The organism is Eubacterium sp. AM05-23 (genome assembly GCF_003477535.1).
Lineage (GTDB): Bacteria > Bacillota > Clostridia > Eubacteriales > Eubacteriaceae > Eubacterium > Eubacterium maltosivorans.
In genome coordinates this window covers 121573-179243 of the sequence record NZ_QUDF01000006.1, presented here as the reverse complement: position 1 = coordinate 179243, position 57671 = coordinate 121573, and the positions used below count along the sequence as shown (strand labels likewise).

Below are 57671 nucleotides of genomic sequence, written 5' to 3'. Positions count from 1 at the left end.
CGAAGCGCTGTTTTTTTTCACGGCTTTTTAAATGTGCACTGGTCAAAATGAACTCAAACTACGGCAAAACAGCCAGACAGTGAGTTTTATAAAACTCGCAATAAACTATGAATTCTTTCGAAAGCATGAAAAACAGGGCTTTTTTATTTTGGTATGGTTCTTGCAATAATTGTATAGCAGAGAAGGAGGTAATCATATGGAAAAACAGAGTTTTGCAATGCAGGTATCAAAAGGAAAGCGTAACTTCCTTTTGATATTTGTCAGTATCGCAGGGGGGATTATTACATTTGCACCATATGCCAGAAATCTTTACTATGACCAGTATCTGGCAGGGTTCAACCTGACCAACACCCAGCTTGGAAGGCTCGGTTCCTTTTACGGGATTCTGTGTTTGATTTCTTACATTCCAAGCGGCTTTTTAGCGGACCGCTTTAGTGCGAGAACCATGCTTTTCGTCTCGTTTATCGGGATGGCCATCGCCACGGCGTGGCAGGGGATGAAGCCGGGGTTCACGGGTCTGATCTGTGTCTACGCGCTTTACGGAGTGTTTACGACGCTCACGTTCTGGTCGCCGTTTTTAAAATTTATCCGGTTTCTGGGAACGTCGGAGGAGCAGGGGAGTATGTACGGCATCAGCGAAGGAACCAGATGGTTATTTAATGCGGTCGTTGGATTTTTTTGCCTGTGGTTTATGGGACTGTTTGCGGATAAGGTTTTTGGCCTTCAGGGGCTGCTTTGGCTGATCGCCGGCGTGTATGTCGTCATCGGATTTGTAATTTTATGGCTGGTTCCATCTTTTAAGGATTCAGAGGACAAGGAAGGCATCAACCTGAAGGATATGGTAAAGGTTGTTAAAATCCCCGGTGTCTGGCTCGTTGGGATTTTGACTTGTGCAATTTATTCGATTTTTGTTGCGGCCAATATGTATTTTGGGCCCTACTATTCTAACATTCTGGGCGTGGACACCACCTTGACCAGTTCTCTGGCCATTATAAAAAATTACCTGGTCGCGGGGATCGGAACCATCCTTTTTGGGGTGATCTCGGACCGTTATGCCAGAAAAAAGGGCGGCGGCTCGTCCAGAACGCCGATGATTATCGTCTGTTTTTGTATTCTGATTGCTCTGATGGCAGTGTTGATGTTCTCATCTGCCCATGTGGCGCTTTCGATTGGGCTGACCTTGGCGATCACCTTTGTGTTCTGCGGAACAAGGGGCGTCTGCTATGCAACTCTGGACGAAGGCAAAATTCCTCTGGAGCTTTCAGGCGTAGCGCTGGGATTAATCTCCATTATCGGCTACGGTCCAGAGTCCTTTATGACAGCGCTCATGGGCTCCTGGCTGGATAAATATCCAGGTATTACTGGTTACAACATGATCTGGATATGGATCATTGTATGGTCAGTCGTGGGCATCATTGCCGCATTCGCGATTAACCGTTTGGGAAAAAGAAACAGGACAGAAGAAGGAGGAAATGTAAAATGTTAAATTATGATGGCAGCAGCTTGTTTATCAGTCAGAAGGATATTGAGGTGATCCATGAATACACCTTAAAGACCCTGAGCGAGGTGGGGATGATCTTCGACCACCCGGAGGTGCTGGAGGTTTTTAAAAGCCATGGCGCACGCATTGATGGCAACAAGGTATTTTTAGATGAGGCGCTCATCAATAAAGCTATTGCCACTGTGCCCATCGAATTTGAAATGTATGGCCGACGCGGCGGTTTAAAAATCGGCAAGCGCTATGACCCCAAGGTGGGCCCGGGAACAGACTGGCCCTTGATTATCGATGAAAATAATAATATGAGACCGCCAGTTTTTGAGGATCTGCTGAAGTTCTACAAACTGATGGAGACCAGCGATATTATGGACTTTTCACAGCTACCTATCACCAACCTACCAGAATTTGGCAGCAAGGGAGACTGTACCTATCTGGCTCAAATTGCCCTCATGTTGAAATACACTTCGAAATTTTATGCCAATCCCGCACGGCCTAATCAGTCCAATGTGGGAAGAAAGGGGATTCGTCAGACCGTGAGGGAATACCATCAGATGCTCAAGGAGTTTCATGGTGTAGATGAGGATAAATACATTGTGATGGAACTGCTGTGTGTACAGTCACCATTGTGTAATGATAAAGAAATGCTGGACAATTTACTGGAGGCTGCGGCGGCTAACCAACCTATTAGTGTGGTTATCGCTTCGATGACTAACACCACCTCTCCGTCAACCCTCTTAGGCACTGCTATCCATGATAATGCGGTGGCGCTGGCAACCACGACCCTTGTTCAACTGCTGCGGCCGGGCCTTCCTGTGGTGCACACCATTTTAAGCTCGCCGTCGGATATGCGTTATATCCAGATGGGAACTGGCTCAAGTGAAAATGCGCTTCTGGCTTATGCGGGCATTGCCATGGGGCGGTATTACGGCATTCCGGTGCGCGGCGGCGGAACGCTCTCAGACGCTGTCGATGTGGATTACCAGACAGGCGCGGAATCTGCCATGACTTTAATGCCGGCTTATCTGTGCAACGTAGACTACATCACCCACTGTGCCGGAGGTATGGGCGTCTTCAATGTAGGAAGCTTTGAAAAATTTGTGTTGGACGAGGAGCTGGTGGGTTATATGAAACGTCTGGCCCAGGGGTTTGACAGTTCAGAGCCAGAATTTGCCTTTAAGCAGCTGAAGGATATTGGGCCAAGAGGTAATTATCTTATGGGCAGAACCCCTAAACAGTATCGAAGGGAGACATATCTTGCAAAGCTGTTTACCAAGAAGGGCGGCATGATTAGCGTCCGGGATGATGGAACACTCCGTGAAAAGGCGTGCCGTCATATCTGTGAAAGATTAGAAAGCTATGAACTGCCAGCGGTAGATAAAGCGCAGCAGGATGTTTTGGACCGTTACCTGAGGCCCCTGGGATTATAAGCATGTTTTTGAAAGTGACAGAAAATTCTGTCACTTTCCGTTTTTTATGAATTTAATGGAGGAGCCTGAAAATGAAACTGAAAAATAGAATTGACCTGCCTGTTGTCTTGATACCACTTTTGATCATTGTTCTGGCCTGCTCTTTTTTAATCGCTAATTTTGAGAGTGCTCGGTATTTTATTGACGAGGCTTACCGTGTGGTGACAGAGCAGTTCGGATTTGTCTATCTCTGGATTACACTGATTTCCTTTCTGTTGTGCCTGTATCTCTCCCTGAGCCCTTACGGTAAGATCAAGCTGGGAGAGGGCAAAAAAGAATACGGCGAAATATCCTGGGCGGCAATGATTTTTTGTGCTTCCATGGCTGCGGGTTTTTTATACTGGACGAATATTGAATGGACTTTTTATTATCAAGCGCCGCCTTTTGGGCTTGAACCTATGAGTAACACGGCTCTGGAGTATGCCGCAGCATACCCACTGTTTCATTGGGGACCGTCGGCCTGGGGCCTTTATCTGATTCCGGCCGTTGCTTTTGCTTACTCCTATTACAACCGGAAAAGTGAGCGCTTTGACATTGCGTCCTGCTGCCATGCTGTTTTTGGAAAAAAGTATGAATGGATTGTTGATCGGGTTATCAATATTATTTTTATTTTTGGAATGGTGGGTGGTGCAGGCACTACACTTGGTATCGGCACGCCAGTGGCAACCGCAGCCTTGAATGACCTGTTTGGCATTCAGGATACAGGGTCCGTTAAATTTATTACACTGCTTGTCATCACTTGCATTTTTACGCTGAGCGCTTATGCAGGGGTGAAAAAGGGTATCAAAATTCTGAGTAATATCAATGTGGCATTTTTATTGGTGATTGTCGCACTGGTCTTTTGCTTTAGTGATAAAATTTTTGTGTTAAAGCTGGCAACCACTTCAGTGGGGCTGCTGGTGTCAGATTTTTTTAGAATGTCGACCTGGATGGACCCTGTGCTGCAGACTGGTTTTGTGGAAACCTGGACAGTTTTTTACTGGGCGTGGTGGCTGTCTATTGCGTTGTCAGTGGGGCTTTTCATCGCGAAAATTTCCCGGGGGCGCACGATCAGAAATGTGATTTTAGGTTGCCTGGGCTACGGATTAGCTGCGACCTTTTTGTTTTTTACCGTTTTTACAGGCAACGCTGTCTCGCTGACGCTGAAGGGATTCATGGATGTTCCAGAGTGTATGAACAACTTGGGAGGCCCTCAGACTGTTATGGCGCTTCTCCATTGTAACCCTGTGGGAAGTGTGTTGATTTTTCTCGTGCTTATCGCATCTATTATCCTGACAGCTACTACTTACGATTCGGTTTCCCACACATTGGCAATGGTTTCGGCCAAAAATCTCGACAATGAGGCTGATCCGCCTAAAAAGCTGAGTGTATTCTGGGCCTTGGCCGTGGCCGCGATTCCAGCAGTTCTGCTGCTGTTTGAAGGCTCGCTTCAGCAGATTCAGACCTTTACCATTGTTTTTACATTGCCCGTCTGCGTTTTATATGTCATAATTACCGTATCGCTTTTCAAAATGTTGCGCCAGGATTTTAAGAAGAAATGAGTGAAAAGGATGAATGTTTTCAAAAATTATTCCGAAGAATATAAAAATTATCTGCTGTCTCTCTCCAAAGAATATTTTCTGACGATATTAGAAACCTGTTTTACAGAGATTTTTGTCGCAGACAATCAGGGGAAAATTACCTATATTAATCCAGCCTGTGTGCGACACTATGGATTGACCAGTGAAGAGATGGTCGGGCGGCTGGCCACTGAAATTTGTCAAGAAAAGGACCTGTGGGAACCATATACTTATAAAGATGTGATGGCATATGGAAAGACACTTGTCACCGAAAATTTGTATAAAGTGGTTAACCAGAACCTTCTTTCCATCAGTGTTCCAGTTTTTGACGATAAGGGAAATATTGAGATGATGGTTTCCTCAGTTCAAGACCATTTTAACAAATATGACATCACTTACCGGGCGAACACACCGTCCATTGAAAATAAAATGGAGGACCCGGAGACAGAGATTATCGGCAAGAGCCAGAGCTTTGGCTACTGCCGAGGCCTGCTGGACTCCGCCGCAGCCACAGACGCCAACGTGCTGCTTCTTGGGGAATCCGGCACCGGGAAAAGCGTGCTGGCCAACTACGTCCACCGCAAAAGTAATCGAAAGGATCGGGTGTTCATGTCCATTAACTGTGGAGCTATTCCCGAAAATTTACTGGAGAGCGAGCTTTTTGGCTATGCACCCAATGCGTTCACAGGCGCCAGCCCAAAAGGAAAGGTAGGCATTCTGGAAAAAGCTGACGGCGGCACTCTGTTTCTTGATGAGATTGGGGAAATGCCTCTGGGAATGCAGGTAAAAATTCTGGACATGCTTGAAAACAAACGCTTTATTCCCGTGGGCAGTAATGATATCCGCTTTACCGATGTGCGCATTATCGCGGCCACCAACCAGAATATTTTAAAGCTGGTCCGTGAAAAATACTTCCGCTCAGATCTTTATTATCGGCTCAATACTATTAAGGTGACCGTGCCTGCTCTCAAGGACAGAAAGGAGGATATGATGCTCCTCATTCGTCATTTTTTGAATGTTTTCAATAAAAAGTATCAGAAAAATATTGTATTGTCCAACGAAGTGTCTTATCTTATGTCTATCTATGACTGGCCTGGGAATATACGGCAGTTAAAGAACTGTATTGAGCGAATGGTTATTCTTTCAAAGCATCAGGTGGTTGATTCGGATCTTTTTTATAATTATCTCAAAGATGAAGAAGACTACAGCATCGATTTTGATACAAAAATTCCTAATTATGAAAATGTCATTGAAGAGGCGGAAAGAAAACTTATTATCTGGGCTTACTCCAATTACAAAACAAGCCGAAAAGTAGCGGAAATTATTGAAGTCAGTCAGACAAAAGCCAATAATCTGATCCGCAAATATATAAAATAATTCTAAACAAAAATCCCGAAATGTTTAAGTTTTCATTGAAAAATAGAGAAAATTTCGTTATAATTGCGGTAACGGAGTTTAAAGTTAAAGGCTCCGGGGTATATACAAGACAAACAAATTCTAGACCTTCGAAGGAGGAGAAAAAATGCAAAAATATGTATGTGATATCTGTGGTTATGTTTATGATCCCGCTGTAGGTGATCCTGATAATGGTGTAGCTCCTGGAACAGCTTTTGCTGATCTGCCGGAAGATTGGGTTTGCCCGGAATGCGGCGTCAGCAAAGATGAATTTTCACCGGAAGCTTAATTAAGGCTTTTGAATAAGTCCCTGGAGTGCCAGGGATTTTTTGTTTTTTGAGACAGTGGGCAGCCTTGCAAAACTTCTCCAAATCGGGTATGATAATTGAAAAGAATCGATTATCAAGGGAGATTATAATGGCAGTAAAGGCAAGAGAAGAGGTCCGCAGCCGGGAGTTCAGCGCCGTTGGCATGATACTGATCGGGTTGTTTGTCGTGGCCTATGTATTTATTTATAACCGTTCCATCAGTCAAATGGATGACTACGCTTTAAAAACAGGGATCGGTATCGCAGCTCTGATTGTGATGATTGTGGTGTTTGTTGTGATTCTTCGGTTTATCACCACAGGGTTTTTTATGCTGCTGACGCATCAAAGCCTGAACATCGAGCGGAAAATCTTTTTCTGGCGCAAAGAAGTTGCAGATATTCCAGTAAAGGCAATGTTCGATGTGATACCGGAGGAGGCCTTTAAGGGGATTAACGGCAAGGTTAAGAATTATACCGTGGCCCGGATCGAGAATAAGGCTAAATACGTCGTGCTTTACCGTGAGGGCGATCTGGTATGCGGCGCCAAGATTCAGTGCTCCTCAAAGTTTCACAAGGCATTAAAAAGCGTGGTAAGCCAGAATAAAAACGCCCCAAAAGCTTAAGGGGCAATTAAGCAAAAAGCAGTATGATAACACTGTAAACAAGTTACCCTCTTTCAAAATTTTTACAAATCAGCCGGAGTATTCGTACTCCGGCTTTTGTGTTTTTTGTAAGAATCCGCTATACTTGTCATAAAGGAGAACGATCATGAAAATATTACACACCTCAGACTGGCATATAGGCCGGACACTTAATGAAAAAAGCCTGCTGGAGGATCAGGAGGCTGTGCTCACACAGCTGCTTGCCTGGCTTGACCGGGAGCGGCCGGATATCCTTTTAGTCGCCGGTGATATCTATGACCGGTCGGTTCCTTCCAAGGAAGCTCTGGGGCTGGTGGATACAGTGCTCTCGGAAATTATTCTCAATCTGAAAATCCCTGTGCTGCTCATCGGCGGTAACCACGACGGCCGTGAGCGGCTGGCCATGAATGGCGGCATTCTTGAAAAGCAGGGCCTTCATATCGCGGGCAATTACCTGCCAGGGCAGGAGCCTGTGATACTAAACGATGAATGGGGCGAGGTCTGCTTCTGGACAGTGCCTTTTATTAAGCCTGTGGAATACCGGAGCCTGATGAAGCTTGAAAAAACCATAAGCTATGATGAGATGTACCGGGAGATTACCGATGAGATCACAGAGCGGATGGATATGTCCAGACGCAACGTTTTGGTCTCTCACGGCTTGATTTTAGGCAATATGGCAGATATTCAGACCATTGACGATTCAGTCAGACCCATTGAGATCGGGGGCATTGAGTACGCCTGTGCCGAGCATTTTGAAGCCTTTGACTACGTGGCACTGGGCCATCTGCACAGGCCGCAGAAGGTGCTGTGGGATAAGGTGCGCTATTCCGGCTCTCTGCTAAAATATTCTTTTTCGGAATGGAATCAGAAAAAATCTGTGACACTGGTGGAGCTTGGTGAAAAGGGTGCTCTGGCTTTGGAACCGGTAAGCTTTAAACCGCTGCGCGACCTGCGCGTTATCCATGGGGAGCTTGAAGGGCTGACCGCTCTTGAGGCTTACGAGGCTGAGGGCAGAGAGGATTATCTGAAGGTGATTCTGGAGGATCAGGAGCGGCTGGTAAATCCCATGGACAAGCTTCGCAGGGTTTACCCGAATGTGCTGGAGATGGCTTACGAAAAACGGGAGAAAACCGAAGCACAGAAAAGCAGCCGCCGTATCAAGGAGCGGATACAGGACCCGCTGAAGCTGTTTGAGGATTTTTATACCTTTGTCAACGGCGAGGCTATGCAGGCAGATGAGCAGGCAGTGATAACGGAGCTGCTTGAAACCACTATGGAGGAAGAGAAATGAAACCCATTGCCCTTTATATGCACCATTTTGGTCCTTTTATGGAGGAGCAAATTGATTTCACGAGGCTGGACAAAGAACTTTTCCTGATTACCGGCCCCACCGGCAGCGGAAAAACCACTATTTTTGACGGGCTGTGCTACGCACTGTACGGCGAGGGCAGCAACACCTTCCGCCAGTCAAGAGAGATGAAAAGCCAGTTTGGCGACCCGCTGGAGATGATGTGGGTGGATTTTACCTTTGAGCTGCGGGAAAAGACCTACCGCATTAAGCGAATCCCTGAACAGGATCGGAAAAAAGAACGCGGCCAGGGTACGGCCCGGCAAAAGCATGAGGCTGTGCTGTACGAGATAGCAGGCGGTGAGGAAAAACTGATCTCCGCTTCAGTGGCAGAGGTGGGAGAAAAGGTTCAGGAGATCCTCGGTATTAACGCCAACCAGTTCCGCCAGATCGTCATGCTGCCCCAGGGAGAGTTCAGCCGTCTTCTGAAAGCCAGAGAAGAAGAGCGGGTTGAGCTCTTAAAAAGTATTTTCCGAATGGATTTGTACAACACCCTCAAGGATAAGGTAGCCTCAGGACTGCGCGAAATAAGAGGACGCCATAATGACCTGAGTGTTGAGATGGAGACAGAGCGCCAGCACATCAAATGCAGTGGGGGCTCCGCGCTGGCGGATACCCTGACGCAGAATGATAAAACCATGGATTATGTACTGGATTTAACCCGGAAGGAAATCGAGGCCGATGCGTCTGAAATTGGTGTTCTGACAGGACAGGAGAAAGAGGCGGTCCAGTCGCTGGAGCAGCTGCGCATTACTCTGGCCGCTGGTGAACAGATTAACATCCAGTTTGAGCAGCTGGAAAACCAGAAAAAAAGGCTGGTGAAACTGGAGAATGAGCGGCAAGCAGTCCGGGAAAAAGAGGAGATGCTGGCTCTGTCGAAGAAAGCGCTTTTGGTCAAGCCCTATGAGGAAGCCTGGGCCCGGGCCTACCGTAAAAAAGAAGGGGCTGCCGCAGAGCTGACCATTATTAAAAAGCAGCTGGAGGATTGCCAGAAAGCCCTTGAAAAGTCGCAAGCAGAATACGAGGCTGTCAGCGCGCCATCATACATCACGGTTATCGAGCAGCTTCAGGAAAAGTTGGATATTGAAAAAAGGCTGTCTGAAAGTTTGCGTGTCTTTGAGGAAAAGCATGTGGGATTGCAAAAGCGAAGCGGAGAGCTTTCGCAGCTTGAGGAAAAGGGAAAACGCCAGCAGGAGGACAGTGAGTCTTTGAAAAAGCTGGAGCACGAGAGCTACACTCTGGATAAGGAAATATTCGAGCTGGAAAAAGCCTTTCAGCGAAGCGGCCATGAGCTTGAAAACCTGACAAGCCGGCAGAAGCGGGTGGAAGAGGCGCTGGAAATTTATGGTGTTATTGAAAATCGCGAGCGCCGGATTACAGCTCTGAGAAACGAATGGAGAGAAAACCAGAACCGTATCAAGGTGGAGGAGGCCGCGTATCAGGCTTTAATTGAGAAACAGCAGCAGCAAACAGCCGCGGGACTGGCCGCAGGGCTTGAGGAAGGTCAGCCCTGCCCGGTGTGCGGCAGCGTTCACCATCCCCAGAAGGCCGAGGCCCATGAGCCTGTAGAGGAGTCATCCCTGGCAGAGACGACAGAGGCTTTGAATGCCCTGAAGATTAAAAGCGGCTCCCTGAAGAATGAAGGCACCCTGCAGCGCAGAGAAATCGAAACGCGCCAGACAGAGCTCTTAGGACGCCTTGCGGAAATGATGGATACCGCGGATAATGTACTTCCAGACAAAGCGGCAGTGAGCGCCCTGCAAAAAAATCTGGAAGAGAGCTTTGAAGTCCTGCACGCCAGGTGTCAGAGCGCTGAAAAGCAGCTGAAGGCTAAGCAGAAGGAAAAAGGAGGCCTGGAATCCGTGGCAAAAAAGCTGAAAACTCAGCTGGAAAGCTACGGGGCATTGGAGGGACAGCTGAAAGAAGCCAGAGAAGAAGCCGGACTGCTGCGCGGGCAGCTCTCCCAGATGGAGGAACAGATCAAGAACCTGGCAGAGATTTTAAAATTTCCGCCAGAAATGGAGAACCCAAAGGCTTTTTTAAAAAAAGTTGAAAGCTTTGAGCGCAATACCAGCGCGTTAATCGCTGAAAAGAAGGGGTATAAAGATAACATTCAGGCAAAGCACCAGAAACTGCTGCAGGAGGAGGCCGTACAGGCAGCCAACTACAAAAGCGGCAGTCAGGTTTTGGAAAAGGCAGCCGAGGAAGAAAGCAAGCTGAACGAAGATTACAGCAGAGCCCTCAGAGATGCAGGACTTACGCCGGAAACCTATGCAGGCTGCCATAGCATGAGCGATGAAGCGATCCAGACCATGGAAGAGGAGCTCACGCAATACCGGTTTAACCTCAAAAGCACGGCCGAAAGGGTGCGGGAGCTTGAGGACGGGCTCAGGGATAAGAACCCTGTTGAGCTTACGCGTTACCGTGAAAGCCAGCAGACACTGGAAGCGCAGATCGAAGGCTACCGCCGGGAGATAACGCTTCTGAATGAAAAGATCGCCCAGAACCGCCAGCAGATCGGGAAAATCGAAGGGCTGGTACAGGAATTAAAAGAGGTCGAGCGCCTTCAGGGAATTTACACCCATCTGGACCAGACCATCAAGGGTACCTTGGCCGGAAAGCCAAAGATCAGCTTTGAGCGGTATATCCTGTCCGCATATTTACAGGATATTCTGGAAAGCGCCAATGTTTTTCTGGAAAGAATGTCCTCAGGACGTTACCGGCTGGAGGTCATGGGTGACTTCAGACAATCCGGCAACCGCGGCCTGGAGATCGAGGTGGTTGACGCCTATACAGGGCTGCGCCGCAGTGCGAACACCCTGTCGGGCGGAGAAACCTTTATGGCGGCGCTTTCCATGGCTCTCGGACTTTCAGATATTGTCCAGTCCTACGCGGGCGGCATTTCACTGGATACCATTTTTATTGATGAAGGTTTTGCGACCCTGGATCCAGAAGCCCTTGATAATGCCATCAGCTGTCTGCTGGCCATCAAAAATGACGGCCGCACAGTGGGCATCATCTCTCACGTTGAGGAGCTGAAGGACCGCATTGATACTAAGATTATTGTGGAAAAAACCGAAGCGGGAAGTCATATTGACATTTTCTGTTAAAGGGTTTAGGATAGAGTTACCAACAGGACGAGGAGAGAAGGATGAAAATTACCGCAATTATGGGAAGCCATCGGAATAATGGCCATACCAATAAAATACTGAATTATTTTCTGGAACAGATCCGGGAGGATAATGAGCTGCGCCTCATCAACGTAAACAAGGTGCACGTGGAGCACTGCAAGGGCTGTGACTACTGTATTCCTCATCAGGGAGAGTGCGTGATCAGGGACGATGATATGACATGGATCTATGAGGATTTTATGGACTGCGACCTTCTGGTCATTGCGAGCCCTGTGTACTTTACCGCGTTTCCTTCCAAACTGAAAACCGTTATTGACCGTACCCAGATGATTTACAATCTGGAGGATCATTCCCATATTCCGAATAAGAAAATCATTTTTATCGGAGTGGGCGGCGCCCCTGCCTACGGACACCAGTTCAAGGGCATGGAGTACACGCTGGAATGGTATTTGAAAAATCTGAACGCCGTACCCATGGGCTTTGTGGAGATTTCCCACACCGATGAGACACCGGCACTTGAAAATAAAAAAGCTGTCGCAGAGCTGGATGCGCTGGCACAGCAGATTAAAAATTTATAGGAGGCATTAAAATGGCAAAGAAAGTAAATTCAAGTGAGTTTAAAAGTGAAGTTTTAGATCATAAGGGTGTTGTCCTAGTCGACTTTTTCGCGACCTGGTGCGGCCCCTGCAAGGCTTTAACACCCATTGTGGACAAGCTGTCTGAAGAGATGAGCGGCAAGGTGAAGATCGTCAAGGTCGATATCGATGAAAACAGCGCTTTAGCCACAGAATACCGTGTGATGAGCGTCCCGACCATGAAGCTGTTCAAGGATGGCGAGGTTGTGGAAACTCTGGTTGGTTTGAGACCAGAGTCCGAGCTCAGGGATAAACTGAATTATTATTCAGCGGAATAAAGGGATAAAAACAGAATCCCCGGTCAATGCTGCTTAGGCAGTTTTGACCGGGGCTTTTTCAGGAAACGGCAATTCCTTTAATAAAAATTTTCACAACATTCAGGCGCTTATCAAGCAGTACCACATTGGCAAGCTTGCCGGGTTCCAGACTGCCCAGGCGGTCAGACTCGCCGATGACCCGCGCCGGATTGACAGCAGCAGCCTGAACTGCGTCCGTCAGGGGAATGCCAAAAGCTACGGCATTTCTCAGGCAGTCCATCAGATTGGTGACTGAGCCCGCCAAAGTGCCGTCCGCGAGGGTTGCCCGGTTTCCGCAGACCTGCACAGTCTGGCCGCCAAGGGTATACTCGCCGTCTCCCAGTCCTGAAGCCCGCATACTGTCGCTGATGAGAACAATGCGCCCGGCTGAGAAAAGTTTAAAAGCCGCGCGGATCATGGCCGGAGCGACGTGGACACCGTCGCAGATGAGCTCAGCTGTGACGCCGGGATGGTCAAAGGCAGCGCCGATGAGCCCTGGCTCCCGGTGGTTAAAGGGCGGCATGGCATTGAACAGGTGCGTCACATGGGAAGCGCCCAGCGTAAAAGCCTGGGCGGCAGTCTCAAAACAGGCTTCGGTGTGGCCGAGCGAGATGACGGTTTCATCTTTCAGGGCAGTGATGAACTCAGCGGCGCCGGCGAGTTCAGGCGCGAGGGTAACCAGCTTGATAAGGCCGCCTGAAACAGCGTTCAGCCGACGGAACATCGAAATGTCTGGTGGGATAAGGTAGCGCCCGTTTTGCGCGCCTTTCTTTGCTTCGGAAAGAAAAGGCCCTTCCATATTGACGCCCAAAAGCATGGCGCCGGTCTCCTGTGGCCGGCGGGCGGCGTTTTTGAAAATGCCGGACAGCTTTTTCTCAGAAAAGGCCATAGAGGCGGGGATAAAGCCTGTTACGCCGTTGCGTGCCTGATAAGCGGCCATGGCATTAAGGGTATCCGCGGCAGCGTCACAGAAGTCATGGCCCATACAGCCGTGTAGATGAATATCGATGAGGCCGGGAATGGCGTATAGGCCAGAGGCGTCTATTTCGGCCGGGTTAGCGGTCTGTGTGCGGATATAGGGGCCGTCAAAAATAAGGTCTTTTTGTGTAAAGCGATGGTCGGGGGTGTAAACCCACGCGTTTCGAATAATCATTTGAGGTTCTGCCTTTCTGATTTTATTATAGAGGCAAGTGCAGCGAAGCGCAAGTTTTGGGGCCGGGATGTTTATTATTATTCTGGAAGGGTAAAAAATTTAAGGCTTGACAAAAGACACAGGCAAGCTTATAATACGAAACATAATATAAATTAAACCTGTGATTAAGAGTAAGTAAACAGGCATGTCATCTGGATAGAGAGCCGCGGACGGTGGAAAAGCGGTGAGATGCGGTCGGTTGAATGGGCTTATGAGGGCAGAGCAAAAGGCAGATTGCCAAGTATCTCTGACGGGATCTCCACCCGTTATAAAGGGAGCGTGTATGTTAGTATACGAACTTGAGTGGGCGATTTATCGTCAATTTGGGTGGTACCGCAGGCTTATGAAGCTTGTCCCTTGTGTAAGGGGCAGGCTTTTTTTGATGTTTTGTCCAAGTTCTATGGAATTGGCAGTGAGTAGTGCGCGTTCGCGGACGAACGGTAGCAAAATATGATCCATAAAAAGGAGTTGATGTCATATGATTGGCTGGTGGAACGATAATATAGATAAAATGAGAAACGGAAATTCAGCATTTAAATATTAAAACAGAAAGAGGAAAATGAAATGAATAAATTATTTAAAAGAGTATTGGTTGGTGTGGTAAGTGTCGCGATGGTAGCAGGTTTTACAGCGGGATGCAGCAGTAACGGCGGCAGCGCGTCAGACGACGGCAAGGTCACGGTCGGAGTCATTCAGTACGCGACACATCCGTCTCTTGATAATTGCTACGAGGGCTTTAAACAGGGATTGGAAGCTGGCGGCTTTAAGGAAGGCGAGAATCTGACCATCGAGTTCCAGAACGCCCAAGGCGATGTCGCCAATGCCGATATGGCCGCAAAAAACATGGTATCAAAAAAATACAATCTGATCGCTGGTATCGCCACACCTGCAGCGATGTCTGCCTATGCAGCCACGAAAGGCGGCGATATTCCTGTGGTCTTTACCGCAGTATCCGACCCGGTATCTGCTAAGATCGTTCAGTCCATGGAAAAACCAGGCGACAATTGCACCGGTACAGCCGATGTGCTGCCTCTGGAAGCCCAGATTAAAATGATCCGTTCCTTCCTGCCAGACGCTAAGAAAATCGGTATCCTGTACACCACCAGTGAGCCGAACTCCGTATCGCATTTGGAAAAGTTCAAACAGATTGCTCCAAACTATGGCTTTGAGGTAGAGGCTGTGGGCGTGACCAACGCCTCAGAGGTTGCCGCGGGCGCGCAGACACTGGTATCAAAGGGTGTCAACTGCATTAACAACTTTACCGATAACAATGTTGTCGATAATCTGAGCACTGTGTTGAAAGCCGCCAACGACGCGAAAATTCCAGTGTTTGGCTCAGAGGAGGAACAGGTTAAAAACGGCTGTCTGGCTTCTCAGAGCATCGACTATGTCGCCCTTGGAAAACAGACCGGCGAAATGGCCGCTAAAATCTTAAAGGGTGAAGAAAAGGCCGCGGATATGGCCGTTCAGGAAGTGACTGAAAGCTCACCGGTTTATAATAAGGAAGTCATGGAAACCCTGGGCTTAACACTGCCGCAGGATTTAAGCACAGCGACCGCTGTTTCCAAATAAGGAAGAATCGAATCCGGTTCCCAGATAAAATCAGGCAGAGGCGCCCGGGCGGCGGCCTCTGTTTTGTACGTTTCAGTTAATCAATGAAAGGACTATGTTAAATGGATATTATAGGTGGCTTGGTAATCAACGTCCTCGAGGAAGGCTTTATCTATGGGATTATGGCCGTCGGGGTGTATATTACCTATTCTGTTCTGGATTTTCCCGATCTTTCAGTCGACGGAACCTTCCCGCTTGGGATGTGTCTCACCGCTATGCTGATTACCGCCGGGGTTAATCCATGGCTCGCGTGCGTCGCGGCCTTTATCGTGGGGGCGGCCGCTGGCTGTATTACCGGATTTCTCCATGTGAAGCTCGGTATCACCGACCTGCTCTCCGGGATTCTTGTGATGACGGGGCTGTACAGTATTAACCTGGCCCTGACCGGCGGCAGCGCAGTGCTGCCCTTTTACAACATGCCCACCATTTTTAACACCGGGCTGGCGACCATTCTGCCCCCAGGCTACGGTCTTGTGATCATGGTGGCAGTGATCTGTATTGTGGTCAAGCTGCTCATCGATCTGTATTTAAAAACCCAGTCAGGCATGCTGCTCCGTGCGTCCGGGGATAACCCGCAGTATGTTGTCTCACAGGGGCGTGATCCCGGAAAGATGAAAATCATCGGTCTGGCCATTGGCAACGGCTGTACAGCCCTGTCCGGCTGTATTCTGGCACAGCAGACCGAATCCGCCAACGTGGCGGTAGGGACAGGGATGGTTGTTATGGCGCTGGCTTCAGTCATCATTGGGATGAACCTGTTCAAACGGGTATCCTTTGTAAAACCAACCCTTGCAGTAATCTTCGGGGCCATCATCTACAAGGCCTGCCTGGCCATTGCCATGCAGATCGGTCTGCCGACAAACTACCTCAAGCTGCTCATGGCCATTATCTTTACCATCGCTCTGGTAGGCGGCAAGCTTTTCCCGGAAAGGAGAAAGAAAAACCATGCAGAATCATGAACCCCTTGTCCGTATGGAACATATTTATAAAACCTTCAATCCGGATTCTGTCAATGAGGTGGTGTTGTTTCAGGACTTTAATCTGAATATTGAAAAGGGACGCTTCGTCTCTGTCATCGGGAGTAACGGCTCTGGAAAAACGACCATTTTAAACCTGCTCTGCGGCAGCCTGCCGGTAGATCAGGGGAAAATATATGTGGGCGGCAAGGACATTACCGGCCTTAAAGAATACCAGCACTCGGCCTTTATCGGCCGTGTGTTCCAGGATCCTTCTCTGGGTACCTGTCCCAGCATGACCATCCTTGAAAATATGGCGCTGGCAGACCGGAAGGGCAAGCCCTATGGACTGGGCATCGGCGTCAATAAAAAGCGCGTTGATTTTTACAAAAGCCAGCTGGAGCTTTTAAAGCTGGGGCTGGAGGATAAAATCGACCTGCAGGTTGGCAGCCTGTCCGGCGGCCAGCGTCAGGCCCTGGCGCTGCTCATCTCCACCATGACGCCCATCGATCTGCTCATTCTTGACGAGCATACCGCTGCTCTTGACCCAAAATCCAGCGAAAACGTCATGGAGCTCACCGAAAAGCTGATACGCGAAAAACACCTGACCACCCTCATGGTTACGCATAATCTCAAGTTTGCCATCAACTACGGCGACCGGCTGGTCATGATGCACCGCGGTAATATCGTGATTGATAAATCTGACGACGTGAAGGACGCCCTGGTGGTCAGAGACCTGACCGATAAATTTAATGAAATCAGTATTGAGGACGGCAATTCGTTATAAAAGGAAAAGGATCTGTGAGAGCAGGTCTTTTTTAACGTCCTGATTTTTCTTTAAGCGAAGCGGGGTATAATCATTGTAATAACACTGGGAGGAAATCATGAAGAAGGATTATAAAATTACCAAACTCAATACACTGGAGTCTGACTTCCGGCACCAGGCGGTCCATTTGTTTGTCGAGGGCTTTTACGATATGATCAAATCTATTTCGGCCGATAAGGAAGTGCTGTTTCAGCTCTTTGAGCCGGCGCTGCGAAATGATATGGCCTATGTCTGTCTTGACGGCGAAAAAGTCGTGGGCCTGCTGGCCTACTCCGATAACAAACGCCGTGCCTTCGATATAGAAAGAAGCGGGGTATCCCGGTTATTCGGGCCTGTAAAGAGCCGAGTCATCAAGACGCAGCTTATGTTTATCATTGGAAAGCCCGCTGTAAAAAGGGATGACGAGGGCTACATCGACTTTCTGGCCACCGACCCGGCCTGCAGAGGACAGGGCATTGCCACAAAAATGATCAATTATGTGGCTGAAAATACCGGTGTTACCAGCTTGAGCCTGGACGTGATCGGCGACAACGGAAATGCCATCCGCCTGTACCGTCATCTGGGCTTTAAGACCACTGAAATACAGGACAATCTTCTGCTGCGCATAGCAGGTATCCGTAAGCTGTTGATTATGAAGAAAGAATTATACGAATAAAAAACCCGGAGGGTACATTGATATCCTCCGGGTTTTTTATCTTAACACCATATTATCTGTTTTGTCTGTCTTAATATAGCCGTGGCGTTTCTTTTTTTACCCAAAGATGATACAATAAATTATCAATATATTTAAACACGAGAAAGAGGAACCAATGAAAAAAGGCGATATTATCGATATTAGAATAGAAGGCATTGAATTTCCAGGAAAATCCTGGGGAATGGTGGAGGAAGAGAGCGGCGCAAAAAAGGTTGTGATCAAAAATGGCATTCCCGGGCAGCTCATTAAAACCCGAATTACCAAAAAACGCAGTAAGAAAATTGAAGGACAGCCTCTGGAAATTCTGGAGGCGTCTCCTTTAGAGATTCTGGCGGAGTGCCCGGCCTTTGGCAAATGCGGTGGCTGTACCTACCAGAGCCTGCCCTACGAAAAACAGCTCAATCTAAAGGCCGATTACGTTTTAAACCTGCTGGGTAAAGCTGGAATCGACGGCTTTGAGTTTGGAGGGATTATCCCCAGCCCGGAGGTGTTTGAGTATCGCAATAAAATGGAATACTCCTTTGGCGACGATGTGAAGGATGGCCCACTGCTTCTGGGCATGCACGAGCGCGGCAGCTTTTACAACATTGTCAAAACCGACTGCTGCCGCCTGACCGATGAGGACTTTAACATTATCCAGAAAGCTGTCCTCAGTTATTTTGAAGAAAAGGACGTGACCTATTTTCACAAGCGCAGCCATGAAGGATTCCTGCGCCATCTGGTTATCCGCAAAGGCAAGCAGACTGGAGAAATCCTCATCAATCTGGTCACAACCTCTAAGACAGAACTGGACGATGCGGTTTTTATCGAGCTGCTCCTGAAGCTCGAGTTGTCCGGTAAAATTAAGGGGATCCTCCATACCATCAACGACGGCGTGGCCGATGTGGTGAAAAAAGATGACCTGCATATCCTGTACGGTGAGGACTGTATCCATGATAAAATTTTAGGTCTGGAATTTGAAATCTCGACCTTCTCTTTTTTCCAGACCAATACACTGGGAGCAGAAAAGCTGTATTCTGTTGTCCGCGATTACGTCGGTGACCGCCAGGATAAAATCATTTTTGATTTGTACTGCGGTACCGGCACCATCGCCCAGGTACTGGCCCCGGTGGCGAAAAAAGTCATCGGTATCGAGCTCATTGAGGAAGCCGTCGAAGCCGCCAGGGTCAACGCCGAAGCCAACGGCCTGCGCAACTGCGAGTTTATCGCCGGCGATGTCATGGAAAAAGTCGCCGAGCTTCCTGACAATCCCGATATCATCATCCTCGACCCCCCGAGGGATGGCATCCACCCCAAAGCGATCTTTAAAATTATCGACTTTAAACCGGACACCTTTATCTACGTGTCCTGCAAAGCCACCTCCCTGGCGCGGGATCTGCCGTTTTTTAAAGAAGCAGGGTATGCGGTGAAGAAGGTCTGCTGTGTGGATATGTTTCCTCATGGGGGGCATGTGGAGACGGTGGTATTGATATCAAGAGTTCAGAAGTAAAAGCCGAGAAAGGATTGAAATAGAGGGATTTCCGTGATTTGAGTTCTGGGGCATACCGAGAATCAAATTACGGATTTTTTTGGGAACATATTTATAGCACTTTGCAGCATTGCAGGGTGCTTTTTACTTTGCTTGTACAGATATTTTGCTTACACTTGATTGATTTGGTGTGAGATGGTTTGCTTTAGCAAATTCAGAAAAGCTTTTGCTGCCGGAGAGAATGCCTGGTATTTCTTTGTTACGATATACAAATCAACAGACAGTTCTGGGGTGATAGGACGAAAGGCTAAATTTCTTCCTGCGGTATTTACTAATTGATCAAGGCATAGTGCGTAACCGACACCTCGTTCTACTAAGTAAGTGGCGTTATGAATTAAATTGTAGGTTGCAACTACATTTAACACAGATTCATCTGTTCCGAACCAGTCTAAGTCTTGATGACCGGAAAAAGTTTGTTCTGCCATAATCAGGGGCAGTGTTTTTAGCTGATCAATATTGATAAACTCCTGCTCAGCCAATATGCAGTTTTCAGGCATTAAAAGACCGAATATATCTTTCCTGTGTATGTTGAGATAGTCGTACCTTTCTTGTCGGATTGGACCGAGCAGCAATCCCATATCCGCTAATCCCATATCCAATCTTTCCAAAACAGTGTCAGCATCCCCACTGTGAGTATGGAATTTGACTTCCGGATACTGTGTATGAAATGCAGAAAACAGATCGGCAATATAATCCATCACAATGGTTTCACCGCAGCCAATGGTGATATCCCCGCATAGGTGTGCGGAATCTGTTTGAAAAGCAGACTCCGTATTTTCAATAAGTGCCATAATTTCCTGCGCCCGGTTGCGCAGAAAAATACCTTCTTCCGTCAGGGTGATTTTTCGTTTTCCGCGAATAAAAAGCTGTTTCCCCAACTGCTGTTCCAAATCCATCATCTGTTTGGAGAGTGTGGACTGTGTGATATACAGAGATTCAGCAGCCTTTGTAATATTTTGTTCTCTTGCAATGGCAAGGAAATAGTGGAACAATCTTGTTTCAATCATATACAAAGGTCCTTCCCGATGTTTTCACTTCTTTTAATTATACGCAACATAATCATTCCTGTCAACGATGGTAAACCATTATTAACAACTGTTTGTAATTGATGAGCCGTTACAGTATACTTCAATATAGAAAGGATGGAGTAAACCATGAAAGATATTATCTTACATATTGGAGACAGGAAAATCCCGGCGGTATTAAACGACACCGCTGCGGCAAAGGATTTTGAAACGCGCCTGCCATTTCACACAGCGGGTCACGATTCCGGTATTGATTATTGCTGTACTGCCGAGGGGGGAAAAAGTGATCCGAATGAGCGTCAGGCAGGATGGAAAAACGGCGATATTAATCTGGCGGGTGGATGGTTTGCGCTGCGAATACTGCCATACCAAAGGAAACAGAAACTGTATACAGGAGGATGATATGCAGAAGATTTATCCGCACTTTGAGCAGGCGGATATGATTGTACTGGCATCTCCGGTTTATTATCTGCATATCTCCGGTCAGCTTCAATGTGCCATTACCAGAACCTATAACATCGGGATTCCCAAAAATCTGAAAAAGGCGGCGCTTATTTTAAGCTCAGGCTAAGATGATGTTTACGATGGAGCGATTTATTCATACCACTATGGGTTTATTGAGTATATGAAGCTTCAGAATCTCGGTGTGTTCACAGCTTATGGCGGGCAGAACAAATCAGCAGAAAAGCTGGACGAATTATAGTAGATGAAATCTCTCCTCGTCCGATCTTGATGATCGTAGGCGACAGAGCAGCGTCACGCTTCTTTAGCGAACAGGTGTGGTGTATGAGAGAGCTGCTGAGCCGAAAGAACTTTATATTGTAGAGGATGCGGAACATATCGACCTCTATGACAGAACAGACAGAATTCCGTTTGATAAAATTGAAAGCTTTCTGCGTAAAAATCTGAAATAAGCGTGAGGATATGCGTATGAGAAAAATGACCATATTGCTTGTTTTTGCTGTTTTGTTGTTGTGTGTGGCGGGGTGTCAAAGCCCTGCATCCACACAAAGCACAGCCGATGAAAGCAGCACAGCAGAACAAGCGCGAAATAAAGAGGATGAAACAAAAAGTCAGGAAGTAGAAAACCTGACAGAAAGTGAATCCAATAATATCGAGGAGGAAGCAACGATGAAAATCTCTGTAAAATCAGCAGACTATGAAATCATATATGAACTGAATAACAGTAATGCGGCAAAGACTCTTTATGAGCAGTTGCCCTTAACGATGGAGGTGGAACCCTTCGGTAACAATGAAATGACGTTTTATCCGCCGCAGAAGCTTGATACCGCAGATACGCCATTAAGCAACGGTGAGGCAGGAACATTGTCCTACTATTCTCCCTGGGGAGACGTGGTAATGTTTTATGATTCCTGCAATCCGAACGGCAGTCTGTATGGACTTGGAGAGGTTGTTTCCGGTAAGGAGAATATCGAAAAGCTTGGCGGTACGATTACGGTAGGGAGGTGGAAATTAAAATGAAAAATGTAAAGTTAAGTAATGGAATCGATATACCAATGGAGGGCTTTGGTGTATTTCAGGTGCCGGAAGACCAGTGCGAGCAGGTTGTTCTGGATGCCATAGGAACAGGCTATCGCCTGCTTGATACAGCAAGCTCTTACAAAAATGAAGAAGCGGTAGGAAGTGCAGTAAAGAAAGCCATCGCCGCAGGTATGGTAAAGCGTGAAGACCTGTTTATCACCACCAAAGCCTATATCCAACAAATGGGCTATGAAAAAACAGTGCAGGCCTTTTATGAATCGCTAAATAAATTGAGACTGGATTATCTGGACTTGTATATGATCCATATGCCCCTTGGCGATTACTATGGCGCTTGGCGGGCAATGGAGAATTTGTATGAAACGGGAAAAATCCGTGCCATTGGCGTCTGCAACTTTGACAGTGCAAGGCTGATGGATCTTTGCTATAACGCAAGAATCCGACCTATGGTAAATCAGATTGAACGCCATCCGCATTATCAAAGAACGGAAGAACTTGCAATTATGAATAAGTTTGATATACAGCCTGAAGGCTGGGCGCCATTTGCGGAAGGCTTAAAAGGAATGTTCACAGAACCTGTGCTGCAAAGAATCGCAGAAAAGCATGGAAAAACCGTACCGCAGATTATTCTGCGCTGGGATATTCAACAGGGTGTCGTTATCATTCCAAAATCGGTTCACAAAAACCGTATGGAAGAAAATATGGCGGTCTGGGATTTTGAACTGGATCGTGATGATATGAAGCAAATTGAAGAGCTGAATCAAAATATGCCGTCTATGCTGGATTGCTCAAAGCCAAGTGAAATCGACAGACTGTATGACTATCTGAATAACCCGGTGCTGACCAGTCTGTAAACGGAGGATATGAGCAATGATGATTATGGAAGTGAATGGCACAGCCATCCAAATCAAACTGGAACAGAATAGTTCCGTTGATGCAATAAAAGAATTACTTCGACAGGGTTCTATTACAATTCCCATGAAGGATTACGCCCATATGGAGAAGTTTGGTAATCTTGGTACAAGACTGCCGCGCAACGACAAGCAGATTACCACGAAGGCGGGAGATGTTATTCTCTCCGAGGGAAATCTGCTGGTGATTTATTATGCGCCGAACACTTGGAAGTTCACCAGGCTTGGAAAAGTGGTGAATCTTACAGAGAAAGAACTGAAAAAGGTACTCGGTAAGGGAAATATAATGGCAACCCTTATTTTGAAAGATGAATAAGCAGGAGGTTTTGAGAATGAAGATTGCAGTTTTACAGGGAAGTCCGCATAAAAGCGGTTCTTCCAATACGCTGGCAAAGGAATTTATAAGAGGTGCAAAGGAAGCAGGACACAACGTCACAGCTTTGGACGCCGCACATATGGATATGCATCCGTGCTTGGGATGTGGGCATTGTGGTATGAACGGAGAGTGTGTTCATAAGGACGACAATCAAACGATTAGAGATACCCTGCTTTCATCGGATATGGTGGTTTTTGCAACACCGATTTATTACTTTGGCGTCAGTTCACAGCTTAAAATGGTGATTGACCGATTTTACAGCTACACAATGAAATTGTCAGGGAAACATCTGAAAGCGGTTCTCATTACTGCCGCCTGGGATGACAATGAGGATGTTATGCCATATTGCACAAGCTATTATGAAAAGCTATGCAGCTATATGAATTTTGAAAACTGCGGAATGGTACTTGGTACAGGTTGCGGTACACCGGAAATGACAAAGGAGTCCGTACATATGCAAAAAGCATATCAGCTTGGCAAGTCTGTGTAACAGGAGGAAAAGTTTTTATGAAAAAGATAATGGGACTGTTTATAACTGTGATTCTTATTTTGTCACTTGCTGCTTGTACAGCAAATGGTACGGAAAGTTCGTCAACAGCCGATAACGATACGAATCAACCTTCTGCATCGAGTTCCAACGAAGCAGAAAAATCAAATACAGCTTCCGGGCAGACGGAAAATGATACGAAAATTCTTGTTGTATATTTCTCTGCAACAGGGAATACAAAAGCTGTAGCAGAGAAAATAGTTGAAGTTGCGGGAGCAGATTACTTTGAAATCATTCCTGCAGAACCCTATAGTGAGGACGATCTTAATTATAGTGACGACAACTGCCGTGCAAATCGTGAACAACAGGACAAAAATGCAAGACCGTCTATTTCCGGCAGCTTTGAGAATATGGATCAGTATGAAGTTGTGCTGATCGGGCATCCCATCTGGTGGGGCACGGAACCACGAATTATGAATACATTTATGGAGAGCTATGATTTTTCGGGCAAGACGCTGGCAAATTTCTGCACCTCCGGAAGCAGTGGAATCGGAACGAGCACAGAAAATTTAAAGGTATTATCACCGAACGCCAATTGGCTTGAAGGAAAGCGTTTTTCAGGCAGTGCGGATATAGATGAGATTCAGGAATGGATTGATTCTTTGAAATTATAAGCAAACAGCACTCAGGACATTAAAAGTCTTGAGTGCTGTTTTTGGCCTGTGGATCTGATTGTAGAATCTTATAATTTATGGTAAAATTACGAAAAAGTGGTTTGACAAAGTGGATAGGTTCTCTTAAACGCACTGTACTCAAAAATCGTTCTAAATCGGGATCGACCAATTCCCTCATACGACCGATATGAGCTGACATTCATACTATCCTGTCGAGCCATGTTGAGATGGTGATACTCCTTTCTCACAAGTCACCGGGTAGCCAGATTAATGTGAAAGTTTGATTTTGAGAAGGCTAAAAAAGGTGTTTTGGATAAGCACAGAGAGGACAGTGTGGTATCAACCCGTTTTAGGAGTTGTCTATAAGAAAACGACCGAAGTTTTTTGAATAATTAAAGGTTTATACGCAGTATGGTTTCAAGTAAAAGGAGTGTTTTTTATGGGATTAATAGAAATGGCCAGTGGAAAGTCAGTTTGGCGGGGAATGGATTACTACAATAACAGGAAAGTTATCTCTTAGGAGAAAACAGGAGCTGAGGCATACAGTGGCGTTGTTGCTGGCAGTGAAGATAATATCTATAATGTGCATATAGATAGAGCACATCCAAGAAAATCAACCTGTAATTGTCCTTTTGCAGATGGACGAAGAGTTGTTTGTAAGCACATGATTGCCCTCTATTTCACAGCGGAACCAAAGGCGGCGGAAGATTTTCTTAAAGAAGTTGAGGAGTGGGAAGCTGAGGAACTAGAAAGAGAGGAGCAACATTACGAGGATTTGGAAAGATATGTAAAAACGCTGTCAAAGACGGAGCTGCAGGAACAGTTGTTGAGCGCACTCATAGAGTTAGAGGAGTTACAGAATTGGGGATAGCTCATGAGTGACAATCGAATGATTATGAGGAGACAGCCACTATGCCAACCAGCAAAAAAATCAACGAATTCGCCATTAAATATTTAGAGAAATACAACAAAAGAACAACCTATGGACACGAAGTCGAAGAAAGCTTTGCTGATGAACGCTTTGCACTTGGGTTTATGATGGATAGCGGAGAATCACTTATAAAAGCTTTTCCAGAGGCTGAAGCTTTTTATGATGCTGAGCATCTGAAGCGTATCATTGATGAGGTGACGGATGTTCAATTCGTATTATGAAGAAGTGCGATGAGGAGGATTTAGATTAGTCTGAAAAGTGGTTGTTTCCATTTTGGAAAAGGCCACTTGGTATACAGATAACAGTAAACGAAAAAGGAGTGAAGAAAAATGGCCTCACAACCAATTTATCAATTTTACGCTGAACTGAAGGATTATGAACCAAAGATATGGCGTCGCTTTCAGGTGATGAACAATATCACAATGGCGCGTTTGGGTTATATCCTGATGACGTTGTTTGAAATGCAGGCAGGCCATCTGTTTTGTTTTGATGTTCACGTTATCGATAATCTGCGCAAAAGTTTAGAGGGAAGAGACACAAAAGAATCAATCGATCGTATAGTTGACATGTTTCAGAAAAATCCTAAACATTCGGAGCTGCGTGTTGAATTGATTGATGAGGATAGCTTTTTCGGATTTGAAGGCCGCGTTTCAGACGCCGCAGAAACAAAAGTTAAGCATATTCTTACTGAGAAAATGGAGACCATGACTTTTTCCTACGATTACGGCGATGGCTGGGAAATAGAGCTCGTGCTGGAGGAAATAGATGCGGAGAAGGAACTGTCCGGAAATGAGCTGCCGCGCGTGCTTGAGGGTGAGGGCTACGGTATTATCGAGGATTGTGGGGGGCCCGGCGGTCTTGAGGAGCTTGCAAAAGCGTTTAAGGAGAAAAAAGGGCCGCAGTATCAGCGATACACGGAGTGGCTCGGTGTTGAAGAACTGGACTTATTTTCATTTGATCTCGAAGACATGAACTTTCGTTTGAAGAAGGTGCCGCGAATCTATAAAGATGTGTATGAGCATGGTCTGAAACCCACAAGGCAGTCGATAAACTTGCTTATGAGGGAATATAAAAAATATGGCATTGAAGATTGGAAAGAGGAATAAAAAAGCAGGCGTTTCCCCACGAAATGCCTGCTTTTTTGTATCCTGTTTTTATATTCCCAACAGCGCCAGCGCAGTCTCCTCATCGGTAAATAACGCATTTACCAGCTTTAGGGAGAGCACAGCGTGGATAATATCCTTTTTATAAGCGCCTTCAGCAATGCCAATGCTGGTCCGCGCGTTGGCGCTGGCCTTAAAGATATTTGCCCGGATCAGTCTTCTTGTGAAATCTGTATCGATGGGGTTTCCATTGACGTCGAGGTATTGAAGGGCAATATCGCCCATGACCTGTTTGGCCTTCAGCTCGGTGATATCGCCGGGTGTAAAAATTCCGAACTGTGGCTGTGAGGAAACTTCAAAGGTACCCATGCCCAGAAGCAGGATATCGGCGTGTTCACCCATGTACAGAAGCTTTTGTGTCTGGTCGTTGTTCATCAGGGCTTCGTATTCCTTCGGCGAGCTGCACACAGCCGGAGCGTGGATAACTTCGGCAACACCGTTGATGGTTTTGGCCAGGCGGATACTGCTCAGGTTAGGGAAAAGATCCATGGTATTGCCGAAGCTGCCGGCCAGAGGAACAACTTTAACCTTTGGAAAACACAGGGATTCGGTGGCTGAGATGAGCCTTGAGACGCTGGTGCCCCAGCCGACGCCAACGATGTCTTCTGGGCGCAGCTCTGAAATAAAATAGTTGGCGGCGGCGAGGGCCAGATCGTCTCTGGTGGTATTATCGCTTTTGATGACGCCGACATGCTTGATGTAGTACTTATGCATGAGCGCGCTTTCCAGGGCTGCGTTTTCGGTAAAGGGCGTCATGACTTCAATTTTTACAATACCGCTTTCCTCTGCGCGGGCCAGGAGTTTTGAAACCCACGGTCTTGAAATATTCAGTTTTTTTGCAATTTCCTGCTGTGACAATTTTTCTTTATAGTAAAGATTTGCGATGAGGATCATTTTATTAAACATGGAATCTGATGATTCGATTTTATTCATTTTTGTCTTCCTTTTCTCAGTGGCTTTGACCTCTATCACACTAGAGGCACATTTGTTACTAAATCTAGTTTGATTATACGTTAAGCATTGTTAAAAAGTCAAGAAATATAAAGGTTTTGGTTTAAAAAACAAAAAAATATTGACACACATATGTTATTGTTGTATGATGTTGATATCAAAAGTTACAAGTAGGAACGAATATATCTCATGGGGGAGAATACAATCCTGGTTGTACAAAAATTTAAGGGGGTAATACAATGAAACAGTTGGATTGCGTGTTAGGGATTGATATGGGCACCGGTGGTGCGCGTGTAGGTATCTTTGATTTAAAGGGGACGCCGATTGTATTCTGTGAGGAGCCTTATCCGCTGTATACGCCGGCATCCGGGCGTGCGGAGCAGAACCCGGATGAATGGTGGGCAGCAATCTGTAAGGCATCACGCAGGGCCATCAGGGAAAGTGGTATTGATCCATCCTGTATCAAGGGGATGAGTGTGGATACCACCTGCTGTACGGTGCTTTTATCTGGAGAGGATATGGTACCCTTAAGACCGGCAATTATGTGGATGGATATCCGTGCTTCAGAGCAGGCAAAGCACATGTACGAAACCGGTCATGATGCGCTGAAATATAATGGATACGGTATGGTTTCGGCTGAGTGCCTGCCGGCAAAAGCTCTCTGGCTGAAGGAAAACGAGCCGAAGCTGTACCACAAGGCTACGCGCTTCTATGAATGTACAGACTGGCTCACCTACCGTTTAACAGGCGAGTATACTGCCAGTATCAACTGTGCCTCCAGCCGTTGGTACTACAATTCGGAGGAGGGCGGCTATCCTGTTGACTTTTACAACACGATTGGGCTGGAAGATCTGGTGGAAAAGCTGCCGCCGCGTGTTCTGGCAATGGGAGAGCTGGTCGGCGGGCTGACTGCAGCCGCAGCCGAGGAGCTTGGTCTGGTGGCTGGCATTCCGGTGGGAGAAGGCGGTGCGGATGCCTTCGTCGGTGTCATCGGCCTCAATGCGGTTCAGCCTGGAAAGCTTACGCTCATCACAGGCTCGTCGCACCTGCACATTGCCCAGGTGAAGGAAGCCATCCACAGCAAGGGTGTCTGGGGCTCCTATCCTGACGCCATCGTCAAGGGACTTCAGATGGTCGAAGGGGGACAGACCTCGACCGGTTCCATTGTCAACTGGCTTAAGGAGCAGCTCTGCGGCAACCTGAAAGTACAAGCAGCAGAGGAAGGGTGCAGCGTTTATGATATTCTGAACCGTGAGGCGGAAGCTCTGCCCATTGGCGCAGATGGCATCATCGCGTTAGATTTCTTCCAGGGGAACCGCACGCCACATGTTGATCCGGATGTCCGCGGTATGTTTTACGGACTGTCTTTGGGACACACGCCAGCGCATATGTACCGCGCGGTCATTGAGAGCATTTGCTACGGTACGGAAACCATCATTGATTCCTTCCGTCAGGCAGGCTTTTCACCGGACGGCATTGTGGTTTCCGGCGGCGCGGTCAAGAGCCGGTTCTGGCTCCAGACCCATGCGGATGTCTGCAATGTTCCGATCATTGTTACAAAGGTAACAGAAGGCCCATGCCTTGGCTCAGCGATTCTCGGCGCTGTTGCTGGCGGCGTTTATCCAGATATCCAGACTGCCGCCGAGTCCATGACAACGGTTGATTATACCGTAGAGCCAGACCAGCAGCGCCATGACGCTTATATGTTCTATTATGAAAAATATAAGGAATTTTACGCTCTGGCTAAAGACTGGATGCACGCAGTCACCACACACAAATAAGATAATTGACAGAAAAAGGAGGATACTATGGCATTAGTATCAGCTTCAATCCTGGCCTGTGACCAGACAAGGATTGGAGAACAGATCATCAAGGCTGAGGCGGCCGGCATTGACTACATACACGTCGACATCATGGACGGCGTGTATGTGGAGAACATGACCTACGGCCCCCAGCTGATCAGGGATTTAAAAAAGATTAGTGGGCTGCCCATATCTGTACATTTTGAGGTCTGCCACCCGGAAACTTTTTTTCCAATCTTTGCGGACTGTGGAGCAGATATCGTGACCTTTCAGCTGGATGCCTGCGCTAACCCACTGCATCTGATCCAGGAGATCCGGAAAAGGGGGATAAAAGCCGGTATCGGAATTGGGCCAACCTACGGCACAGAGCGGCTTGCCTATCTTTTGCCCTGTATTGACTGGCTGATTATGATGAGCGCGGAGCCAGGCTATGGCGGGCAGCCGCTGAACCCATGTATCTATGAAAAGCTGCGGGAGGCTCAGGAAATTATGGTAAAAACAGAAAGCCGCGTCCCCATAAGTGTGGACGGCGGTGTAAATGGCAGCAATGGTCAGAAACTGGTCGAGGCTGGGGCTGACGTACTGATTGCCGGCAGCTATGTATTCCAGGATGACGCGATGGCAGAGCGGGTGCAAAACCTGAAAAATTTATAACAGCAGGAGGATGCAATGTTAGTCACATCAAAAGAAATGTTTGAAAAAGCGCGGGAAGGCGGATACGCTATACCAGCTCCGAATTTTATTGATCTGGAATCTCTGCGCTGGCATGTGGAGACAGCGGAAAAGCTGAATGTTCCGTTGATTCTGCCGCTGGCAGAGGCGCATATCGGGGAAAATATCACCCTTGAAGATGCAGCGCTTGTGGGAAAAAAATACGCGGCAGCGGCAAAGGTGCCGGTTGCGCTGCACCTGGATCATGGGACTGATCCCGAGATCATTAAAAGGGCAGTGGATATGGGCTTCACCTCAGTAATGATCGATGCGTCCATGGAATCCTTTGAGGAAAATGTCCGTAGAACAAAGGAAATTATCGCCTATGCCCACGCGCGGGGCGCGGTGGTTGAGGCGGAAATCGGCCATGTGGGCGCTGGTGAGAATTACGAAAATCACGATGAGTCCGATTCACAGTACACCACTGTGGAGGAAGCCAGACGTTTTGTGGAGGAAACTGGTGTCGATTCTCTGGCCATCTCCATCGGGACAGCCCACGGTATGTACAAGGGCATTCCGGAAATCAATTTTGACCGCTTGAAGGAAATCGCCGCGGCCATCGACACACCGTTGGTGCTGCACGGAGGTTCTTCCTCAGGGGACGAAAACCTCAACAAATGTGCGATAAATGGTATTTCGAAGATCAATATTTTCTCGGATCTGCTGGCTGCGGCCATGAAATCACTGGAAGAAGCACCGCCGAAAACCTACCTTGATGTGAAGGCATTATCAAAGAAGGGCATGCAGGACTGCCTGGAGCACTACTATTCTGTCTTTGAGACTAAACCAATTGACTGACAGACCAATCTGGAGGATGAAAATGACTGTATATAAAGAACAAATTAGCGTAGAATCTCATGGAAATACCCCAACCTATATCAATATTACACCGCAGGTCCGCGAAGCCATTGCTAAAAGCGGCATTAAAAACGGCACTTGCACTGTAATTTCACCCCACACTACCTGTGCGGTCTTCTTTGAAGAATTTGTGCACGATTATACTGAGGATGGAGATGAGTATCTTCAGGCTGATCTCAACGATGTTCTGGAAAAAATTATTCCAAATCAGGTAAGCTGGGAGCAGTACCGCTATCCCGGAGAAAAGCATTTTGAGGAGGTTGAAAAATGGCCGAACATCGAGTCCTACCTTCCGGGCGGTGACCGGACCGCAATCTGGAACTGTGACGCTCACATTAAAGCCACTTTGATCGGCGCAAGCGAGGTGTTCGACGTGGACGACGGAGCGCTGGGCGTTGGAAAAACAGGTTATATCTATTTTGCGGATTTTGACCGTGCCCGCCCGCGGGTACGCCAGTGCAAAATTGTGGTGATGGGGGAATAGAAATGAAAAGAAAAATACGCGCGCCTTTTTTAATCGTCAATCCCAAGGCTTACATTTATGGAGAAGAATCTGTGGAGCTGGCGAGGATCTGCGATCAGCTCTCTGAAGAATACGATCTGGATATTCTCTTTACCGCCCAGCATGTGGATATTCAGAAAGTCGCCGACGCCACAGAGCATATCGTCGTGACCGCCCAGCACATGGACGGCATTGTGCCGGGCCGGGGGATGGGCCACATTTTACCCGAAGGGCTTAAGGCCGCCGGCGCTCAGGCCGTTGTTTTAAACCATGCGGAGCACCCTGTAACCACCGCGCAGCTTGACAAAATCATCAAGCGCGCCGATGAGCTTGAGATCGCCACCATCGTGTGCGCCGATTCTCCGGAGGAATCAAAAGCTGTCGCACAGCTGAAACCAGATATGATGATCTGTGAACCGACCAGCCTGATCGGGACAGGCAGCACGAGCAGCGAGGATTATATTAAGGCGACAAATGACGCGGTGAAGTCCATTGACGATACAATTCTGATCGTTCAGGCTGCCGGAGTCAGCACCGGCGATGATGTTTACCGAGTAGTCATGGAAGGCGCCCATGGAAGCGGTGGCACCAGTGGTATTCTGAACGCGCCGAGCCGAAAGGGAAAGATTATAGAAATGCTGGACGCTTTGAAAAAAGCGCAGAATGAACTGAATAGAGAATAGACAGGATTATTTACCGTCGGCACATCTGTGGCCGGCGGTTTTTTATATGCCGCGTCAGAATTAAGCAAAGTTGAAAGCAGGCTAAAATAATCGTCCAGACCCAGCCATGCCTCCTGGAACCTGCCGCTGTCTGCCGGGTATGGCTATAATACAGTGAACAGGCGAACAGGCTGTTTTTACCGGAGGTCCAGAGGAGAAATCAGAGACTGTCATCGAAAAATGCATTAAAAACAGAAATGCTGCTACAAAAGAAGAAAAAAATGTATTATAATGGAGATAGATGAGAGGACGATAAAAATCAGATTTTGGAAAAGAGAGGGAACGTATGCTCATTGATATTATAAGCACAACGCTCCGGGTTGTCGTCTGTTGTATTGTCTTCGCCTACTGCCTGTTTACACCCTTCAAAAGCCGGTTTCGTTACAATAATCTTGTGACAGCGGTTTTAGCCGGGCTATTGACAGCCATTACGGTCGTGGTCATTGTTTTGTTTTTAACTTCCGGAAAGTTTTTAGTAGAGTACAGCAGCTTTGGGATTGTGCTGTGGATTATCACAGCGGTGGTTATTTTCCACATCGCTATTAAGGGCAGTTTTTTTGAGATATTGTTCATTGTTTTGATGGTTTTAAACCTGTATGTCAATATTGTCGCCATTGCCAAGGTGATTGTCAATTCCCTGAGTCTGAATCTGCCGTTTTCGATGGTGTATGCCCTTGTGGTGATCGGCGTGCTCGTTGTGTGCTTTCCGCTGCTTTGGATTTTGATGGTCCGGCTGTATAAACAGGTGGTTGAGTTTGAGGGTGATTTCAGCTTTTGGAAGTATATCTGGGTGATCCCGGCGTTGATTTATATGATTTTCTTTGTAAAGATTGTCGGAGATTACTGGAAAGCCCATGTGCCAACCAATGGCGTGGATATTACATTTACGGTTCTCTGGGCTGTTACTACCTACACTTTTTTTCTGGTGACCCTCCTGATGCTGATTCAGACCTACAGGGGAATAACGGCTGCACAGCAGACAAAGCTTATTTCATCTCAGCTGCGGATGCAGGAGGACCAGTATCAGCGGATGATTGAAAATGTGGAAAATAACGCCAGGCTCCGGCATGATTGGCGGCATCATCTGCTGTCCATCGACAGCTTTCTGGACAATAAGGATATGGAGGGGCTGCAGCATTACATGAAGGCCCTGGCTCCGGAATATTTGGCCGGTGAGGATATCTCCTTTTGCCAGAATCCGGTGGTTAACGCGATACTAATGCACTATTACACTGTGGCCAGGGCAGAAGGAATCGAGGTGACAGTAAAAGCCAACGTGCGGGAGTCGCTCGATATACCGGATACGGATTTGTGCATTATCTTTGGAAATCTTGTGGAAAATGCTGTAGAGGCATGTGCCGCCTGTGAAAAAAATCCCAGAATGATCCAGATCAAGGCGGATGTGGAGGGCCGCCAGTTGGTACTGGACATCCGGAATACCTATCAGAAAGCAGTGATTTTCAGAGATAAGCAGTATTATTCCACAAAGCACGAGGGCGAGGGTATGGGCATCGCATCGGTAAAAAGGATTGTGGAAAAAAATAAGGGAGTGATGGAAATCCACTATGATAAAAATGACTTTACAGTGCAGGTCATGCTGAAGGTGGTTTAAGGCGATCGTATGGAGATGTGCAGTGTGGCTGGATTTTTTAGAGGCAGAAATGAAGCGGGCTGGTATATTAAAATCGAATGAAATTTGAAGGGCGAATTTTCCGCCCTTTTTTAATAAAGTCTTTAGTCCGCTTTTTGCGGCGCAAAAAGAGAGGAAGGCTTTAAGAAAGTGTGCTATGATAAAACAGAAAGGAAGTAAGGATGGATTGGACAGAACGCTTAAACAAAATTATTGAATATATTGAGAGCAGCCTGCAGCTGGGCCACGAGGAGCTTGACCAGAAAAAAATTGAGCAGCTGGCCTGCTGCTCCTACTCGCTTTTTCAACGGGTTTTCAGCTACATGAACAGCATTACGCTGGCGGAATATATCCGCAGCCGCAAGCTTACTCTGGCAGGATATGATTTTAAAAGCACAGAGATTAAGGTGCTGGACGCCAGCGTAAAATACGGCTATGATTCGCCGACAGCTTTTACCCGGGCTTTTCAGTCCTTTCACGGCATGTCGCCCACAGAGGCCAGAAAGGAGAGCGCTGTTTTAAAGGTGTACCCACGGATGAACTTTGTCGAGGATAATGATATTAAATGGCGGGTCGAGCATAAGGAAGGCTTCCGGCTTTTGGGTGTCAGGCGTTCCATCAGCTGCATAAATGGTGAGATTTCAGGGCAATTCCAGCTTTCTGGAATGAGGTCATGCAGAATGGCAGGCTGGCGCAGATCATTTCTTATACAGAGTCACATAAGCCCTCGGGCACTTTTGGCGTGTTTGGAAATTATCAGGATGGGAGAATGGACTATTATATTGCCGGGGTTACCGACAGGCCCGCGGGGAGAGGGCTTGAAGCCATTGAGATTCCGCCGGCGGCCTGGGCTGTTTTTGAGTGTGTCGGCCCGATGCCGGGCGCTATCCAGAAAGGCTGGAGATTTTTAAATGAGGAGTGGGTTATCAAGTATCCCTTTGACCATGCAGACTGCCCGGAAATAGAGTGGTATTCGGCGGGTAACAGCTTTGCGGAGGATTATAAAAGTGAAATATGGATACCAATTTTATAAAGACTGGAGGCAGTAATGGAACATTTGGTTTATTGCGATGACAAAGAAAAAGTATTGGAAAAGATTATGAATGGCACAAAGACCATGGTCGTGAGGGGCGCGGCCGGCAGGAAGATCCCCCATAGCCGGGTGTTTGAGGGTGAGAAACTTTATTTCATGAAAAAGGGCAGCAAGGTCATATCGGCCAGGGCGGCGGTAAAGAGTGTGAAAAATTATGTCAAGCTTTCAGAGGAAGCCATTGATGAAGCCCTTGAGTCAAACCAGGACAGACTTAATTTATCCGAAAAACAGAAAAAACGCTGGCATAAAAAATGTCTCTGTCTGGTAGAATTTGAAAAGGTGGAGGCAATTGAGCCTCTGGCTTTCGACCATCAGGGCAATATGGACGACTGGCTGATCATTGAAAAGATTGAGGACGTGGTGGTGGGGAGCAGTATTCCCTACAACTATGAGAAATCAAAATTAAAATAAAAATTCGGGAGGCAGAAAAATGATTGTAACAAGCACTGGAATTGTCAACGGCATTATTGAGGACAAATACGGAAAACGCGGCAGCCAGTTTAACGAAAACGGTATGCCGACATATTCCTTACCGCTGAAAATTGAGGACGCACCAGAAGGCACAAAATCCTTTGCGCTGGTTCTGGAGGATAAGGACGCTTTCCCGGTTACAGGCGGCTTTTCATGGATTCACTGGACGGCGGCAAACATTACGCGTAATGAGCTTCTGGAAAATGAGAGCCAGACTGCCACGGATTTTGTCCAAGGTGCGAACAGCTGCATGAGTATCCAGGGAGGCAGACAGAGCAGAGCGTTGTCGTCCTTTTACGGAGGTATGGCACCGCCGAACGCGCCGCATATCTACGAAATCCATGTGTATGCCCTGAATACGCTGCTGGAATTGGAAAACGGCTTTTATTACAACGAGCTGTACCGCCAGATGGAAGGCCATGTTTTAGATCAGGTCACCATCAAGGGGACATACAGAGATTGAAAAATTATGGGAACAGCCGAAGCTATGAGATGTTCGCATGGTATTACTTAAGATGCTTCAGTAAGGAGCATCTTTTTTAATATCCCCGCTTAAAACTTCTTTACGTCAAAGTATAATCATCATATAATAAGCTTAAAGAAGTGGAGGTGAAACCATGAAAGCAGACGGTAAAAAAATCAAGATGGCTGTCGGTATAGCGGCGCTGGTGGTCATCGTCGCAGCGCTGGCCCTTGCGGCCTATCGTTCAGTCAACACGCCGGAGCGTGCTCTGGAACGGTACTTCAAGGCAGTAGAAGAGCAGGATTACGTCAAAATGTATCTGCTCATCAGTGATGATTCTAAAAAGCTCATCAGCCGGGAGGATTTTATTACGCGGAATAAAAATATCTATGAGGGCATTGAAGCCAGGGATTTGAAGCTGGAGGTCATGAGTGTTGAAAAAATTGATTCAAAACAGCAGCAGGCTTATTATAACCTGAAGATGGAAACTGTGGCCGGGGTGCTTGCCAATCCAGGCAATGTGAGGCTGAGGAAGGACACCTTCTTCGGAGAGTACCGGCTTGTCTGGAATTCAGCGGTTATTTTGCCGGGGCTCAGCGAGACCGCCAAAGTAAGCGTCACCACAACGGCAGCAGAGCGGGGAAGTATTCTGGATAAGGACGGCAATATGCTGGCAGGACCCGGCACAGCCCCCTCGGTAGGCTTTGTCCCTGGAAAAATAAACGCAGAGACCAGGGCCGCAGATCTGGCGGCAGTGGCCGGAATTCTGGGGATTACCACAGAAGATATTGAGGATGCGCTGTCAGCTTCCTGGGTGACAGAGGAGATTTATGTTCCGGTAAAAACACTGCCAGAAATCGACGCGGGGCTGGAGGCGGCGATTTTGCAGGTGCCGGGAGTAATGATTGGAGAAGCAGCGGTGCGCAGCTATCCCTATGGGGAAAAAGCTGCGCATCTGACAGGTTATATCGGCGCGATCACGGCTGAGGAGCTGGAAGCGCGTAAGGGTGAAGGAGACTACCGGGATACGAGCATTGTAGGCAAAAGCGGGCTTGAAAAGATTTTTGACCGTCAGTTGAGAGGAAAGGACGGAGGCGCCATCACCGTTAACGATACCAGCAGTGACGGGATTAAGACAAGCCGGGTTCTGTGTGAAAGCTCACCAGTAAAGGGATTTGATGTCCAGACGACCATCGATACCGGGCTTCAGACAGCCCTTTACGATCAGCTTGCCGGGGATAAAAGCGCCGCGGCCGCCATTGATCCGAAAAACGGCGCGGTGCTGGCCTTGGTCAGCACACCGTCCTATAATCCCAATGCTTTTATTCTTGGCATGAGTGATGCCGAAAAGGACAGCCTGAACAGCGATCCGGACAGTCCGCTTCTTAACCGGTTTGTGAAAGCCTATGCGCCGGGTGAGCTTATCCAGCCAGCAACCCTTGAGGCAGGCGTGAAAACCGGCGAGGAGTACGTCGAACAGCTCAAAAAGCTTGGCTTTGGAGAAGCACTGCCCTTTGATTTTACTATGGAAGTCTCCAAAATTTCAGAAAACGGTACAATTGACGGCGACCTGACGGCAGCGGGGAACGGCACAACGGACATGGCCGCCAGTCCCCTGCATCTGGCGTTAATTTACTCTGCCCTTGTGAATGACGGTAATATGGTTCAACCCTATATCAAATATGATGCCAACCCGATGGTGAAGTACTGGAAAAAGAATGTGATTTCCCAGGAAAAGGCCGACAACAGCAGAAAAAGCCTCGCGCAGGCAGAAAAAAGCTCAAAGGGAAGAGCCCTCGCGGGAAAAACAGGTGCAGCGTTACAGAAAGGTTCAGCGGATGCCGCGAAAAATCAGGATACGGCTCTGTGCGCCATGTTTTATACAGACCCGGCAGCCGAGAATCCACTGCTGGTAGTCGCTGCGGCAGTGGATATTGAGGGCCGGGGCGGCGCCGGATATCTGGCAGAAAAGATACGCGCGGTTTTCTGAAAAAAGATGAGTTGTTCAGCCATTGTCCTGAGGGCTTTTCTTTTTAAAGACAAGAGACAACAGAATTCCCAGGGCAATGCCGATGGCCGCGGGAATCAGCCAGCCCAGGCCAAGACTGTAAAGAGGAATTTTGGACGTCAGGCTGGTCAGCCAGGGTATGACCAGGCTTTTCAGATCCAGAGCATAGATAACGCTGACCACGCCGGTAAACAGGATGGCCGTAGGGTAGACCCAGGAAAAGCCACCGACCCATTTTTGCAGAAAAGCTAGCAGAATGAGCACAATGGCCACCGGATAAAGGCAGTTGAGCACTGGAATGGATACCTCCAGAATTTTGTTCAACCCCGCATTTGAGATAACCATACTGATAAAGGCAAAAAAGACCGCCCACTTTTTATAAGAGAACCGTGGAAAAAGACCGCTGAAATATTCGCTGCAGCAGCTGATCAGCCCCACGCAGGTGTTCAGACAGGCAATGAGAAAGATCAAAGCCAGAATGATGAGCCCGGCCGGGCCAAAAAGATGCATGACAATCTGAGTCAATGTCTGCGCGCCGTTGGCGGTAGCGCCAAAGCTGCCGCCAGATAAAGCGCCTACATGGGTCAGCGCCGCATAGACAGCCAGCAGAAGCCCGCCGGCAATCCAACCGGCCTTAATGGTTTCACGCACGACCAGCCTGTCCTCACTGATGCCGAAGGCCCTTATGTTTAAAGCAATAATAATGCCGAAGTTAAGCGCCGCGATGGTGTCCATTGTCTGGTAGCCGTCCAGAAAGCCCTGGACAAAGGAATTGGAGGCATAGCTGCCAGTAGCAGCGCCATAACTGCCCGGTGGGAAGAGCACACAGGCAGCAAAGATAATAAAAATCAAAGCCAGCAGGCAGGGCGTCAGTTTTTTGCCGAGCCGGTCTGTGAGCTTGTCTGGCTTGAGCGCCAGCAGCAGCGCCACGGCAAAAAAGACAATGGAGTAAAGAAACAATATAAGACTGCCGCCGCTGCCCTCGGGCAAAAACGGCAGCACAGCCATTTCAAAGGACGTGCTGGCCGTACGCGGAATGGCAAGGCAGGGGCCGATGGACAGGTAAATTAAAAAGGTAAATACCGCCGCGAAAACAGGGTGCACCCGGCCGGCCAGAGCACTCAATCCACCGGATTTTGCCACAGCCGCAACCCCCAGTATCGGAAGACCAATGGCACTGATGGCAAAGCCCGCAAAGGCAAGCCAGGCCAGGCTTCCTGCCTGTTCCCCCAGAAAGGGCGGAAATATTAAATTTCCCGCGCCAAAAAACATCGAGAAAAGCGTAATCCCGATGAGAAAAGTGTTTTTTCGTGATAATCTCTGCATAATGTCTCCCCTAAATACAATTAATAGGTGCATTATAGCATAAAAATAAAGGAAATAGTTGTATTATAGCAAGTATACATTAAAGGAGGAAAAGATGAAATTACTATTCAAACAGCGGCTGTTCTCCTGGTTTGACAGTTATGATATTTATGATGAGGCGGGAGAAACGGCTTTTACAGTTAAGGGCCGCCTGTCCTGGGGACATTGCCTTGAGATTTATGACCGCTTCGGCGAGCATGTGGGAACTGTAAAAGAGGAAGTGCTTACGCTGCTGCCGCGGTTCGCCCTGTACCAGAATGGCCGGGAGATTGGAGAGATTCAGAAAAAGTTTACTTTCTTCAGGCCGGCCTTCACCTTAAACTGTAACGACTGGAGTGTAGAAGGAGATCTCTTTGAGTGGGAATACGAGGTGATGGACCGCCAGGGGCGTATGATTATGCAGGCGTCCAAGCAGCTGTTTAACCTTACCGACACCTATGTGATCGACATCACAGACCCGCAGGACATGCTCTTATCGCTAATGATTGTCCTGGCCATTGACGCGGCCAAATGCTCGCAGAGAGACTGATCACCTTACCATCTCCTCATAAATACCGATTTTTGCATCGAGGTTTTTGAGATACTCATCCCATTTGCGGCGCTGTTTTTCGACGTATTCACGGTGCCTTCTAAGAATTTTCAGGCGCTCGGCGGCGGTATGGTCGCCTTCGTAACGGAGGTCAGCATAAATTTTAATATCCTTTAGCAGCATGCCGGTATCCTTCAGACGTTTGATGAAGCATACCCATTCGATATCTTTTTCCGTGTAAAAACGGCGGCCTTGTCCATCCCGAGGGACCCGGATAAGGCCCTTTTTTTCATAGAAGCGCAGGGTATGCTCGCCGATACCCGTCTTTTTGGTAAGTTCACCGATGGTCATTTTAAGACTCCTTTACCTTTTGCTTGACTTTGACTATAGTCTAAGGACTACACTTTTATTATAAAAGAAACAGGAGGTAAGATCAAATGAATGACAAAAGATTTGATAAAGGCATGGAAATGCTGCGTCAGATTGACGGCAATGCGGGTGAGGGTGTGATTGAGTCTTTGAAGGATATCGCGCCGGATCTGGGGCGTTATATTGTGGAATTTGCTTTTGGGGATATTTACCCCAGGGCCGGGCTTACACTGGAGGAGCGGGAGATCATCACCATTTCCAGTCTGCTGACATCAGGCGGCTGTGAGGCCCAGCTGAGGGTTCATATCAACGGCGCCTTAAATGTTGGGCTTTCCCGGGAAAAAATCATCGAGGTTTTTATCCAGTGTATCCCGTACGTAGGCTTTCCCAGGGTTTTAAACGCAGTAACTGCAGCAAAAACAGTTTTTAAGGAACGTAAAGTGAAAGGCTGAATTGAGCCTGCGCTTGACAGGGTGCTCTAAATGGCATATAGTGAATAAAAATAGAAATAAAGCCATAAAAAGGAGGAGCCATGGAAAGCGTTTATGACAAAAGAATTTTGTTGGTCGATGATGAGCCGGATATTACCGAATTAGTGGAAACAGCCCTCAGAAAAGAGGGCTTCCGCTGTGTTAACAGGGCGTTTACAGGAAGTGAAGCGCTTGCGGTTTGTGAGAAAAATGCGCCGGATGTGGTAATTCTTGACATCATGCTGCCAGACATGGACGGAATCGAGGTCTGCCGGGCAATCCGTGAATTTTCCTATTGTCCAGTACTGTTTTTATCTGCGAGGAACGATGATGTGGATAAAATTCTCGGGCTCGGCAGCGGAGGAGACGATTATATCACCAAGCCCTTCAGTCCAAAGGAACTGGTTTTTCGCGTCAAGGCCCAGCTCCGGCGGATGGAATACAATAAAACAGCAGATGCGGCCGCTGGCCGGCGGATAAACGCTGGCGGGCTGGAGATTGACGTGGACGGCAGCCGTGTTTACCAGAATGGGCGGGAGCTTGAGCTGACTGCCCGGGAGTTCGGCATTCTTTTATATCTGGCCGAAAACGCGGGAAAGATTATCAGTAAAGACCGGCTTTATGAGCAGGTATGGGGTGAGCTGAGCGCAGTGTGTGACAATACCATTATGGTCCATATCCACCATCTTCGGGAAAAGATTGAGAAAGACCCTTCAAGTCCAGAACTTATCCTGACCGTTAAGGGACTGGGCTATCGGCTGGCTTTGGGGACAGGGCAATGAAACGGTCCGGCTATAAATCGGCTTTTCACATCTACGGGTTATTTTTAATCCTCATGATTCTTATTCTGGCCGCCGGGGCGGGCATGGTGGTCTATGCCGTGACTGTCCAGAAGTCAGATGGGGAAATTGTCCGCAGCGACTGGCCTGCTGAGTTTACCAGGGCTTTTTCAGAGGAGATCATTTTTTTAGAGGGTGAGCCGGTAATCACCCAGAGGGGGGGTGAAGCACTGAAGGATAACGGCCTCTGGCTTCAGATTCTGGACAGTACTGGCCGCGTGGTTAAGGGTGTCTCTGTGCCGGAAGGGCAGCCAGAGGAGTATTCCCCGGACAGGCTGCTAAACACTTTGGACAGTCGTGGAAGCAAAGCTGTTTTTTCTGGTGTGGCAGAGGATAGCGGTACGGGCTGGACTTATCTCATTGGCTTTCCCATGGATATTGCCAAAATCACGATGAATGTCAATGCTGGGCGTTTTGCCTCCGGGAAGTCCTATGCGCTGTTTGGTGCGGGCGCGGTGATTTTCCTGACCGCTGTTCTCGGGCTCGCCTATGGCTTTGCCGTTACCCGCAGGCTTTCAAAGATGACTGAAGCAGTGGATGAAATCGCCGGCCGCTGTTATATGCCAATACAGGAAAAAGGCGTCTTTCAGGATATTCATGTCAGTTTAAATACATTGGACAGGACCCTTCAAATGGCAGAGGAAGCCCGCAGGAAAGACGAGCAGCTGAGGAAAGAATGGATCGCCAATATTACACATGATCTTAAAACGCCGCTGTCGCCCATACGGGGCTATGCCGAACTGCTGGCCGCTTCAGATGATACGCCGGACAGCGCCGAGCTTAAAAAATACAGCGCCGCGATTTTGAAGAATACCGCCTGCGCCGAGACGCTCATCAATGATCTGAAGCTTACCTATCAGCTTGAAAATGGCATGATGCCCCTTAATCTGCAAACCATGGACATCATCCGGTTTGTTCGGGAGCTGGTTATTGACTGTCTGAATGATCCCCGTTATGCCGGACGCGCTGTAGAATTTGAGGCAGAGGGCAGTCAGATTTTAAACATTGACCCCAGACTTATGAAGCGGGCCCTTAATAACCTGCTCATCAATACACTTCTGTACAGCGGCGCCGATGCGAGGATCGGGGTAGAAATTATTTCAGGAGTTCCCTGTCAAATCCGGATATGGGATGAGGGAGAGGGAATGACTGAAGCGCAGATAAACCGGCTTTTTGACCGTTATTACCGGGGCGTCTCGGCCGGCGCAGACAGCGGAGGGACGGGCCTTGGCATGGCCATTGCCCAAGAGATCATCTCGCTGCACGGCGGAAAAATTTCGGTGGACAGCTGTCTGGGAGCCGGGACTACGTTTAAAGTCACGCTTCCTCAAAATTAAGATTAAAATAAGGTTTGTTGAAAGCAGACGTAAGGCCGGCGGTTTATTCTTAGAGTAAGCCGCCGGTTTTTTCGTGCGGCAAAGCTCAGGAAAGCAGGTGAGATTTTGAAAATTATATTCAGGTATATTTTAAACAACGTTCGTGAGCGAAAGCTGCGGACAGCGGTGATGCTGCTGTCCATTGTACTCTCTGCTGTGCTGCTTTTTGTCCCGCTGTGCATCGGTGATTCTTATGAGGCCGCCCAGCGTAAAATGGCAAAAGGAATGGCTGGAAATGCTTCAGTGTCTGTAACGGCTCATACGAGCGAGGGGGGAGCGGAAAAGATAAGTAAAGAGGAGCTTCCTGATTTGCCGGAGATCGGCAAAGCTGTGGGAATGCTTGAGGCAAAAGCTCTTTACAGCGAAGAGGGATACTACGAGAATTTTGATCTGTTTGCGGCTGATTTAGGGGATTTGTCCGCCATCAATGAACCGCGGCTGCTGGAGGGCGAAAAGCTCAGCCCACTTAATGAAGATGAGATTATTTTGCCGGAAAAATTTACCTCAAAATATCAGGTGAAGGCTGGTGACACCCTGAGACTTGAGCTTGGAGGGACGGAAAGAAATTTTCGAGTCGCGTCTGTCGCGGCTTATGACACGGTGTTTTTGAGAAATACGCGGGGCTTTAACGCGCTTGTCTCTGAGGAATGTCTGAGAGGGCTGGATGAAGTGGAAAAGGGTTATAACCGGATACTGGTGGCGCCAGAAGAGAGCGTGTCGACAGGACAGCTGGTCAATTCACTTTCCGAAGCCCTGCCAAATGCACAGTATAAGGTTGAAAAAACGTACAATGAAGCGCAGATTCAAGCTGATGCCCGGCAAAAATCCATGCCTTTTTTTCTGATCAGCTTTTTCTCCCTGGTTATGAGTGTATTTATTATTTTTAGCAGTTATCAGGTAATCATACTGGAACGGCTTCCAGTCATTGGGACCTTCAGAAGTATTGGCGCCACAAGGCGGGCAGTCACAGGAATATTGCTGATGGAAAGCCTGGTTTATGGCGTTTTTAGTGTTATCATTGCGGTTCCGGTTGGGGCAGTGGTATTGAGTCTGCTGCTCCGGGGCCTGGGAGAATCACTTTCCCAGGGAATCGTTATTCCCATGGTGGTGTCGCCGCTCAATGTGCTGCTGTCATCCGCTGTGGCAGTGCTGGTGCCGCTGCTCAGCGCATATATTCCCGCGCGCCGTGCCAGCGGGCTGCCAGTCAAGGAGGTGGTGCTCGGCAGTGTGACACAGAAGCGGGCGTCAACACGGGTACGGCTGGTTGTGGGTACATTAATGATGATGATCTCCATCGCCGCGCCGCGTCTGCTGCTCCTTGAGAATAATGGGCTGTTTCTTGTTGGAGGATTCTCGCTGCTGGGTATTCTTGCCGCGGCGATTTTGATGATCCCGCCGGTGGTGGACGGGACCGCCTGGGTTATGGAGAAATTATATGGCTGCTGCTTTGGAAACGAGGGAATGCTGGCAGCCCGAAACCTGAGAAAGAACCACAGCATCCATCAGAATATTGTCCTGCTTTTTATCAGCCTTTCGGCCATCATTGCCATCAGTGTGGTGGGGAGCTTTGTGAATCAGTATATCGGCGATGTATTTAATGGGGCAGCACTTGATGGTTTTGCCGACGCGCAGATGACACCAGCGTTTGTTAAAGAGGTGCAGGAGATTGACGGAGTCCATGAGGTTATGCCCATGTTTGTCATGAATAGCGAGATTGAAGGAGATGGTGTTCTCTTTGATCGTCTGGAGGCTGTGGAGGACCTGGGGCAGTACACTGCCATGCTTGCCATCAAATACTCTGATACAGCGGCGAAAAATTCCGCGCTATCTGGCTTTGGACAGGGCAGAGTGATCCTCTTAAATGCAGACACCATGAAGCAGCGAGGCCTTGGGGTCGGTGATACCATTGAGCTGTCAGCGAATGGCAGAGCTTTTGATTACAGGGTGATTGGCAGCATGGAATCCCGGGCGGATGACGCACAGGCAGTGATTCCGGCAGCCTGTGCCGCATCGGATTTTGGTCAGTCAGAATATGGATTTTTGGCCTACACAGCCGATGATCCCGATGCGGTGATGATCCATATCCGCAATCTTTTCGGCGAAAAGGAAAACTGGAGCCGGACCGTTGAGGAGTTTAACAAGGACGCCATGAGTTTGGTTAGCGCTTTTCTGTCGCCTATGCACAAGCTGACATATTTTATCCTTTTTCTGGCTGTCGTGGGAGTGATCAATAATCTGCTCATCAATTATTTGCAGAAGCGGCGTGCCATTGCCATGTATAAATCTGTCGGAATGAGTAATGGACAAAATATTAAAATGACCCTTCTGGAAGGCTTTTCCTCAGGTATTATCGGAGCGTTTATCGGTGTGCTGGTCTCATGGCTGCTAATTCAGACCATCTTTCTGGTGGCGGGACCGCAGATCGCCATGACGCCGACACTGGATATAAAGGTGTTTCTGGCCACCGGACTTGCAGGAGTCCTCATCAATCTGGCAGGGGCAGTGGTTCCGGTGATCAAAGGGTCAAAGATAGAACTGGTTGAAGAAATTAAATGTGAGTAAAGGAGAAAAAATGAAGCATATGAAAAAAATAGCAGTGGAAGCTCGCCACATCATTAAAGATTACCAGATGGGTGAAGTGTCGACCTCGGTTCTGAAAAATATTTCCCTGGAAATATATCAGGGCGAATTTGTATCCATCATGGGGCCATCGGGCTCTGGGAAAAGCACGCTGCTCTATATTTTGGGAGGGCTTGATGAGCCCACAGACGGCAGTGTTATCCTGCAGGGACAGGATATTTCGCAGTGGGATGATAAACGGAAAAGCCTGTTGCGCCGCAGAAATATTGGTTTTGTCTTTCAGTTTTATAACTTGATATCAAATCTGACCGTTGAGGAAAATATTCTGCTGCCTGTGCTTTTGGACGGTAAAAGCCGCCGAGCCCTACAGCCCCGGCTCGACAATCTTCTGGAGATCGTGGGGCTTATGAACCGAAGAAAGCACACGCCGCGTGAGCTTTCTGGCGGTCAGCAGCAGCGTGTAGCCATAGCCCGGGCTTTGGTCAATGATCCGGAGATTCTGTTTGCCGACGAGCCTACCGGCAATCTCGACAGCAAGACCGGGGGAGAGATCATGACGCTTTTGCAGCGCATTAACCATGAAAACGGTGTGACAATTCTTATGGTCACACACTCTGCCGATTCGGCAAAGTGTGGCAGCCGGACGGTGGTAGTGAGGGACGGGCGGATTGTCTGAGATGATGTGAAACCAGAATTCAGGGTATATACCTTTTAAAAAAGGAGCGATACCATGAACGATACACATCATAAAATGGAGCACAATCACAGCATGGAGGCAATGGGTGAAATGGACCATTCATCGATGCAAATGAGCGGTATGGATCACCACGCCATGATGGTTCAGGATTTTAAAAGACGGTTCTGGGTGTCCTTGGCTGTAATGATTCCAATTCTGGTTCTTTCACCCATGATCCAGATGTTTTTAGGCGTTGACTGGCGTTTCCCGGGGGATTCCTACATCTTGCTGGCCCTGTCAACGTTTTTGTTTTTCTACGGTGGATGGCCTTTTCTCAAGGGGGCGAAGGACGAACTGAGACATAAATCCCCAGCCATGATGACGCTGATTGCACTGGCGATCATTGTCGCTTATGTTTATAGTGCAGCAACGGTGTTTGGCGTGCAGGGATCAGATTTTTTCTGGGAGCTGGCGAGTCTGATCGTCATTATGCTGCTCGGCCATTGGATTGAGATGCGTTCGGTGATGGGTGCGTCTAAGGCTTTAGAGGAACTTGCCAAGCTCATGCCTGAAAGCGCTCATATGATTATGGACAACGGCGAGACCATGGAAATGCCGGTCAGCAGTTTGAAAGCAGGGCAGGCAGTGCTCGTGAAGCCTGGGGAGAAAATCCCCATTGACGGTGTTGTGTATGAAGGGGACTCAGAGGTCAACGAGGCCATGATTACCGGAGAAGCAGTACCTGTTGAAAAGGGGAAGGGAGATGAGGTGATCGGCGGCTCTGTAAACGGCGATGGGATTTTGAAATTTAAGGTAAGCCATGTTGGGGGTGATACCTTTTTATCCCAGGTGATCCGTTTGGTGAGGGATGCCCAGGCCTCCAAATCCAATACTCAGCGGCTGGCGGACAGGGCGGCCAAATGGCTGTTTTATATCGCGCTGACTACAGGGATCATTACCTTTATCACCTGGATGGCGATTGAGGGAAACCTGAACTTTGCTGTTACCCGTGCAGTGACTGTTATTATCATCTGCTGTCCCCATGCCCTTGGCCTTGCAATGCCGCTGGTAACCTCGGTGTCGACCAGCCTCGCAGCAAAAAACGGACTGCTGATCCGCAACCGTGCCGCCTTTGAAAATGCCCGGAATCTGGATACGGTGGTGTTTGACAAAACCGGTACATTGACAGAAGGCAGTTTTGGCGTGACAGATATAAAGGCCGACAGCGTTTCGGAAGATGACCTCCTGGCTATCGCAGCTTCGGTTGAGGAAAATTCTGAGCACCCTATTGCCAGAGGAATTGTGGAAGCAGGAAAAAGTAGAGAGCTTGCGATGCTCAGGGTGACGGATTATCAGAATCTGACCGGTGAGGGGCTGCGGGCCAGCGTAGATGGACGGCCTGTCAAGATTGTCAGTCCTGGCTATCTGAAGCGTGAGGGCATTGCCTTTGATGAAAAATCCTATAGCAGCCTTGCCGGAGAGGGAAAAACCGTTGTATTTATTCTGCGCGAAAACAAGCTGCTGGGCTTTATTGCATTGTCTGATGTGGCGCGCCCGACAGCGAAGGAAGCTGTGAATGAGCTGAAACAGATGGAGGTCGCCTCCATTATGCTTACCGGCGATAACCAGCGGGCCGCGGACTATGTGGCTCGGCAGCTGGATATCAATCAGGTGTTTGCTGAGGTGCTCCCGGGCGATAAGGCGTCAAAGATTGATGAGCTTCACCGTGATGGGCGCAGGGTTGCCATGACCGGCGACGGTGTCAATGATGCGCCTTCACTTGCCAAGGCAGACCTAGGTATTGCCATCGGCGCCGGAACCAGCGTGGCCATTGAAACTGCTGACGTTATTCTGGTCAAGAGTGATCCTCTGGATGTAGTCGGCATCCTAAAGCTCTCGCGGGCAACCTTTAAAAAAATGGTGCAGAATCTGATCTGGGCCACAGCTTATAATGTGGTAGCTCTGCCGCTGGCCGCGGGGGTACTCTATTACCAGGGAGTGGTTATCAGTCCGGCAGCAGGAGCGGTGCTGATGTCACTGAGCACCATTATTGTCGCCATTAACGCGCGTCTGTTGAAATTGCCGAAAAAATAGGCCAAAAGCTTAACAATAGACAAAGATTGGGGTTCATACTATAATAGAAATAAGATGTCCTCGTAAAGGCAGAGTGCCAAACGGCAGGGCAAATTTACTGACGAAGGGAGCAACACAAATGAAACTGAAAGCCGGAGATAAAGTTGGCATCGTGGCCTGTTCTAACGCGCAGCCTGCGGCCAACCGGACGCATGTGGAAAAATTACTTGAAACCCTGAGACAGGCAGGCCTGAACCCCGTCTGCAGTCCTTACATTTTTGAGAAATCACGTTTTTTCAGCGGAACGGCGCAGGAAAAGGCCAGAGCATTGATGGATTTTTACAATGACAATACGATCAGAGCTATTTTTGACCTGTCGGGTGGCGATCTCGCCAATGAGGTACTGGAATATCTGGACTACCAGGTTCTTAAGGACAATGCCAAGCCCTTTTTTGGCTATAGTGATGTGACGGCTGTGATCAATGCCATCTATAAAGAAACCGGCCATCCAGGCTATCTTTACCAGATCAGAAATCTGATCTATGATTTCCGAATCGAGCAGCTCAGCCGTTTTAAGGAATCCCTTTTTCAGGAAGGAGGAGCCCTGTTTGACTTCGATTATGAATTTCTGCAGGGCAGCCGTATGGAAGGCGTAGTGGTTGGGGGCAATATCCGCTGTTTTCTGAAGCTGGCAGGAACTCCCTATTTGCCGGATTTTTCAGAAAAATTGCTTTTCCTGGAGAGCTACAGCGGTGGCGCAGACCGGATGGTCTCCCTGCTCAACCAGTACCGCCAGATGGGGGTTTTTGACAAGATAAACGGAATTATTCTGGGAAGCTTCACAAAGATGGAGGAGGCGGAGGAAAAACCTGAGATTGGAGACATTATAAAGGAGGTTGTCCGCAACGAGGCCATGCCCATTGTCAAAACCAGAGAAATCGGCCACGGCCCGGATTCCAGAGCCATTGTGATCGGTATGCCGCTGACACTTAAAGCAGATTAAAAATTTTCGCAAATGCGGTCAAGAATCTCCTGGGGAGTAAGGCTATACTGGTAAAACGGAGGTGAGCTGATGAAACGGGAAGAAAAAGTGCTGGCAGTCCAGAGGATGCAGGATTATATCGAAAATCATATGACAGAAACCATCACACTGAAAGTGCTGTCTGATTGTGCGGGTTACTCGCCCTTCCACTGCTCCAGAATTTTTAAGGAGCTGACGGGTAAGGCGCCCTTTGACTACATCCGGGCCCTGCGCCTGAGCCAGGCAGCCCTTAAGCTGCGGGATGAGGAAAAGGTGAAGGTGGTGGATGTGGCACTGGATTTTGTCTTTGACAGCCACGAGGGGTTTACACGGGCTTTTTCACGGGCTTTTGGCATTACACCCCGCCGCTACAGCAAAAATCCTCCGCCGATCAGGCTGTTTATGCCAGATCCGGTAAAGGACTGGTATCTCACCATGAAGGAGGGAGAAGAACGCATGAAAATTTATGAAAAACAAATCGATACGGTTTTTGTCCAGGTCATTGAAAGGCCTGCCCGTAAGCTGATGGTTAAGTGGGCAAAATCGGCAGGGGAATACTTTGCCTATTGCGAGGAGGCTGGCTGTGATATCTGGGGTGTGCTGTGCAGTGTTAAGGAGGCTTTGTACGAGCCAGTGGGACTGTGGGTGCCTGAGCGTTTCCGTCCTGCAGATACAGGGCGTTATGCACAGGGGGTAGAGCTTCCTGTGGATTATGACGGGCCGGTGGCCGAGGGCTTCGATTTGATTGAGCTGCCTCCCTGCAAAATGATGGTCTTTCAGGGAGAGCCTTTCGAGGATGAAAAGTTTTATCAGGCTGTCAAAGATATTGAGGCAGTAATCGACAGCTATGAGCCTGAACTCTACGGTTTCGAGTGGGCAGATAACGATGGCCCGCGCTTCCAGCTGGAGCCCCAGGGATACCGCGGATACATTGAGGCCCGTCCGGTAAAAACGATGGATACTTGAGAAGATGATCAGATTAAGCGGCTTTGGCCGCTTTTTTATTGGGAAAGGCTGTGGATATGTGGAGGGTTTTCAGTACTTTTGTGGATAATTCTGTTTTTTCGCAAATGCGGTCAAGTCTTTTTATCGTCTGTAACGTATAATTTTCTGGCAGAGATAAAAAGGAGGTGCAAAAATGGAAAAGGTTTTACAGGTGGAAAACCTGAGCAAAAGCTACGGAAATGTAAAGGTAGTAAGCGGCCTGAGCCTGAGCGTAGCCCGGGGAGAGGTCTTTGGACTTCTGGGTCCAAACGGCGCGGGAAAGAGCACCAGTATTGAGTGCATGCTGGGTGTGAAGAAGGCAAGTGCCGGAACTGTGGATATTTTGGGGATAAACCCATCGGAAGGGAGAAAAATACTTTTTGAACAGGTCGGCGTCCAGTTTCAGGAGACAGGCTATCAGGATAAAATCCGGGTGGATGAGGTCTGCCGGATGACGGCTGCTCTCTACAGACAGCCTGCAGACTGGCGGCGGCTGCTTGAAGTATTTGGTATACAGGGGCTTGAAAATCAGGAGGTAAGCCAGCTGTCCGGCGGTGAGCGTCAGCGTCTCTCTGTGCTGCTGGCCCTGCTTCCTAACCCGGAGCTGGTGTTTCTGGATGAGCTGACCACAGGGCTGGATACCCGGGCACGCCGCGAGGTCTGGCATTATCTGAAGGAATTGAAAAAGGGCGGGCTGACCATTGTGCTGACTTCCCATTTTATGGATGAAGTGGAAGTTTTGTGTGACCGGGCGTTAATTCTGAAAAAGGGGGAGACTCAGATCTGCGGAACCATTGAGGAGATAACAGCCAAAAGTCCTCGAAGCTGCTTTGAGGAGGCTTATCTCTGGTATACGGGAGGAGACGAAGATGCGCGCGTTTAAAAGTTTATTCTGGGTCGAGCTCAAGCTTTCTGTCAGAGCTATGAATTTGGTGCTTTTCGGCCTTTTTTCGCCGGCTGTTGTGGCTGTGATTATCGGTGTCATCTACGGAGCAAAGCCTGCCTTTGACGGAGCGGGGTACTCATTTATGGCACAGTCCTTCGGGGCGCTTTCAGGCATTGGCATTTGCGCCACAGGCCTGATGGGGCTGCCCCTGGCTTTGGCAGATTACCGTCACCGTAAAATACTTAAACGTTTCGAGGTAACGCCTGTAAGTCCGGGAATGCTGCTCTTTGTGCAAATGATTGTCAATTTTGTTTACGCCCTCGTGGCCATGATTATGGTTTATGGAATTTGCCGGATGTTTGGCGGCGGGTGGAAGGGGGGATCCCTCCTTTACTTTGGTTTGTCTTTTCTGCTTGTCACAGTCTCCATCTACAGCCTGGGAATGCTGGTAGCCAGCGTGGCTGGAAATATCAAGACCGCCAATCTGCTGTGTACTGTTTTGTATTTTCCAATGCTGATTTTTTCCGGCGCGACGCTCCCCTATGAGGTTATGCCCTCAGCGCTGCAGCGCGTAGCGGATATTATGCCTCTGACCCAGGGCGTAAAGCTCATGAAAAACGCCGCGCTGGGGCTGCCCATCGAAAATGCCGCGGTGCCGGTTGCGGTGATGGTTATCCTGGCAGTTATCTGCGTTATTGTATCCATCCGTTTTTTCAGATGGGAATAAAATCCTTAAGATTTATTGACAGACTAACGATCGTTCGCATATAATAAGACTAACGATCGTTAGTTTTTATTGAGGAGAATAATGATGAACACCAAGGAAAGGATTGCCTGCGAAGCACTGACGCTGTTCAGTTCAAAAGGCTACAGCGCCGTATCCGTTCGGGATATCGCCCGGGCCGTCGGCATAAAGGAAAGCTCCATTTACAATCACTATAAGGGAAAGCAGGCTATTTTTGACGAGCTTGTGGAGACCTATGACGCCCGCGCGGACGCCTTTTTCGGCCAGTTTGCCTCGCCAGAACATCTTGAGGGAAATGTCATTGAGAATATGGCTTATATGAAGACCCTTGACGGTTTGGTTGATATGGTGCTGGTGTCGGTGGAGCAGTATCTCTGTGATGATTATTTTTTTAAGTTTTTCAGGATGCTGTCCATTGAGCGTTTTAACAACGAAAAGGTTCAGGCTATTTATCAGAAAATGTTTATTGACGGGGCTCTCGACTATCAGGCTCAGCTATTTGCCTGGATGATTGACAACGGCTATTTTGTCAGGGCAGATCCCCAAATGGCTGCAATGCAGTTTCACGGCCCAATCTATATGATCTTTAACCAGTTTGAGCCTGGGGTTACGGATATGAAAGCAGTGATGCAGACTCTGGAGAGACATGTCCGGCAGTTTGCAGCGCTTTATGATGTGCGGGAGAAAAGCCATGAAGCAGAATCGTGAGCTTACCTGTTATATGAACCGGGCCATTGAAAAGCTGGCGGCTGGCGTTGTGAGAGGAACCCTTAAGAATCCAAGGGAGACTGTTTTTATTCTGAAGCTTCGGGACAGGCTTAGGCGGGCCATGAAGAAACGTGAGGCAGCTGAGCAGCAGGGTCGCCATATTCCGCCGTTTCTGATCTCCAGCATTGCTACCGGATGCAATCTTCACTGCAAGGGCTGTTATGCCCGGGCAAACGGTATCTGCGGCTCCGGCGAAGAAAGGGAGCTGAGCGCAGAGGAATGGCAGAAAATATTTGAGGAAGCCGCCGGGCTGGGTGTTTCCTTCAACCTTCTGGCAGGAGGTGAACCGCTCATGCGGCGGGATGTTCTGGAGGCGGCTGCCCGTGCAAGGGAGATGGTCTTCCCGGTTTTTACCAATGGTCTGTTGATTGACGAGGACACGGCGGATTTTTTTGATAAAAACCGGCATATAATCCCCGTAATCAGCATTGAAGGCAACAGAGCACAGACTGACGCCCGCCGCGGCGATGGGACGTACAGCGCGATTCAGGAGATTATGGAACGTCTCAGGAGAAGAGGGGTCCTCTTTGGCGTGTCCATCACTGTTACCACCGGGAACCTTCATGCCGTTACCGATGACGCCTTTATCAGAATGCTCAACCGCCAGGGCTGCAGGATTGCCTTTTTTGTGGAGTATGTGCCGGTGGAGGCGGGCAGCGAGCTGCTGGCGCCCTCAGAAGCCGAACGGACCGTTTTAGAGCAGCGGCAAACTGTGCTGAGAGAAGGCATGCCGGGGATGGTCTTTCTTTCATTCCCGGGAGATGAAAAGCATATGGGTGGGTGCCTGGCAGCCGGGCGGGGGTTTTTCCACATCAATGCTTATGGTGCGGCGGAGGCCTGCCCATTTTCACCTTATTCAGACAGAAGCCTGAGAGAGCATACTCTGCTGGAGGTGTTGGACTCACCGTTTTTTGCCAGGCTGCAGCAGGAATCGCTGGTAGGCGGCGAGCATGACGGCGGCTGTGCACTTTTCCAGAAGCGGGCCAAGGTTCAGGCTCTTTTAAAATAAGCTTAAAAGAAAGCAGCGGCTTCCTGGAAGCCCCTGCTTTCTTTATTTTTTGTCGTGTTAAGAAAGCGTTGCTTGCTTGTCAATTTTTGATATTATGCGTATAATAAACCATAATAAGCACAAAATTTTTTAAAAAGGCCCGTTAAAAAGGAGGGAAGCAGTATGACACAAAATACCATTGAAGCCATTCTTAATAACCTGAGTGGAACAGCGATCTATGTGATTCGTCAGGATAACCATCGAATATTATATTTTAATGACCGGGTAAAAGAAGTTACACCAGACGCCAGAATTGGATCGGTTTGCCATGAACTCTGGAATGGTACCTGTGCAAACTGCCCGCTCCCGGGACTTGAAGACAAAGAGCAGAACAGCACTATCAATTATAACGACCCTTTTGGTGAGGTGGTGGACATTTCTGCTTCAAAAATGATGTGGGAGGACAAAATCCCGGCTGTACTGATCTCGGTAACACCGCATATCTTAACTGAAACAGAGCGAAAGGCAGAGGAGAGAAGAGATTACCTTGCAGCGGCGGCACTCAGGGTTTATGAACTGATCATTTCTGTGGATTTGTGCCAGAATACCTATGAGATCATCGGCTGCGATGAGAGCAGCTGGTTTCCCGATGGAGAGTATGGCTGCTATGATGACCTGCTGGAGTATGGAATCCGGTCTACACATCCTTCCTACAGTAAGGCTTTGAGAGAAACCTTTGGCCGCGAAAACATTCTTAAAGCCTTTGGAGGCGGAAAGCGTGAGCTAAAGCTTGACCTCAGACAAAAAGATAAGGATGGCACATATCACTGGATGAATACGCTTCTGCTTCGCGTCGGCAGTGCCGCGGACAAAGGAAAGGCAATTTTGATGCTTTCCCAGATTGACAGCAGGAAACGCCTGGAGAAGGAATGGGAGGCTTTTAACGCGGGTGTTACCACGCTCTTTGGAGAGTGTATGATCCTGAATCTGGAGGACGGCACTTATACAACCGCAAAGTTTGACAATTCCTTTCCAGAGTTCCCGGTGCAGGGGGATTTTGATTCTCAGAACATCGAGTATTGTAATGCCCTGATACATCCTGAAGATCGTGAAATGTTCCGGGAAGCCTTCTCGCTCGAGAGTATCCGAAAAAGCGTGGCGGCCGGGGAAAGGGTGATTGTCCGGGAATTGCGGCGGCTGTCGCCGGATGGGATTTACCGATGGACTGAGATGATTGGCGTTTTGGTAATAGGCGCGGCCGTAGAAGAGCAAACCGTGGTGCTGACCTTCCGGGATATGGACGATATCCGAAAGGAAGAGGAACGGAAGCGCGCTGCGCTTCTGGATGCCTTGAATCTGGCTGAGCAGGCCAACAACGCAAAATCAGATTTCCTCTCCAGAATGTCCCATGATATCCGGACGCCGATGAACGCCATTATTGGTATGGCCTCCATTGCCGAGGCCAATATTGGCGACACTGTAAAAACAGAGGACTGTATTCATAAAATTCAGGCTTCAGCCAATTTTCTGCTTGCTTTAATCAATGATATTTTGGATATGTCGAAGATTGAAAGCGGAAAAATGACCATCAACCGGGAGCCCTTTGACCTTTGTGGCCTTGTCAAGGAGCTGGAAGCTATCATCGACGAGCAGGCCAGAGAAAAGGGCCAGCGGTTCAGCGTGCTCGTGCCCGCGCATATGGAGTCAGAGTATTACGGTGACAGCCTGCGCCTTAACCAGATTTTGATGAACCTGCTCAGCAACGCAGTAAAGTACACACCCGATGGCGGCCAGATTACCCTCCGGATTAATGAAGACCGGAAAAAGGGTAAAAAGAGCGTGATGCGTTTTGAAGTTGAGGATAACGGCACTGGTATGTCTGAGGAATTTTTGGAGCATATATATGAACCCTTTAAGCAGGATGGAAACACAGGAGAAAAGAGACAGGAAGGAACAGGTCTGGGACTTTCAATTACCCGTAACCTTGTGCATCTGATGGGCGGAAGCATTTCCATCTCCAGCGAACCGGGCAAAGGAAGCTTATTTACAGTTGAACTGCCCTTTGTGCAGGAGGAGGGAAACTGGCCGGAGGCTTCCTCCGAAAAGAAAAAGACTGACGAGCTGGAAAAAACAAAAGGCGACTTTGTGGGGAAACGGCTTTTAATTGTAGAGGATAATCCGCTGAATCTGGAAATTGCTGAAATACTTTTCGGGATGGAAGGGTTTGATATTGAAGCTGAGGAGGATGGAGAAAGTGCAGTCCGCCGCTTTTCAATTTCGTCTGAAGGTTATTACGATATGATCCTGATGGATGTACGGATGCCGGTGATGGACGGGCTGGAAGCCACGAAGGCCATCCGGAAGCTGGACCGGCCAGACGCCGCTACAATCCCGATTTTAGCCATGACGGCCAATGCCTTTACGGAAGACATTAAGGCCACCCGGGAAGCCGGGATGAACGGCCATCTGGCGAAGCCGCTGGAAATGGAAGTCGTGCTTAGAGAAATACGGAAATTCATATAAGCCTTTCAAAAAGCGCTGCCTTTCAAGCAGCGCTTTTTTTACTTAAACATTAATTTAATAATTCTTAAGAAATTGAGTAGGTCTTTCTTTATTTTTGGAGCGTACAATAAAGCTATAAAACAAAGGAGGCCAAGACAATGATCCAGACATTAAAAAGAACCTTTAGATATTGGACCGCTTCGGAAGAGGCGGATAAGAGCGGCTTTGCCCAGGGACTGTGCTTTTACAAGCTGTTTTGGATTTTTCTGCTGGGGTGCGTTCTGGGTGTTGTTGTGGAAACCCTCTGGTGTTACTGGACACGATCCTGTATCGAGAGCCGCAGCGGTGTTCTCTACGGGCCTTTTAATCCGGTATATGGCTGTGGAGCTGTGGCACTGACGCTGGGGCTTCAACGGATTTCCCAAAAAGGGCCTGTGTGGATATTTTCAGGTAGTATGCTGCTGGGCGGCGGGGTTGAATATCTCTGCAGCCTGGTGCAGGAGATGAGCTTTGGGACACTGTCCTGGGAATACAGCGGCACTTTTATGAACCTAAACGGCAGAACAAATCTTATGTTTGCTTTTTTCTGGGGAGCCCTTGGGCTTTTATGGATACAGGTTTTTTATCCCCTGCTGTCAAAGGGCGTTGAACGAATCCCTAAAAAACCCGGTATCCGGCTGACCTGGGTATTGGTAATTTTCATGATCGTCAATATGACGGTTTCAGGCCTGGCGGTGGCGAGATGGTCTGAAAGAGTAAAAGGCGTGCCCGCGACAAACGCCGTAGCAGTTCTGATCGATCAGAAATATCCGGATCCGCTTATGAAGCGGGTTTATCCGAATATGTCTTTTCCGGCAGATCTTCAGGAGGGCGTATCCGCTGAGAGTACCGCATCCAGATAACTGCAATAGGTATCGGAAAGCCCTTCCAGTAAATTCATGCGGTACACCGGGGCTGCCCTGTTAAAACGGTTCCTTATTTCATCGGAAAAGCTTAACATTTCAGGAGTGGCGGCGTCGATTTTATTTTGGACGATGCCTTCCGCCAGAGGAAGAGACTCCTCGAGAAGCGGTTCCAGGATGGAGAGAAACATTTCGATCCGCAGAGGGTCGAGGATAGAGATGTGATGGATAGAGTCTTCCGTATAGCCGGCCTGATACAGGGGTTTATAAAGGGCTTTTGGGCTGGCGGTACCAGAGGGCTCCATGAGAATGGCGTCAAGGCTGTAGTGCTCATTTAAGTCCAGAACCATTTCTCTAAGATTTTTGGCCAGTGTACAGCAGATACAGCCGCCGAAAAGCTCCTTGACCGCATAGCCCTTTTTCTTCATATACAGGTTATCCACGCCGGTTTCTCCAGCCTCGTTGATGATCATGGCAATTTTATATCCTTTTTCAGTCAGATAACGGGCCGTACGGTTCAGCAGGGTCGTTTTTCCTGAACCCAGAAATCCTGAAAAAAGAAAAAGCTTCGGTAAAGTGTTCATGGTATTCTCCTTTTCTTTGTGCTTAGAATAGCATATTTTGAAAATGAATAAAAGCTTTAAGTAAAATCGGCTAAAAGAGTGCAAAAAAGCATAAAAGATTACAAAAATTGTGGTTTTTCTGAAAAAAGTATGGTGACCGAGTGTTTGAAATCGCTTGCTTTTTTACAAAAATACCGGTTTAAAAACAATACTTAAAAAAGCGCCAGGCTTATAATAATGTCATAAGGATTAAAGCTTTTATTTTTAAAACCCAAAAGAACAAGGAGAAATGTGAGAATGAATTCAAGAGAAAGAATGATGCTGACCCTTCAGCATAAGGAAGCCGACCATGTGCCCGTTTATCCCCTTATCAACAGCGCGTCGCGGCAAACCATTGGCTGTAATTATGAAGAATGGACAAAGGATGCGGATAAATGCGCGGAATCCATTATCAAAGCGACGGATCTGCTGGATGTGGACTGCATCTGTACGCTGGTAGACCTATCCGTGGAAGCAGCTGACTGGGGTATGAAGATGATCTATTACGAAGATCAGGCGGCCTGCCCGGACCACAATGATTTCTTTTTGAAATCTGAAAATGATTATGAAACGCTGCCGGTGATCAATCCAAGAGAAACGCCGCGCATGAGTGAGATGATCCGAATGACGAAAAC

The 57671-nt window shown here is 48.1% G+C and carries 57 protein-coding genes and 1 pseudogene (1 of these 58 running past the window's edge); 52 read left to right on the top strand and 6 right to left on the bottom strand.

Features of this window, described 5'->3' with window-relative positions; translation table 11 throughout:
* Positions 1–196: 196 nt before the first annotated feature.
* From DW091_RS10145 to trxA, 10 genes are all read left to right on the top strand, one after another.
* The gene (locus DW091_RS10145) at positions 197–1486 is read left to right on the top strand and encodes an MFS transporter (protein ID WP_118518088.1); all 1290 of its coding nucleotides are present in this window, start codon (positions 197–199) and stop codon (positions 1484–1486) included.
* Positions 1480–2925: a trimethylamine methyltransferase family protein gene (locus DW091_RS10140; RefSeq protein ID WP_118518087.1), complete on the top strand. Its 1446-nt coding sequence runs from the start codon at positions 1480–1482 to the stop codon at positions 2923–2925. Before DW091_RS10145 ends, DW091_RS10140 begins: the two co-directional genes overlap by 7 nt.
* A 71-nt stretch (positions 2926–2996) precedes the next feature.
* The gene (locus DW091_RS10135) at positions 2997–4505 is read left to right on the top strand and encodes a BCCT family transporter (RefSeq protein WP_118518086.1); all 1509 of its coding nucleotides are present in this window, start codon (positions 2997–2999) and stop codon (positions 4503–4505) included.
* A 9-nt stretch (positions 4506–4514) separates the two neighbouring features.
* On the top strand, positions 4515–5900 hold the full coding sequence (locus tag DW091_RS10130) for a sigma 54-interacting transcriptional regulator (protein WP_118518085.1): 1386 nt from the start codon (positions 4515–4517) through the stop codon (positions 5898–5900).
* A gap of 145 nt (positions 5901–6045) precedes the next feature.
* Positions 6046–6207 (top strand): rubredoxin, encoded by a 162-nt coding sequence (rd, locus tag DW091_RS10125; protein WP_013382779.1) that lies wholly within the window; start codon positions 6046–6048, stop codon positions 6205–6207.
* Between the two features lie 128 nt (positions 6208–6335).
* The gene (locus DW091_RS10120; protein WP_058696263.1) at positions 6336–6848 is read left to right on the top strand and encodes a hypothetical protein; all 513 of its coding nucleotides are present in this window, start codon (positions 6336–6338) and stop codon (positions 6846–6848) included.
* A gap of 145 nt (positions 6849–6993) precedes the next feature.
* On the top strand, positions 6994–8157 hold the full coding sequence (locus DW091_RS10115) for an exonuclease SbcCD subunit D (RefSeq protein WP_074616423.1): 1164 nt from the start codon (positions 6994–6996) through the stop codon (positions 8155–8157).
* Complete coding sequence (locus tag DW091_RS10110) at positions 8154–11324, top strand: SMC family ATPase (protein ID WP_118518084.1); 3171 nt, start codon at positions 8154–8156, stop codon at positions 11322–11324. Before DW091_RS10115 ends, DW091_RS10110 begins: the two co-directional genes overlap by 4 nt.
* A 41-nt stretch (positions 11325–11365) precedes the next feature.
* Complete coding sequence (locus tag DW091_RS10105) at positions 11366–11923, top strand: flavodoxin family protein (protein WP_058696260.1); 558 nt, start codon at positions 11366–11368, stop codon at positions 11921–11923.
* 11 nt (positions 11924–11934) lie between these two features.
* Entirely contained in the window at positions 11935–12258 is a 324-nt protein-coding gene (trxA, locus tag DW091_RS10100; protein ID WP_058696259.1) for a thioredoxin, read from the top strand.
* A 58-nt stretch (positions 12259–12316) separates the two neighbouring features.
* Here the strand turns inward: trxA and nagA are convergent, their stop codons facing one another.
* The gene (nagA, locus tag DW091_RS10095) at positions 12317–13429 is read right to left on the bottom strand and encodes an N-acetylglucosamine-6-phosphate deacetylase (protein ID WP_118518083.1); all 1113 of its coding nucleotides are present in this window, start codon (positions 13427–13429) and stop codon (positions 12317–12319) included.
* A 603-nt stretch (positions 13430–14032) separates the two neighbouring features.
* On the opposite strand from nagA, the gene DW091_RS10090 reads away from it, so the two are divergent.
* From DW091_RS10090 to rlmD, 5 genes are all read left to right on the top strand, one after another.
* Positions 14033–15040: an ABC transporter substrate-binding protein gene (locus DW091_RS10090; RefSeq protein ID WP_096918778.1), complete on the top strand. Its 1008-nt coding sequence runs from the start codon at positions 14033–14035 to the stop codon at positions 15038–15040.
* A 101-nt stretch (positions 15041–15141) separates the two neighbouring features.
* Entirely contained in the window at positions 15142–16038 is an 897-nt protein-coding gene (locus DW091_RS10085) for an ABC transporter permease (RefSeq protein WP_118518082.1), read from the top strand.
* Positions 16025–16822 carry an ATP-binding cassette domain-containing protein gene (locus DW091_RS10080; protein ID WP_118518081.1) on the top strand — a complete coding sequence of 266 codons (798 nt, stop codon included), beginning with the start codon at positions 16025–16027 and terminating at the stop codon, positions 16820–16822. Before DW091_RS10085 ends, DW091_RS10080 begins: the two co-directional genes overlap by 14 nt.
* A 97-nt stretch (positions 16823–16919) precedes the next feature.
* Positions 16920–17516 (top strand): N-acetyltransferase, encoded by a 597-nt coding sequence (locus DW091_RS10075; RefSeq protein WP_118518080.1) that lies wholly within the window; start codon positions 16920–16922, stop codon positions 17514–17516.
* A gap of 154 nt (positions 17517–17670) precedes the next feature.
* The gene (rlmD, locus tag DW091_RS10070; protein ID WP_118518079.1) at positions 17671–19044 is read left to right on the top strand and encodes a 23S rRNA (uracil(1939)-C(5))-methyltransferase RlmD; all 1374 of its coding nucleotides are present in this window, start codon (positions 17671–17673) and stop codon (positions 19042–19044) included.
* A 149-nt stretch (positions 19045–19193) separates the two neighbouring features.
* On the opposite strand, the gene DW091_RS10065 is transcribed toward rlmD, so the two are convergent.
* Positions 19194–20090 (bottom strand): LysR family transcriptional regulator, encoded by an 897-nt coding sequence (locus DW091_RS10065; RefSeq protein ID WP_118518078.1) that lies wholly within the window; start codon positions 20088–20090, stop codon positions 19194–19196.
* A 147-nt stretch (positions 20091–20237) separates the two neighbouring features.
* Here DW091_RS10065 and DW091_RS10060 point away from each other — a divergent pair, with 147 nt between their 5' ends.
* The 10 genes from DW091_RS10060 to DW091_RS10010 all read left to right on the top strand — a co-directional run bounded on the left by DW091_RS10060 (position 20238) and on the right by DW091_RS10010 (position 26093).
* Positions 20238–20510: a cyclophilin-like fold protein gene (locus DW091_RS10060; protein WP_199678160.1), complete on the top strand. Its 273-nt coding sequence runs from the start codon at positions 20238–20240 to the stop codon at positions 20508–20510.
* Positions 20401–20679, top strand: coding sequence for an NAD(P)H-dependent oxidoreductase (locus DW091_RS20835; RefSeq protein ID WP_347561015.1), 279 nt, complete (start codon positions 20401–20403; stop codon positions 20677–20679). Before DW091_RS10060 ends, DW091_RS20835 begins: the two co-directional genes overlap by 110 nt.
* A gap of 359 nt (positions 20680–21038) precedes the next feature.
* Complete coding sequence (locus DW091_RS20545) at positions 21039–21590, top strand: cyclophilin-like fold protein (RefSeq protein ID WP_118518077.1); 552 nt, start codon at positions 21039–21041, stop codon at positions 21588–21590.
* Positions 21587–22462, top strand: coding sequence for an aldo/keto reductase (locus tag DW091_RS10040; RefSeq protein ID WP_118518076.1), 876 nt, complete (start codon positions 21587–21589; stop codon positions 22460–22462). The genes DW091_RS20545 and DW091_RS10040 overlap by 4 nt, the downstream gene beginning before the upstream one ends.
* 16 nt (positions 22463–22478) lie before the next feature.
* The gene (locus DW091_RS10035) at positions 22479–22835 is read left to right on the top strand and encodes a cyclophilin-like fold protein (RefSeq protein WP_058696249.1); all 357 of its coding nucleotides are present in this window, start codon (positions 22479–22481) and stop codon (positions 22833–22835) included.
* Positions 22836–22851: 16 nt separating this feature from the next.
* Positions 22852–23385: a flavodoxin family protein gene (locus tag DW091_RS10030; RefSeq protein WP_058696248.1), complete on the top strand. Its 534-nt coding sequence runs from the start codon at positions 22852–22854 to the stop codon at positions 23383–23385.
* Between the two features lie 17 nt (positions 23386–23402).
* Positions 23403–24056 (top strand): flavodoxin, encoded by a 654-nt coding sequence (locus DW091_RS10025; RefSeq protein ID WP_058696247.1) that lies wholly within the window; start codon positions 23403–23405, stop codon positions 24054–24056.
* A gap of 583 nt (positions 24057–24639) precedes the next feature.
* Positions 24640–24927, top strand: a complete 288-nt coding sequence (locus tag DW091_RS20535; protein ID WP_224168773.1) for an SWIM zinc finger family protein — start codon at positions 24640–24642, stop codon at positions 24925–24927.
* A gap of 41 nt (positions 24928–24968) precedes the next feature.
* On the top strand, positions 24969–25208 hold the full coding sequence (locus DW091_RS10015) for a hypothetical protein (RefSeq protein ID WP_074616437.1): 240 nt from the start codon (positions 24969–24971) through the stop codon (positions 25206–25208).
* Positions 25209–25316: 108 nt separating this feature from the next.
* A complete protein-coding gene (locus DW091_RS10010) occupies positions 25317–26093 on the top strand; it encodes a plasmid pRiA4b ORF-3 family protein (protein WP_118518075.1) in 777 nt (258 codons plus the stop codon).
* A gap of 48 nt (positions 26094–26141) precedes the next feature.
* Here DW091_RS10010 and DW091_RS10005 read toward each other — a convergent pair whose 3' ends face one another.
* Positions 26142–27083 carry a sugar-binding domain-containing protein gene (locus DW091_RS10005; protein ID WP_074616439.1) on the bottom strand — a complete coding sequence of 314 codons (942 nt, stop codon included), beginning with the start codon at positions 27081–27083 and terminating at the stop codon, positions 26142–26144.
* Positions 27084–27340: 257 nt separating this feature from the next.
* Here DW091_RS10005 and DW091_RS10000 point away from each other — a divergent pair, with 257 nt between their 5' ends.
* The 11 genes and pseudogenes from DW091_RS10000 (at position 27341) to DW091_RS09955 (ending at position 37343) form a co-directional block, all read left to right on the top strand.
* Positions 27341–28882, top strand: a complete 1542-nt coding sequence (locus tag DW091_RS10000; protein ID WP_118518074.1) for an FGGY-family carbohydrate kinase — start codon at positions 27341–27343, stop codon at positions 28880–28882.
* Between the two features lie 27 nt (positions 28883–28909).
* On the top strand, positions 28910–29557 hold the full coding sequence (locus DW091_RS09995; RefSeq protein WP_118518073.1) for a ribulose-phosphate 3-epimerase: 648 nt from the start codon (positions 28910–28912) through the stop codon (positions 29555–29557).
* Positions 29558–29572: 15 nt separating this feature from the next.
* Complete coding sequence (locus tag DW091_RS09990) at positions 29573–30412, top strand: class II fructose-bisphosphate aldolase (RefSeq protein WP_118518072.1); 840 nt, start codon at positions 29573–29575, stop codon at positions 30410–30412.
* Between the two features lie 22 nt (positions 30413–30434).
* Positions 30435–30956: a YjbQ family protein gene (locus DW091_RS09985; RefSeq protein ID WP_058696239.1), complete on the top strand. Its 522-nt coding sequence runs from the start codon at positions 30435–30437 to the stop codon at positions 30954–30956.
* 2 nt (positions 30957–30958) lie between these two features.
* Complete coding sequence (locus tag DW091_RS09980) at positions 30959–31657, top strand: triose-phosphate isomerase (RefSeq protein WP_118518071.1); 699 nt, start codon at positions 30959–30961, stop codon at positions 31655–31657.
* A 325-nt stretch (positions 31658–31982) separates the two neighbouring features.
* Positions 31983–33308: a sensor histidine kinase gene (locus DW091_RS09975; RefSeq protein ID WP_058696237.1), complete on the top strand. Its 1326-nt coding sequence runs from the start codon at positions 31983–31985 to the stop codon at positions 33306–33308.
* Positions 33309–33508: 200 nt separating this feature from the next.
* A pseudogene (locus DW091_RS20830) lies at positions 33509–33772 on the top strand (AraC family transcriptional regulator); the annotation flags it as partial.
* 227 nt (positions 33773–33999) lie between these two features.
* Complete coding sequence (locus DW091_RS20525; protein ID WP_243092197.1) at positions 34000–34359, top strand: effector binding domain-containing protein; 360 nt, start codon at positions 34000–34002, stop codon at positions 34357–34359.
* A gap of 15 nt (positions 34360–34374) precedes the next feature.
* Positions 34375–34830, top strand: coding sequence for a hypothetical protein (locus tag DW091_RS09965; RefSeq protein WP_118518070.1), 456 nt, complete (start codon positions 34375–34377; stop codon positions 34828–34830).
* Positions 34831–34849: 19 nt separating this feature from the next.
* Positions 34850–35353 carry a YbhB/YbcL family Raf kinase inhibitor-like protein gene (locus tag DW091_RS09960; RefSeq protein WP_058696234.1) on the top strand — a complete coding sequence of 168 codons (504 nt, stop codon included), beginning with the start codon at positions 34850–34852 and terminating at the stop codon, positions 35351–35353.
* A 154-nt stretch (positions 35354–35507) separates the two neighbouring features.
* Positions 35508–37343, top strand: coding sequence for a penicillin-binding transpeptidase domain-containing protein (locus DW091_RS09955; protein WP_118518069.1), 1836 nt, complete (start codon positions 35508–35510; stop codon positions 37341–37343).
* A 15-nt stretch (positions 37344–37358) separates the two neighbouring features.
* Here DW091_RS09955 and brnQ read toward each other — a convergent pair whose 3' ends face one another.
* Positions 37359–38687, bottom strand: coding sequence for a branched-chain amino acid transport system II carrier protein (brnQ, locus tag DW091_RS09950; protein ID WP_347561014.1), 1329 nt, complete (start codon positions 38685–38687; stop codon positions 37359–37361).
* A 58-nt stretch (positions 38688–38745) separates the two neighbouring features.
* Here brnQ and DW091_RS09945 point away from each other — a divergent pair, with 58 nt between their 5' ends.
* The gene (locus DW091_RS09945; RefSeq protein ID WP_263422110.1) at positions 38746–39255 is read left to right on the top strand and encodes an LURP-one-related family protein; all 510 of its coding nucleotides are present in this window, start codon (positions 38746–38748) and stop codon (positions 39253–39255) included.
* Here the strand turns inward: DW091_RS09945 and DW091_RS09940 are convergent, their stop codons facing one another.
* The gene (locus DW091_RS09940) at positions 39256–39606 is read right to left on the bottom strand and encodes a MerR family transcriptional regulator (protein ID WP_074616447.1); all 351 of its coding nucleotides are present in this window, start codon (positions 39604–39606) and stop codon (positions 39256–39258) included.
* An 86-nt stretch (positions 39607–39692) separates the two neighbouring features.
* On the opposite strand from DW091_RS09940, the gene DW091_RS09935 reads away from it, so the two are divergent.
* From DW091_RS09935 to DW091_RS09870, 14 genes are all read left to right on the top strand, one after another.
* Positions 39693–40076: a carboxymuconolactone decarboxylase family protein gene (locus tag DW091_RS09935; protein WP_058696230.1), complete on the top strand. Its 384-nt coding sequence runs from the start codon at positions 39693–39695 to the stop codon at positions 40074–40076.
* Between the two features lie 80 nt (positions 40077–40156).
* Positions 40157–40876, top strand: coding sequence for a response regulator transcription factor (locus tag DW091_RS09930; protein WP_118518067.1), 720 nt, complete (start codon positions 40157–40159; stop codon positions 40874–40876).
* Entirely contained in the window at positions 40873–42270 is a 1398-nt protein-coding gene (locus tag DW091_RS09925) for a HAMP domain-containing sensor histidine kinase (protein WP_118518066.1), read from the top strand. Before DW091_RS09930 ends, DW091_RS09925 begins: the two co-directional genes overlap by 4 nt.
* A gap of 105 nt (positions 42271–42375) precedes the next feature.
* Positions 42376–44871, top strand: coding sequence for an ABC transporter permease (locus DW091_RS09920; RefSeq protein WP_118518065.1), 2496 nt, complete (start codon positions 42376–42378; stop codon positions 44869–44871).
* 10 nt (positions 44872–44881) lie between these two features.
* Positions 44882–45565: an ABC transporter ATP-binding protein gene (locus tag DW091_RS09915; protein ID WP_118518064.1), complete on the top strand. Its 684-nt coding sequence runs from the start codon at positions 44882–44884 to the stop codon at positions 45563–45565.
* A gap of 54 nt (positions 45566–45619) precedes the next feature.
* Positions 45620–47659 carry a copper-translocating P-type ATPase gene (locus DW091_RS09910; RefSeq protein ID WP_118518063.1) on the top strand — a complete coding sequence of 680 codons (2040 nt, stop codon included), beginning with the start codon at positions 45620–45622 and terminating at the stop codon, positions 47657–47659.
* A gap of 118 nt (positions 47660–47777) precedes the next feature.
* On the top strand, positions 47778–48641 hold the full coding sequence (locus DW091_RS09905; RefSeq protein WP_058696225.1) for a S66 peptidase family protein: 864 nt from the start codon (positions 47778–47780) through the stop codon (positions 48639–48641).
* 69 nt (positions 48642–48710) lie between these two features.
* Positions 48711–49625 carry an AraC family transcriptional regulator gene (locus DW091_RS09900; RefSeq protein WP_058696224.1) on the top strand — a complete coding sequence of 305 codons (915 nt, stop codon included), beginning with the start codon at positions 48711–48713 and terminating at the stop codon, positions 49623–49625.
* Positions 49626–49797: 172 nt separating this feature from the next.
* Complete coding sequence (locus DW091_RS09895; protein WP_118518062.1) at positions 49798–50526, top strand: ABC transporter ATP-binding protein; 729 nt, start codon at positions 49798–49800, stop codon at positions 50524–50526.
* Positions 50513–51256 carry an ABC transporter permease gene (locus DW091_RS09890; protein ID WP_058696222.1) on the top strand — a complete coding sequence of 248 codons (744 nt, stop codon included), beginning with the start codon at positions 50513–50515 and terminating at the stop codon, positions 51254–51256. Before DW091_RS09895 ends, DW091_RS09890 begins: the two co-directional genes overlap by 14 nt.
* An 84-nt stretch (positions 51257–51340) precedes the next feature.
* A complete protein-coding gene (locus tag DW091_RS09885) occupies positions 51341–51982 on the top strand; it encodes a TetR/AcrR family transcriptional regulator (protein ID WP_158577866.1) in 642 nt (213 codons plus the stop codon).
* Positions 51966–53051 (top strand): radical SAM protein, encoded by a 1086-nt coding sequence (locus DW091_RS09880; RefSeq protein ID WP_118518061.1) that lies wholly within the window; start codon positions 51966–51968, stop codon positions 53049–53051. Before DW091_RS09885 ends, DW091_RS09880 begins: the two co-directional genes overlap by 17 nt.
* A gap of 162 nt (positions 53052–53213) precedes the next feature.
* A complete protein-coding gene (locus DW091_RS09875) occupies positions 53214–55553 on the top strand; it encodes an ATP-binding protein (RefSeq protein ID WP_118518060.1) in 2340 nt (779 codons plus the stop codon).
* 137 nt (positions 55554–55690) lie between these two features.
* Positions 55691–56434 carry a putative ABC transporter permease gene (locus DW091_RS09870; protein WP_058696218.1) on the top strand — a complete coding sequence of 248 codons (744 nt, stop codon included), beginning with the start codon at positions 55691–55693 and terminating at the stop codon, positions 56432–56434.
* Here DW091_RS09870 and DW091_RS09865 read toward each other — a convergent pair.
* The gene (locus DW091_RS09865) at positions 56395–57018 is read right to left on the bottom strand and encodes a GTP-binding protein (protein WP_118518059.1); all 624 of its coding nucleotides are present in this window, start codon (positions 57016–57018) and stop codon (positions 56395–56397) included. The two genes, DW091_RS09870 and DW091_RS09865, sit on opposite strands and share 40 nt — an antisense overlap.
* Positions 57019–57294: 276 nt before the next feature.
* On the opposite strand from DW091_RS09865, the gene DW091_RS09860 reads away from it, so the two are divergent.
* Positions 57295–57671 carry the 5' portion of a uroporphyrinogen decarboxylase family protein gene (locus DW091_RS09860; RefSeq protein ID WP_118518058.1) on the top strand. The gene runs 664 nt beyond the window's last position, so only the first 377 of its 1041 coding nucleotides appear in the window; its start codon is at positions 57295–57297; the stop codon falls past the right edge of the window.

Bases quoted from the DNA above. Each gene is read 5' to 3' on its own strand.
- DW091_RS20525 (WP_243092197.1), top strand. From the start codon at position 34,000: ATGCAGAATGGCAGGCTGGCGCAGATCATTTCTTATACAGAGTCACAT.
- DW091_RS09910 (WP_118518063.1), top strand. From the start codon at position 45,620: ATGAACGATACACATCATAAAATGGAGCACAATCACAGCATGGAGGCA.
- DW091_RS09940 (WP_074616447.1), bottom strand. From the start codon at position 39,606: ATGACCATCGGTGAACTTACCAAAAAGACGGGTATCGGCGAGCATACC.
- DW091_RS10025 (WP_058696247.1), top strand. From the start codon at position 23,403: ATGAAAAAGATAATGGGACTGTTTATAACTGTGATTCTTATTTTGTCA.
- DW091_RS20835 (WP_347561015.1), top strand. From the start codon at position 20,401: ATGAGCGTCAGGCAGGATGGAAAAACGGCGATATTAATCTGGCGGGTG.
- DW091_RS09900 (WP_058696224.1), top strand. From the start codon at position 48,711: ATGAAACGGGAAGAAAAAGTGCTGGCAGTCCAGAGGATGCAGGATTAT.
- DW091_RS09985 (WP_058696239.1), top strand. From the start codon at position 30,435: ATGACTGTATATAAAGAACAAATTAGCGTAGAATCTCATGGAAATACC.
- DW091_RS09930 (WP_118518067.1), top strand. From the start codon at position 40,157: ATGGAAAGCGTTTATGACAAAAGAATTTTGTTGGTCGATGATGAGCCG.
- DW091_RS20545 (WP_118518077.1), top strand. From the start codon at position 21,039: ATGAGAAAAATGACCATATTGCTTGTTTTTGCTGTTTTGTTGTTGTGT.
- DW091_RS09980 (WP_118518071.1), top strand. From the start codon at position 30,959: ATGAAAAGAAAAATACGCGCGCCTTTTTTAATCGTCAATCCCAAGGCT.
- DW091_RS09965 (WP_118518070.1), top strand. From the start codon at position 34,375: ATGGAACATTTGGTTTATTGCGATGACAAAGAAAAAGTATTGGAAAAG.
- DW091_RS10140 (WP_118518087.1), top strand. From the start codon at position 1,480: ATGTTAAATTATGATGGCAGCAGCTTGTTTATCAGTCAGAAGGATATT.
- DW091_RS10040 (WP_118518076.1), top strand. From the start codon at position 21,587: ATGAAAAATGTAAAGTTAAGTAATGGAATCGATATACCAATGGAGGGC.
- DW091_RS09925 (WP_118518066.1), top strand. From the start codon at position 40,873: ATGAAACGGTCCGGCTATAAATCGGCTTTTCACATCTACGGGTTATTT.
- DW091_RS09975 (WP_058696237.1), top strand. From the start codon at position 31,983: ATGCTCATTGATATTATAAGCACAACGCTCCGGGTTGTCGTCTGTTGT.
- DW091_RS10130 (WP_118518085.1), top strand. From the start codon at position 4,515: ATGAATGTTTTCAAAAATTATTCCGAAGAATATAAAAATTATCTGCTG.
- DW091_RS09880 (WP_118518061.1), top strand. From the start codon at position 51,966: ATGAAGCAGAATCGTGAGCTTACCTGTTATATGAACCGGGCCATTGAA.
- DW091_RS10120 (WP_058696263.1), top strand. From the start codon at position 6,336: ATGGCAGTAAAGGCAAGAGAAGAGGTCCGCAGCCGGGAGTTCAGCGCC.
- DW091_RS09935 (WP_058696230.1), top strand. From the start codon at position 39,693: ATGAATGACAAAAGATTTGATAAAGGCATGGAAATGCTGCGTCAGATT.
- DW091_RS09865 (WP_118518059.1), bottom strand. From the start codon at position 57,018: ATGAACACTTTACCGAAGCTTTTTCTTTTTTCAGGATTTCTGGGTTCA.
- DW091_RS10085 (WP_118518082.1), top strand. From the start codon at position 15,142: ATGGATATTATAGGTGGCTTGGTAATCAACGTCCTCGAGGAAGGCTTT.
- DW091_RS10115 (WP_074616423.1), top strand. From the start codon at position 6,994: ATGAAAATATTACACACCTCAGACTGGCATATAGGCCGGACACTTAAT.
- DW091_RS10145 (WP_118518088.1), top strand. From the start codon at position 197: ATGGAAAAACAGAGTTTTGCAATGCAGGTATCAAAAGGAAAGCGTAAC.
- trxA (WP_058696259.1), top strand. From the start codon at position 11,935: ATGGCAAAGAAAGTAAATTCAAGTGAGTTTAAAAGTGAAGTTTTAGAT.
- rlmD (WP_118518079.1), top strand. From the start codon at position 17,671: ATGAAAAAAGGCGATATTATCGATATTAGAATAGAAGGCATTGAATTT.
- DW091_RS10105 (WP_058696260.1), top strand. From the start codon at position 11,366: ATGAAAATTACCGCAATTATGGGAAGCCATCGGAATAATGGCCATACC.
- DW091_RS10110 (WP_118518084.1), top strand. From the start codon at position 8,154: ATGAAACCCATTGCCCTTTATATGCACCATTTTGGTCCTTTTATGGAG.
- DW091_RS09890 (WP_058696222.1), top strand. From the start codon at position 50,513: ATGCGCGCGTTTAAAAGTTTATTCTGGGTCGAGCTCAAGCTTTCTGTC.
- DW091_RS09915 (WP_118518064.1), top strand. From the start codon at position 44,882: ATGAAGCATATGAAAAAAATAGCAGTGGAAGCTCGCCACATCATTAAA.
- DW091_RS10065 (WP_118518078.1), bottom strand. From the start codon at position 20,090: ATGATTGAAACAAGATTGTTCCACTATTTCCTTGCCATTGCAAGAGAA.
- DW091_RS10030 (WP_058696248.1), top strand. From the start codon at position 22,852: ATGAAGATTGCAGTTTTACAGGGAAGTCCGCATAAAAGCGGTTCTTCC.
- DW091_RS10005 (WP_074616439.1), bottom strand. From the start codon at position 27,083: ATGAATAAAATCGAATCATCAGATTCCATGTTTAATAAAATGATCCTC.
- rd (WP_013382779.1), top strand. From the start codon at position 6,046: ATGCAAAAATATGTATGTGATATCTGTGGTTATGTTTATGATCCCGCT.
- DW091_RS10060 (WP_199678160.1), top strand. From the start codon at position 20,238: ATGAAAGATATTATCTTACATATTGGAGACAGGAAAATCCCGGCGGTA.
- DW091_RS10035 (WP_058696249.1), top strand. From the start codon at position 22,479: ATGATGATTATGGAAGTGAATGGCACAGCCATCCAAATCAAACTGGAA.
- DW091_RS10000 (WP_118518074.1), top strand. From the start codon at position 27,341: ATGAAACAGTTGGATTGCGTGTTAGGGATTGATATGGGCACCGGTGGT.
- DW091_RS10015 (WP_074616437.1), top strand. From the start codon at position 24,969: ATGCCAACCAGCAAAAAAATCAACGAATTCGCCATTAAATATTTAGAG.
- DW091_RS09905 (WP_058696225.1), top strand. From the start codon at position 47,778: ATGAAACTGAAAGCCGGAGATAAAGTTGGCATCGTGGCCTGTTCTAAC.
- DW091_RS10090 (WP_096918778.1), top strand. From the start codon at position 14,033: ATGAATAAATTATTTAAAAGAGTATTGGTTGGTGTGGTAAGTGTCGCG.
- DW091_RS10075 (WP_118518080.1), top strand. From the start codon at position 16,920: ATGAAGAAGGATTATAAAATTACCAAACTCAATACACTGGAGTCTGAC.
- nagA (WP_118518083.1), bottom strand. From the start codon at position 13,429: ATGATTATTCGAAACGCGTGGGTTTACACCCCCGACCATCGCTTTACA.
- DW091_RS09870 (WP_058696218.1), top strand. From the start codon at position 55,691: ATGATCCAGACATTAAAAAGAACCTTTAGATATTGGACCGCTTCGGAA.
- DW091_RS09895 (WP_118518062.1), top strand. From the start codon at position 49,798: ATGGAAAAGGTTTTACAGGTGGAAAACCTGAGCAAAAGCTACGGAAAT.
- DW091_RS09875 (WP_118518060.1), top strand. From the start codon at position 53,214: ATGACACAAAATACCATTGAAGCCATTCTTAATAACCTGAGTGGAACA.
- DW091_RS09955 (WP_118518069.1), top strand. From the start codon at position 35,508: ATGAAAGCAGACGGTAAAAAAATCAAGATGGCTGTCGGTATAGCGGCG.
- DW091_RS10135 (WP_118518086.1), top strand. From the start codon at position 2,997: ATGAAACTGAAAAATAGAATTGACCTGCCTGTTGTCTTGATACCACTT.
- brnQ (WP_347561014.1), bottom strand. From the start codon at position 38,687: ATGCAGAGATTATCACGAAAAAACACTTTTCTCATCGGGATTACGCTT.
- DW091_RS10080 (WP_118518081.1), top strand. From the start codon at position 16,025: ATGCAGAATCATGAACCCCTTGTCCGTATGGAACATATTTATAAAACC.
- DW091_RS10010 (WP_118518075.1), top strand. From the start codon at position 25,317: ATGGCCTCACAACCAATTTATCAATTTTACGCTGAACTGAAGGATTAT.
- DW091_RS09885 (WP_158577866.1), top strand. From the start codon at position 51,341: ATGAACACCAAGGAAAGGATTGCCTGCGAAGCACTGACGCTGTTCAGT.
- DW091_RS09960 (WP_058696234.1), top strand. From the start codon at position 34,850: ATGATTGTAACAAGCACTGGAATTGTCAACGGCATTATTGAGGACAAA.
- DW091_RS09995 (WP_118518073.1), top strand. From the start codon at position 28,910: ATGGCATTAGTATCAGCTTCAATCCTGGCCTGTGACCAGACAAGGATT.
- DW091_RS09990 (WP_118518072.1), top strand. From the start codon at position 29,573: ATGTTAGTCACATCAAAAGAAATGTTTGAAAAAGCGCGGGAAGGCGGA.